General features: G+C 72.0%; 41 protein-coding genes and 1 tRNA gene (1 of these 42 running past the window's edge). 23 read left to right on the top strand and 19 right to left on the bottom strand.

The features are described from left to right. Window positions 1-692 carry the 5' portion of a PAC2 family protein gene (locus ACIOWN_RS02845; RefSeq protein WP_362349435.1) on the bottom strand. Its footprint begins 247 nt before the window's first position, so only the first 692 of its 939 coding nucleotides appear in the window; the start codon lies at window positions 690-692; its stop codon lies off the left edge, out of view. 178 nt (window positions 693-870) lie between these two features. Next, window positions 871-2,361: a 30S ribosomal protein S1 gene (gene rpsA, locus ACIOWN_RS02840; RefSeq protein ID WP_362349433.1), complete on the bottom strand. Its 1,491-nt coding sequence runs from the start codon at window positions 2,359-2,361 to the stop codon at window positions 871-873. 355 nt (window positions 2,362-2,716) lie between these two features. Here rpsA and ACIOWN_RS02835 point away from each other — a divergent pair, with 355 nt between their 5' ends. Further along, window positions 2,717-3,565: a class I SAM-dependent methyltransferase gene (locus ACIOWN_RS02835; protein ID WP_401980238.1), complete on the top strand. Its 849-nt coding sequence runs from the start codon at window positions 2,717-2,719 to the stop codon at window positions 3,563-3,565. A gap of 36 nt (window positions 3,566-3,601) precedes the next feature. After that, on the top strand, window positions 3,602-6,163 hold the full coding sequence (hrpB, locus tag ACIOWN_RS02830) for an ATP-dependent helicase HrpB (protein WP_362349431.1): 2,562 nt from the start codon (window positions 3,602-3,604) through the stop codon (window positions 6,161-6,163). Between the two features lie 99 nt (window positions 6,164-6,262). Here hrpB and ACIOWN_RS02825 read toward each other — a convergent pair whose 3' ends face one another. Continuing rightward, complete coding sequence (locus tag ACIOWN_RS02825) at window positions 6,263-8,032, bottom strand: lytic transglycosylase domain-containing protein (RefSeq protein ID WP_401979986.1); 1,770 nt, start codon at window positions 8,030-8,032, stop codon at window positions 6,263-6,265. 284 nt (window positions 8,033-8,316) lie between these two features. Between ACIOWN_RS02825 and ACIOWN_RS02820 the strand changes: the two genes are divergently transcribed. Continuing rightward, entirely contained in the window at window positions 8,317-9,246 is a 930-nt protein-coding gene (locus ACIOWN_RS02820) for a DUF4184 family protein (protein WP_401979983.1), read from the top strand. Between the two features lie 39 nt (window positions 9,247-9,285). Here ACIOWN_RS02820 and ACIOWN_RS02815 read toward each other — a convergent pair whose 3' ends face one another. Together ACIOWN_RS02815 and polA are read right to left on the bottom strand one after the other, a co-directional pair. After that, window positions 9,286-9,672 (bottom strand): hypothetical protein, encoded by a 387-nt coding sequence (locus ACIOWN_RS02815; RefSeq protein ID WP_401979981.1) that lies wholly within the window; start codon window positions 9,670-9,672, stop codon window positions 9,286-9,288. A 724-nt stretch (window positions 9,673-10,396) separates the two neighbouring features. Next, window positions 10,397-13,123 carry a DNA polymerase I gene (gene polA / locus ACIOWN_RS02810; protein ID WP_401979978.1) on the bottom strand — a complete coding sequence of 909 codons (2,727 nt, stop codon included), beginning with the start codon at window positions 13,121-13,123 and terminating at the stop codon, window positions 10,397-10,399. Window positions 13,124-13,472: 349 nt separating this feature from the next. Here polA and ACIOWN_RS02805 point away from each other — a divergent pair, with 349 nt between their 5' ends. From ACIOWN_RS02805 to ACIOWN_RS02770, 8 genes are all read left to right on the top strand, one after another. Next, window positions 13,473-15,752, top strand: coding sequence for an FdhF/YdeP family oxidoreductase (locus ACIOWN_RS02805; protein ID WP_401979976.1), 2,280 nt, complete (start codon window positions 13,473-13,475; stop codon window positions 15,750-15,752). 84 nt (window positions 15,753-15,836) lie between these two features. After that, window positions 15,837-16,322, top strand: coding sequence for a hotdog fold thioesterase (locus tag ACIOWN_RS02800; RefSeq protein ID WP_362349419.1), 486 nt, complete (start codon window positions 15,837-15,839; stop codon window positions 16,320-16,322). A 190-nt stretch (window positions 16,323-16,512) separates the two neighbouring features. Then, entirely contained in the window at window positions 16,513-17,181 is a 669-nt protein-coding gene (locus tag ACIOWN_RS02795) for a Tat pathway signal sequence domain protein (RefSeq protein ID WP_401979973.1), read from the top strand. Window positions 17,182-17,468: 287 nt separating this feature from the next. Beyond that, window positions 17,469-18,701, top strand: a complete 1,233-nt coding sequence (locus ACIOWN_RS02790; RefSeq protein WP_362349416.1) for a branched-chain amino acid ABC transporter substrate-binding protein — start codon at window positions 17,469-17,471, stop codon at window positions 18,699-18,701. A 110-nt stretch (window positions 18,702-18,811) separates the two neighbouring features. Next, a complete protein-coding gene (locus ACIOWN_RS02785) occupies window positions 18,812-19,744 on the top strand; it encodes a branched-chain amino acid ABC transporter permease (RefSeq protein WP_362349414.1) in 933 nt (310 codons plus the stop codon). 5 nt (window positions 19,745-19,749) lie between these two features. Further along, the gene (locus ACIOWN_RS02780; RefSeq protein ID WP_362349410.1) at window positions 19,750-21,579 is read left to right on the top strand and encodes a branched-chain amino acid ABC transporter permease; all 1,830 of its coding nucleotides are present in this window, start codon (window positions 19,750-19,752) and stop codon (window positions 21,577-21,579) included. A 5-nt stretch (window positions 21,580-21,584) separates the two neighbouring features. Continuing rightward, a complete protein-coding gene (locus ACIOWN_RS02775) occupies window positions 21,585-22,571 on the top strand; it encodes an ABC transporter ATP-binding protein (RefSeq protein WP_401979971.1) in 987 nt (328 codons plus the stop codon). Next, window positions 22,568-23,284 carry an ABC transporter ATP-binding protein gene (locus tag ACIOWN_RS02770; protein WP_362349406.1) on the top strand — a complete coding sequence of 239 codons (717 nt, stop codon included), beginning with the start codon at window positions 22,568-22,570 and terminating at the stop codon, window positions 23,282-23,284. The genes ACIOWN_RS02775 and ACIOWN_RS02770 overlap by 4 nt, the downstream gene beginning before the upstream one ends. Before the next feature lie 85 nt (window positions 23,285-23,369). On the opposite strand, the gene ACIOWN_RS02765 is transcribed toward ACIOWN_RS02770, so the two are convergent. Continuing rightward, the gene (locus ACIOWN_RS02765) at window positions 23,370-24,041 is read right to left on the bottom strand and encodes a response regulator (protein WP_362349404.1); all 672 of its coding nucleotides are present in this window, start codon (window positions 24,039-24,041) and stop codon (window positions 23,370-23,372) included. A gap of 105 nt (window positions 24,042-24,146) precedes the next feature. Between ACIOWN_RS02765 and ACIOWN_RS02760 the strand changes: the two genes are divergently transcribed. Together ACIOWN_RS02760 and ACIOWN_RS02755 are read left to right on the top strand one after the other, a co-directional pair. Further along, window positions 24,147-24,221 (top strand) — tRNA-Leu (locus tag ACIOWN_RS02760). A 105-nt stretch (window positions 24,222-24,326) separates the two neighbouring features. Next, window positions 24,327-25,103 carry a transcriptional regulator gene (locus ACIOWN_RS02755; protein WP_401979967.1) on the top strand — a complete coding sequence of 259 codons (777 nt, stop codon included), beginning with the start codon at window positions 24,327-24,329 and terminating at the stop codon, window positions 25,101-25,103. 7 nt (window positions 25,104-25,110) lie between these two features. Here the strand turns inward: ACIOWN_RS02755 and pyk are convergent, their stop codons facing one another. Both pyk and ACIOWN_RS02745 read right to left on the bottom strand, forming a co-directional pair. Beyond that, a complete protein-coding gene (gene pyk / locus ACIOWN_RS02750) occupies window positions 25,111-26,547 on the bottom strand; it encodes a pyruvate kinase (RefSeq protein ID WP_362349401.1) in 1,437 nt (478 codons plus the stop codon). A gap of 163 nt (window positions 26,548-26,710) precedes the next feature. Beyond that, window positions 26,711-27,430 carry an SIMPL domain-containing protein gene (locus tag ACIOWN_RS02745; protein WP_401979964.1) on the bottom strand — a complete coding sequence of 240 codons (720 nt, stop codon included), beginning with the start codon at window positions 27,428-27,430 and terminating at the stop codon, window positions 26,711-26,713. A 138-nt stretch (window positions 27,431-27,568) separates the two neighbouring features. Between ACIOWN_RS02745 and ACIOWN_RS02740 the strand changes: the two genes are divergently transcribed. Then, the gene (locus ACIOWN_RS02740; protein ID WP_362349398.1) at window positions 27,569-29,392 is read left to right on the top strand and encodes a 5'-nucleotidase C-terminal domain-containing protein; all 1,824 of its coding nucleotides are present in this window, start codon (window positions 27,569-27,571) and stop codon (window positions 29,390-29,392) included. Window positions 29,393-29,437: 45 nt separating this feature from the next. Here the strand turns inward: ACIOWN_RS02740 and ACIOWN_RS02735 are convergent, their stop codons facing one another. The 4 genes from ACIOWN_RS02735 to ACIOWN_RS02720 all read right to left on the bottom strand — a co-directional run bounded on the left by ACIOWN_RS02735 (window position 29,438) and on the right by ACIOWN_RS02720 (window position 35,690). After that, entirely contained in the window at window positions 29,438-30,844 is a 1,407-nt protein-coding gene (locus ACIOWN_RS02735; protein ID WP_401979961.1) for a lysine N(6)-hydroxylase/L-ornithine N(5)-oxygenase family protein, read from the bottom strand. After that, window positions 30,841-32,229: a pyridoxal phosphate-dependent decarboxylase family protein gene (locus ACIOWN_RS02730; RefSeq protein WP_401979959.1), complete on the bottom strand. Its 1,389-nt coding sequence runs from the start codon at window positions 32,227-32,229 to the stop codon at window positions 30,841-30,843. Before ACIOWN_RS02730 ends, ACIOWN_RS02735 begins: the two co-directional genes overlap by 4 nt. A gap of 491 nt (window positions 32,230-32,720) precedes the next feature. Continuing rightward, complete coding sequence (gene pepN, locus ACIOWN_RS02725) at window positions 32,721-35,234, bottom strand: aminopeptidase N (protein WP_401979957.1); 2,514 nt, start codon at window positions 35,232-35,234, stop codon at window positions 32,721-32,723. A gap of 108 nt (window positions 35,235-35,342) precedes the next feature. Then, entirely contained in the window at window positions 35,343-35,690 is a 348-nt protein-coding gene (locus tag ACIOWN_RS02720; RefSeq protein WP_100569570.1) for a chorismate mutase, read from the bottom strand. Between the two features lie 171 nt (window positions 35,691-35,861). On the opposite strand from ACIOWN_RS02720, the gene ACIOWN_RS02715 reads away from it, so the two are divergent. From ACIOWN_RS02715 to ACIOWN_RS02705, 3 genes are all read left to right on the top strand, one after another. Next, the gene (locus ACIOWN_RS02715; protein ID WP_362349391.1) at window positions 35,862-36,761 is read left to right on the top strand and encodes a hypothetical protein; all 900 of its coding nucleotides are present in this window, start codon (window positions 35,862-35,864) and stop codon (window positions 36,759-36,761) included. A gap of 143 nt (window positions 36,762-36,904) precedes the next feature. After that, entirely contained in the window at window positions 36,905-37,825 is a 921-nt protein-coding gene (locus tag ACIOWN_RS02710) for a rhomboid family intramembrane serine protease (RefSeq protein WP_362349389.1), read from the top strand. A gap of 23 nt (window positions 37,826-37,848) precedes the next feature. Beyond that, window positions 37,849-38,754 (top strand): chitosanase, encoded by a 906-nt coding sequence (locus ACIOWN_RS02705; protein WP_401979954.1) that lies wholly within the window; start codon window positions 37,849-37,851, stop codon window positions 38,752-38,754. Between the two features lie 196 nt (window positions 38,755-38,950). On the opposite strand, the gene ACIOWN_RS02700 is transcribed toward ACIOWN_RS02705, so the two are convergent. From ACIOWN_RS02700 to ACIOWN_RS02690, 3 genes are all read right to left on the bottom strand, one after another. After that, the gene (locus ACIOWN_RS02700) at window positions 38,951-40,414 is read right to left on the bottom strand and encodes a glutamate synthase subunit beta (RefSeq protein WP_401979951.1); all 1,464 of its coding nucleotides are present in this window, start codon (window positions 40,412-40,414) and stop codon (window positions 38,951-38,953) included. Further along, window positions 40,407-44,918, bottom strand: coding sequence for a glutamate synthase large subunit (gene gltB / locus ACIOWN_RS02695; protein WP_401980236.1), 4,512 nt, complete (start codon window positions 44,916-44,918; stop codon window positions 40,407-40,409). Before gltB ends, ACIOWN_RS02700 begins: the two co-directional genes overlap by 8 nt. Before the next feature lie 506 nt (window positions 44,919-45,424). After that, complete coding sequence (locus ACIOWN_RS02690) at window positions 45,425-46,156, bottom strand: VIT1/CCC1 transporter family protein (protein ID WP_362349385.1); 732 nt, start codon at window positions 46,154-46,156, stop codon at window positions 45,425-45,427. Between the two features lie 280 nt (window positions 46,157-46,436). Here ACIOWN_RS02690 and ACIOWN_RS02685 point away from each other — a divergent pair, with 280 nt between their 5' ends. The 6 genes from ACIOWN_RS02685 to ACIOWN_RS02660 are packed head-to-tail and all read left to right on the top strand — an operon-like array spanning window position 46,437 to window position 53,421. After that, a complete protein-coding gene (locus ACIOWN_RS02685; protein ID WP_362349383.1) occupies window positions 46,437-47,540 on the top strand; it encodes an ADP-ribosylglycohydrolase family protein in 1,104 nt (367 codons plus the stop codon). After that, window positions 47,537-48,778, top strand: coding sequence for an ADP-ribosylglycohydrolase family protein (locus tag ACIOWN_RS02680; protein WP_401979948.1), 1,242 nt, complete (start codon window positions 47,537-47,539; stop codon window positions 48,776-48,778). The genes ACIOWN_RS02685 and ACIOWN_RS02680 overlap by 4 nt, the downstream gene beginning before the upstream one ends. An 8-nt stretch (window positions 48,779-48,786) precedes the next feature. Further along, window positions 48,787-49,974 carry an ADP-ribosylglycohydrolase family protein gene (locus tag ACIOWN_RS02675; protein WP_362349380.1) on the top strand — a complete coding sequence of 396 codons (1,188 nt, stop codon included), beginning with the start codon at window positions 48,787-48,789 and terminating at the stop codon, window positions 49,972-49,974. Continuing rightward, window positions 49,962-51,353, top strand: a complete 1,392-nt coding sequence (locus tag ACIOWN_RS02670) for an ADP-ribosylglycohydrolase family protein (RefSeq protein ID WP_362349378.1) — start codon at window positions 49,962-49,964, stop codon at window positions 51,351-51,353. Before ACIOWN_RS02675 ends, ACIOWN_RS02670 begins: the two co-directional genes overlap by 13 nt. Then, a complete protein-coding gene (locus ACIOWN_RS02665) occupies window positions 51,350-52,567 on the top strand; it encodes a CoA transferase (protein ID WP_362349376.1) in 1,218 nt (405 codons plus the stop codon). The genes ACIOWN_RS02670 and ACIOWN_RS02665 overlap by 4 nt, the downstream gene beginning before the upstream one ends. Beyond that, complete coding sequence (locus ACIOWN_RS02660) at window positions 52,564-53,421, top strand: CoA ester lyase (RefSeq protein WP_362349374.1); 858 nt, start codon at window positions 52,564-52,566, stop codon at window positions 53,419-53,421. Before ACIOWN_RS02665 ends, ACIOWN_RS02660 begins: the two co-directional genes overlap by 4 nt. Window positions 53,422-53,481: 60 nt before the next feature. On the opposite strand, the gene lgt is transcribed toward ACIOWN_RS02660, so the two are convergent. The 4 genes from lgt to trpB form a co-directional block, all read right to left on the bottom strand. Further along, window positions 53,482-54,489: a prolipoprotein diacylglyceryl transferase gene (gene lgt, locus ACIOWN_RS02655; RefSeq protein WP_362349372.1), complete on the bottom strand. Its 1,008-nt coding sequence runs from the start codon at window positions 54,487-54,489 to the stop codon at window positions 53,482-53,484. Between the two features lie 84 nt (window positions 54,490-54,573). Further along, on the bottom strand, window positions 54,574-55,350 hold the full coding sequence (locus tag ACIOWN_RS02650; protein WP_362349370.1) for a thioredoxin domain-containing protein: 777 nt from the start codon (window positions 55,348-55,350) through the stop codon (window positions 54,574-54,576). Window positions 55,351-55,439: 89 nt separating this feature from the next. Further along, a complete protein-coding gene (trpA, locus tag ACIOWN_RS02645; RefSeq protein ID WP_401979942.1) occupies window positions 55,440-56,276 on the bottom strand; it encodes a tryptophan synthase subunit alpha in 837 nt (278 codons plus the stop codon). Then, the gene (gene trpB / locus ACIOWN_RS02640) at window positions 56,273-57,556 is read right to left on the bottom strand and encodes a tryptophan synthase subunit beta (RefSeq protein ID WP_401979939.1); all 1,284 of its coding nucleotides are present in this window, start codon (window positions 57,554-57,556) and stop codon (window positions 56,273-56,275) included. Before trpB ends, trpA begins: the two co-directional genes overlap by 4 nt. Window positions 57,557-57,671 lie beyond the last annotated feature (115 nt).

Below are 57,671 nucleotides of genomic sequence, written 5' to 3'. Positions count from 1 at the left end.
ACGAGCCCGGTGGCCGAGGTGATGGCCTCCAGGGCCGTCAGTGCCGCGTCCGGGTACGGGGAGCGCGCGATGTAGTGCGGCACGTGCGCGGCCACTCCCAGCACGTCGTGGCCGGCCTGCATCAGGCGGTACTCGAGCAGCGCCTCCGCGCTGCCCGGCACCTGCGCCTCCTCGAACGGGCTGCGGTGGCCCGGTACCAGGTCACTGCGGTTGCCGTGCGGGGTCAGGCCCACCGGGCGGGTGTGCGGGACGCCCATGGGGATGCCGTGGAAGTTCACCGACAGGCGTACGCCGAGGCGCTCGACGATCTGCCGTACGGCAGCCGCGAAACGCTCCCACTCCACGTCGGGCTCGGGCCCGGAGAGCAGCAGGAACGGCGCGCCGGTGGCGTCCTGGACGAGACGCACCTCGATGCCCGGCACCTCGTAGTCGCTCCAGCGGTCCCGCTGGAACGTCAGCAGCGGGCGGCGGGCCCGGTAGTCCACGAGCCGGTCGTGGTCGAAGCGCGCCACGACCTGGTGGGGCTGCGTGTCCAGCAGCCGCTCCACGATCTGGTCGCCGGTTTCCCCCGCGTCGATGTATCCGTCGAAGTGGTAGAGCAGGACAAGGCCGGCCGACTCCTGGGCGAGCGCCATGTCGACGACGGCCAGACCCTTCGGCTCCCATGCGTACAAACCCTGCGGATCAAGCACTGTGTGACCGCCCCTCCTCGTATTCGTAGGTTCACAACGAGCTGTGGGACGTTCGCATTCCCCGTCGGCCGCAGGGTTCCGCAAGACCCTCCGAACAGCTCGAAGGGCCGCACCCGGAACGGGTGCGGCCCCTCAAGTCATCGGCTGAGCCTCAGCGGCTGGGCCCCTGTGCGGGAGCTCAGCTCTGGCCGCCGGCCAGCTTCTCGCGGAGCGCGGCCAGCGCCTCGTCCGACGCCAGGGCGCCGGAGTTGTCGCCACCCTCGGAGGAGTACGAACCGCCGGACGCGGCCGGAGCGGCGGCCTCGCCACCCTCGGCGGCGGCAGCGGCGTCCGCCTCGCGGGACTTGATGACCTGCTGCTGGTGCTGCTCGAAGCGGGACTGCGCCTCGGCGTACTGGCGCTCCCACTCCTCGCGCTGCTTCTCGTAGCCCTCGAGCCAGTCGTTGGTCTCGGGGTCGAAGCCCTCGGGGTAGATGTAGTTGCCCTGGTCGTCGTAGGACGCGGCCATGCCGTACAGGGTCGGGTCGAACTCGACCGTGGCCGGGTCGGCACCGAAGGCCTCGTTGGCCTGCTTCAGCGAGAGGCTGATGCGACGACGCTCGAGGTCGATGTCGATGACCTTGACGAAGATCTCGTCGTTGACCTGGACGACCTGCTCCGGGATCTCCACGTGGCGCTCGGCCAGCTCGGAGATGTGGACCAGACCCTCGATGCCCTCGTCCACGCGGACGAACGCACCGAACGGAACCAGCTTCGTGACCTTGCCGGGCACGACCTGGCCGATCTGGTGGGTGCGGGCGAACTGCTGCCACGGGTCTTCCTGGGTCGCCTTCAGCGACAGGGAGACACGCTCGCGGTCCATGTCGACGTCGAGGACCTCGACGGTGACCTCCTGGCCCACCTCGACGACCTCGGAGGGGTGGTCGATGTGCTTCCAGGACAGCTCGGAGACGTGCACCAGACCGTCGACGCCACCCAGGTCCACGAAGGCACCGAAGTTGACGATCGAGGAGACCACACCGGAGCGGACCTGACCCTTCTGGAGGGTCGTGAGGAACGTCTGGCGGACCTCGGACTGGGTCTGCTCCAGCCAGGCACGGCGGGACAGGACCACGTTGTTGCGGTTCTTGTCCAGCTCGATGATCTTGGCCTCGAGCTCCTTGCCGACGTACGGCTGGAGATCGCGGACACGACGCATCTCGACGAGGGAGGCCGGCAGGAAGCCACGGAGGCCGATGTCGAGGATGAGACCACCCTTGACGACCTCGATGACGGTACCGGTGACGATGCCGTCCTCTTCCTTGATCTTCTCGATGGTGCCCCAGGCACGCTCGTACTGGGCGCGCTTCTTCGAGAGGATCAGGCGGCCTTCCTTGTCCTCCTTCTGGAGGACAAGGGCCTCGATCTCGTCGCCGACGGCCACGACCTCGTTGGGGTCCACGTCGTGCTTGATCGAGAGCTCGCGGCTCGGGATGACACCTTCGGTCTTGTAACCGATGTCGAGCAGGACCTCGTCCCGGTCGACCTTCACGATGACGCCGTCGACGATGTCGCCGTCGTTGAAGTACTTGATCGTCTCGTCGATCGCTGCGAGGAAGGCTTCCTCGTTACCGATGTCGTTGACCGCTACCTGCGGGGTGGTGGCGGTGGTCTCGGTGCTGCTCGTCATGTGGGAAAGGGCTCCGGTACGGACAGTGAGTCGTAGGTACTGCGTTACGCCGGGAGCCCGTTTCGCTCTGCAGAAGCCGGACAGCTTAGGAAACGCCACAGAAAACCTGGTGGCGCCTCGACAACCGAGGGGACATGCAACAGATGCGAGCGCAGCCTGCTCCGTCTGAGGCGCGCAGGCCCGCAGCGCAACTTGTAGCATACGGGGGCAGCCGGGCATGGTCAATGCGCGAAGCCGCACAGCCGGGGCGGATCGCCCTATTTCCGGCAGAAAACCCGCCTGCCGAGCCCATGTCGGCCCGAGCGAGTCCCTGCGGTGACCACCGCCGGAACCGGTCGGACGGGAGAGCCCGCAGATTAGTACGAGGGAGCCGATCATCCAAGAGCCAGCACCGTCCGAACAGTTCGAACCGGCCGAACCGGAGGCCACCCGGCGCGAGGCCGGTGCAGCGGAAAGCTCCAGGGCCAACCGGGGCTGGTGGGACCGCAACGCGGACGAGTACCAGACCGAGCACGGCACGTTCCTCGGCGACGACCGTTTCGTGTGGGGCCCGGAGGGCCTGGACGAGGTCGAGGCGGAGCTGCTCGGCGACCCCGAGGACCTCAAGGACAAGGACGTCCTGGAGATCGGCGCGGGCGCGGCGCAGTGCTCGCGCTGGCTGGCCGGGCTGGGCGCGCGCCCGGTCGCCCTGGACCTGTCGCACCGCCAGCTCCAGCACGCGCTGCGCATCGGCGGCGCCTTCCCCCTGGTGTGCGCCGACGCGGGCGCGCTGCCGTTCGCGGACGGCTCCTTCGACCTGGCCTGCTCGGCGTACGGGGCGCTGCCGTTCGTCGCCGACCCGCGCGCGGTGCTGCGGGAGGTGCGGCGGGTGCTGCGGCCGGGCGGGCGGTTCGTGTTCTCGGTGACGCACCCGATCCGCTGGGCGTTCCCGGACGAGCCCGGCCCGGAGGGGCTGTCGGTTTCCGGCTCCTACTTCGACCGCACGCCGTACGTCGAGCAGGACGAGGACGGCCGCGCGGTGTACGTCGAGCACCACCGGACCGTCGGGGACCGGGTGCGGGACGTGGTGGCGTCGGGCCTGCGGCTGGTGGACCTCGTCGAGCCGGAGTGGCCGGCCTGGAACACGTCCGAGTGGGGCGGCTGGTCGCCGCTGCGCGGGAATCTGATCCCCGGAACGGCGATCTTCGTCTGCGTGCGGGACTGAGTGCGTGACCGGGTGCGGGTGGACGGGGCTGAGCGCGTGATCCGTTACGACGAGCTGGGCGCGCTGCCGGTGCGCGGCGCGCTGCCGGCCCTCCACGAGGCCCTGGACGGTCACGGGACCGCGGTCCTGGTGGCGCCGCCCGGCACCGGCAAGACCACGCTGGTGCCCCTCGCGCTGGCCGGGCTGCTGGGTGAGGGGCCCGCGCGGCGGGTGGTCGTGGCCGAGCCACGGCGGATCGCGGCGCGTGCGGCGGCCCGGCGGATGGCGTGGCTGCTGGGCGAGAAGGCCGGCGGGAGCGTCGGCTACACCGTGCGCGGGGAGCGCGTCGTCGGGCGCCACGCGCGCGTGGAGGTCGTCACGACCGGTGTGCTGCTCCAGCGGTTGCAGCGGGACCAGGAGCTGGCCGGCGTCGACGTGGTGGTGCTCGACGAGTGCCACGAACGGCATCTGGACGCGGACACGGTGGCGGCGTTCCTGTGGGACGTGCGCGAGGCTCTGCGGCCGGAGCTGCGGCTTGTGGCCGCCTCTGCCACCACGGACGCGCGCGTGTGGGCGGAGCTGCTGGGCGGGGCGCCGGTGGTCGAGGCGCACGGTGTGGCGCATCCGGTGCAGGTGGTGTGGGCGCCTCCCTCCCGGCCGGTGCGCCCACCGCACGGGATGCGGGTGGACCCGGCGCTGCTGGCGCATGTGGCGTCGGTGGTGCGGCGGGCGCTGGCCGAGCGTGCCGGGGACGTGCTGTGCTTCCTGCCCGGCGTGGGCGAGATCGGGCGGGTCGCGGGCCTGCTGGGGGACCTCGGAGACGTGGACGTGCTCCGGGTGCACGGTCGGGCGCCGGCGGACGTGCAGGACGCGGTGCTGGTGCCGGGGCGGCGGCGCCGGGTGGTCCTCGCGACCTCGGTCGCCGAGTCGTCGCTGACGGTGCCCGGGGTGCGGGTGGTCGTCGACTCGGGTCTCGCGCGGGAGCCTCGCGTGGACCACGCGCGCGGGCTGAGCGCGCTGACGACGGTACGGGCCTCGCGGGCCTCCGGGCGGCAGCGGGCGGGCCGTGCGGGACGCGAGGCGCCGGGCGCGGTGTACCGGTGCTGGGCGGAGGCCGAGGAGGCGCGTCTGCCCGCGTTCCCCGCGCCGGAGATCAAGGTGGCCGATCTGACGGCGTTCGCCCTCCAGGCGGCCTGCTGGGGCGATCCGGACGCCTCCGGGCTCGCGCTGCCCGACCCCCCGCCCGGCGGTGCGATGGCGGCGGCGCGGGAGGTGCTGACGGTCGTGGGCGCGGTGGACTCCGCCGGGCGCGCCACGGACCGCGGGCGCTCTCTGGCGCGGCTGGGGGTGCATCCGCGGCTGGGACGGGCCTTGCTCGACGCCTCCGCCGTCGGCGGGGCCGAGCGGATCGCGGAGGTCGTCGCACTGCTGAGCGAGGAGCTGCCGAGGGAGTACGGGGACGATCTCGCCGCGGCCCTGCGGGCTGCCCGGCGCGGCGGCGACGCGTACGCGGCACGCTGGCGAACGGAGGTCCGCCGACTGCGGAGCGCGGTGTCGGAGGTCTCCGACGGTCCCACCCGCTCACGGACGGCCCGCGAGGCGGAGCCGCCGTCCGGCGCCGGGGGCGGTGGCGGGCGTCGTCCTGGGGACGTGGGTCTCGCCGGGCTCGTTGCTGCTCTCGCCTTTCCGGAGCGGGTGGGCCGGCTCGACGGTGGCTCGTATCTGATGGTGTCCGGGACGCGGGCGGAGCTTGCGGACGGATCACCGTTGTGGGGCGCGCCCTGGGTCGCCGTGGCCGTGGCCGACCGGCCGGTGGGCAGGCGGCACGCGCGCGTGCAGCTCGCCGCGGTCGTCGACGAGGACGTCGCCCGGCTCGCGGCCGGGGCGCTCCGTACGGAGCAGGACGAGGTGCGCTGGGGCGATGGTGACGTCGTCGCGCGGCGGGTCGAGCGGCTGGGGGCCGTGGAGCTGGCGGTGCGGCCCCTGGCGGACGCCGAGCCGGGCCTCGTACGGGCGACGCTGCTCGACGGGTTGCGGCAGGAGGGGTTCGGGCTGCTGCGCTGGTCGGCGGAGGCGAACACGCTGCGGCAGCGGCTCACGTTTCTGCGCCGGCACCTCGGGGAGCCCTGGCCCGACGTGTCCGACGGCGCGCTGCACGCGCGCGTGGACGAGTGGCTGGAGCCGGAGCTCGGGCGGGCCCGGCGGCGCGCCGACCTGGCGCGGATCGACGCCGGGCAGGCACTGACCCGGCTGCTGCCCTGGGCCTCCGGTGACGCCGCGCGGCTGGACGAGCTGGCCCCGGAACGGCTCACCGTGCCCAGCGGATCCCGGATCCGGATCGACTACGCGGATCCCGAACGGCCCGTGCTCGCCGTGAAGCTCCAGGAGATGTTCGGCCTGCACGACTCGCCCGCGGTCGCCGGGGTCCCGGTGCTGGTGCACCTCCTCTCCCCTGCCGGGCGTCCCGCCGCCGTCACGGCCGACCTCGCCTCCTTCTGGCGGACCGGCTACCGGGACGTACGGGCGGAGCTGCGCGGGCGGTATCCGAAACACCCCTGGCCCGAGGATCCGGCGTCCGCTGAGCCGACCCGGCACACCAACGCCCGGCTCAAACGCTGACCGGTTCCGTCCTCCGGTCCGGCCGCCGGACAACGCCGAGGGCGCCCCGCCGCTGTGGCGGGGCGCCCTCAGGGTGTTCGTGGGGTGTTCGTGCCGGTGCTACGAGGATGCCGAAGGGCTGGGGGACGGCTCGGCCGGGGTGTCGGCCGGCGCCACCTTCAGCTCCACGGTCAGCGTCGCGCCGCCCGCGGTGATGATGCGCAGCAGGAACGTACCGGTGGTGTCGTCCGCGTACAGCTTCGGCAGCCTCAGCAGGCCGCTCGCGTCCGTCCGAAGGTCCTTCAGGGTGCGGACCGGCTTGCCGTCGGCGTCCTTGAAGTAGGGGCCCTTGTCGTTCTGGGCGGGGTCGTCGGCCGACCTGACCAGGGTGGCGGTGGCCGCGACCCGGTCCGCGACGGCGCCCTTGTAGGTGGCCCTGACCTCGACCTGGCCGGCGAATTCGCCGCCCGGGACGCAGACCGGCGCGGTGTCGGTGGTGCGGGTGAGTGCGTCGGCGGCGCGCTCGGTGACCGTGGCCGTGTAGTCGACGCCGGGAAGCGTACGGCCGACGACCGTCGCCCGGACCGTGAAGCCGCCCGTCTCCTCGCCTGCCAGGAGCGCCGGCGCCACGGCCACGCCGGAGGCGTCGGTGGCGACGGTGGCGACCTTCTCGCCGCCGGTGAAGGCGGCGTCGGTGTCACCGGTGATCGTGAACCGGATCCGCACCTTGCCGACGGCCTTGCCGTCCCCGGTCACGGCACGGGTGCTGATCCTCTCCGTGAACGCGTCGCCCGCCATGGCGGTGAGCTTGTCCGTGCCCGCGTCCTGGAGGTGATGCACGGTGTCGGTCGGGGTGGGCGGCGCGCTGGGCGTGGCCGGCGGGGTCGGCTTGGACGGCGGGGTCGGCCAGGAAGGGCTCGGGGTCGGGGTCGAGGAGCCACCGCCCCTGCCGGGCGCGGCGGGCTTGCCGGAGTTGCCGGGCGAGGGGGTCGCCCTCGGGGTGGACGGCTGCGGCGTCGGTCCGGGGTTCGCGCCGGGGGTGTGGTCGCTGCGGTGGGACGGCAGGGGTCCGGTCCCGTCCGGGACGGTGTGGCTGCCCTTGCGGTAGAACTCCAGCCACGTCAGGACGGTGTTCAGATAGTCCGTCGAGTTGTTGTAGCTGAGGATCGCGCGCCGGAGGTCGGCGTCGGTGGACAGGTCCCAGCCGTAGCGGCACAGGTAGTGGCCGGCGGCGAGGGCGGCGTCGTAGACGTTGTTGGGGTCCTTCTCGCCGTCGCCGTTGCCGTCGCGGCCCGCCCACTCCCAGGTGGAGGGGATGAACTGCATGGGCCCGACCGCGCGGTCGTACCTGCTGTCCCCGTCGTACAGGCCATGGTCGGTGTCGCTGATGTGCGCGAAACCGTTGCCGTCGAGGCGCGGGCCGAGGATCCGGGACACCGTGGTGCCGTCGGCGCCGACGTTGCCGCCGCGGGCGTGTCCGGACTCCACCTTGCCTATGGCGGCCAGCAGTTGCCAGGGCAGGTTGCAGCCCGGCTTGGACGCGCGCAGTTCGGCCTCGGCCTTCTTGTAGGCGTCGAGCACGGTGGCCGGTATGCCCGCCTCGGCCGGGCCCTTGGAGATCGGCATGCCGACGACGGGCGCCGGGCTGGGGCTGTTGAGGGGCGGCAGGTCCGTGTAGTACGGCGAGTCGCCGGTCGCGCTGCCGTCGATGCCGCCGGTGCCGTCGGTGCCGTCAGCGGGTTGGGGCGTCGCCTCGGCGGTGGACTGTCTGCCGTGTTCGTCGACGACGACGCCGGGAGCCTGCGAGGCGGACAGAGCCGCGACCGCCGCCGCGGCCACGGCCGTGGTTGCCGCTCCCTTGCGCAACCTGCTGCCGAAATGCGCCGCCATAGAGTGAGCCCCTCCTGTGGACGCCCGGGCGTCCGTCTCTGTCTGTCCGTTCGCCCTGTTGTGACGATCGACCCGTGTGACTGGTTGCGCTCGCGGTGCCGCACGGGTTGACGAATCCAGGTGACCCTACGACAACTTCCTTGGCATCGGGACCCGTTCGCGCCCGATTTTCACCGGTTGGCCACGACTGGTTAACGGGTGCGCCCCTCGCGTGCCACGCATACTGGACGGCGATGATCACACGGGCCCGCCGGCCCGGTCGACGCGCGCCAAAAGGAGCCCCGTTGCCGTTCACTCTGAGCCATGCGGCGGCCGTACTGCCCGCGATACGCGGCGACGGAACGGGGCGGGGCCGGCTGGTCCCGTCGGCGCTCGTGGCGGGTTCCTTCGCGCCCGATCTGATCTATTACACGGCAGGGGTGGTACCCGGTGCGATGGAATTCGGCACGGTCACGCACTCCTTCCCCGGGGTCCTCACCCTCGACGTGCTCGTCGCCTGGCTGCTGGTCGGGGTGTGGCTGCTGCTGCGTGAGCCGCTCGTCGCGCTGCTGCCGCGCGCCCGGCAGGGACGGACAGCGGCGCTGACACGGTGCGGCATCCCCTGGACACGACCGCGCCCGGCGTCGGTGCCGTGGTGGTACGCCTCCGCCGCGCTGGGCGCCTTGACGCACGTGGTGTGGGACGCGTTCACCCACCACGACCGGTGGGGGATGCGGCTGTTCCCGGTGCTGGGCCGGCAGTTGGCCGGGACGCCCGTCTACTGGCACCTGCAGTACGGCAGCTCGGCGGTGGCGGCCGCCGTGATCGCCGGGTTCCTGCTGCACGCGCTGCGGCGGACTCCGGCGGGCGAGCCGGTGGGGGTGCCCGAGTTGTCGGTACGGGACCGGCGGCGGGCCTGGGCCGTGATCGCGGTCTGCGCGGTCGCCGGTGCCGGGCAGCGGACCTGGCACTGGTGGACGGGGCGGGGGTCGACAGCCGCTCTCTGGGAGCTGATTCCGACCCTGTGCTTCGGCGCGGGCGCGGGGCTGGCCGTGGGCCTGCCCCTGTACGCCCTGGACGTCAGGCTCCGGCGCGGTGCGCGGCCTGCGGGTGCCGGGGGCGGGGACGGCGTGAAGGGGTCGGTCGGATCGGGCCGTTCCAGTCTCGAGGGGGACTGTGCCGGGGCTTCTTCCGGTCCGGACGGCGGGAGTGGTTCTTCAGCCTCGGCAGGTTGAGCCGTGCCCTCGCTTCGCTTGGGGCCGGTTCGGCCGGGCTCAGCAGTTCCGGCGGTCCTGGCGGGAGGGGTGTGGGGACGGCTCGCCCAGCCGGTCGCCGGTGGGGGTCGCGGTGGCGACGAAGACGGTGATGCTGCGCACCGGGCGGGGGCGGTGCAGTGGGGAGAGCAGCAGGGCGAGGTAGCCGCGAGCGGTGTCCGCCCACAGACGCCAGGCACGTGTCTCCCCGAGGACGGGGTCGCCGGGGCCGAACCGGTTGCGTAGCCCGCTCGCGGCACGGCGCAGGGTCGCCGTCAGATCCGCCGGAACGCGGGCCGTACCCGCGTCGGGCGCGAAGGGCCGGACCGACAGAGGTGCCCCTTTGGGGGCCTCACCGATGTCCACCCGTATCACCGCCGGCCGGCGGTTGAGCATGCGTATACCCATGCCCGCATCCTGTCGGGCACGGCTCGCGGCTGCGCCTCTTCGGGGTCCACGTGAGTGACGGGACCTGCCACGGGTGCGCCACGCGGGGGAGGACCCCGCTGTCGGCGCACCCGGCAGCCGGCGGAGCCGCCCTTCGGGGGCCACGGCGGCGGACGGGCGGTGACCTGTACGCGGTTCCCACCGGACGACGCAGGGCTCCGGCTCCGGCTCCGGCTCCGGCTCCGGCTCCGGCTCCGGCTCCGGCTCCGGCTCCGGCTCCGGCTCCGGCTCCGGCGGCAGGGTGGCCAGGGCTGGGACCCGTCCCACGCCGTGACGCACCCGCGACGGCGGGGGCGGTCCGAGGGGAGGTCCGAGCCGGGTGGCTGCCGGCACGGACGGCGCTGGGGGCCGCCCGTGCGTGGCGGACAGCCCCGAGCCACGGTCGCGGGGCTGCCCGCGCGCGGCAGGTCGGACCGGGCCACGGCCGCAGGGTCACCCACGCGGGCACGGCAACCCGGATCCGCCGTCACGGGGGCACCCATGCACCGCACGACAGCCCCGCCCACGGCCGCAGGGTCACCCACGCGGGCACGGCAACCCGGATCCGCCGTCACGGGGGCACCCATGCACCGCACGACAGCCCCGCCCACGGCCGCAGAACCGCCCGCGGCACGGCACGGCAACCCGGATCCGCCGTCACAGTGGCGACCCGGTGTCCGCGGCGGCCCGACCCGCGCGCCGCAGGCTAGTGCGCCGCCGACTCCCAGTCCGGGCCCACGCCGACCGAGACGTCCAGCGGGGCCCTGAGCTGTACCGCGCCGGCCATCTGGTGGCGGACGATCCGCTCCACGGTCTCGCGTTCGCCGGGGGCGATCTCCAGGACGATTTCGTCGTGCACCTGGAGGAGCATGCGGGAGGCGAGACCGGCCTCGCGCAGTGCGCGGTCCACGTGCAGCATGGCGATCTTGACGATGTCGGCCGCCGTGCCCTGGATGGGCGCGTTGAGGGCCATGCGCTCGGCCATCTCGCGGCGCTGGCGGTTGTCGCTGTTGAGGTCGGGCAGATAGCGGCGGCGGCCGAAGAGGGTCTCGGTGTAGCCGGTCGCCCGCGCCTCGTCGACCACGCGGCGCAGATAGTCCCGTACGCCGCCGAAACGCTCGAAGTAGGCGTCCATCAGGGCGCGCGCCTCGGCCGCCTCGATGTTCAGCTGCTGGGAGAGGCCGAAGGCCGACAGCCCGTACGCCAGGCCGTAGGACATCGCCTTGATCTTGCGCCGCATCTCCGGCTCCACCGCCGAGCGGTCGACGCCGAAGACCTGCGAGGCCGCGGTGGTGTGCAGGTCCTCGCCGGAGGTGAACGCCTCGATCAGACCCGCGTCCTCGGACAGGTGGGCCATCACGCGCAGCTCGATCTGGCTGTAGTCGGCGGTCATCAGCGACTCGAAGCCCTCGCCGACCACGAAGCCGCGCCGGATGGCCCGGCCCTCGTCGGTGCGGACCGGGATGTTCTGCAGGTTCGGGTCCGTCGACGACAGGCGGCCGGTCGCGGCGACCGTCTGGTTGAACGTGGTGTGGATACGGCCGTCGGTCGCGATCGTCTTGATCAGGCCCTCGACGGTGACGCGCAGCTTCGCCTGCTCACGGTGGCGGAGCATGACGACCGGCAGCTCGTTGTCCGTCTGGGTGGCCAGCCATGCCAGGGCGTCGGCGTCGGTGGTGTAGCCGGTCTTCGTCTTCTTCGTCTTCGGCAGGGCGAGCTCGCCGAAGAGGACTTCCTGGAGCTGCTTGGGCGAGCCGAGGTTGAACTCGTGCCCCGCCGCGGCGTGCGCCTCCTTCACGGCCTGCTGCACCGCGCCCGCGAACATCTGCTCCATGGTCTCGAGGTGGCAGCGGTCGGCCGCGATGCCGTGCCGCTCCATGCGGGCCAGCAGGGCGGACGTCGGCAGCTCCACGTCGCGCAGCAGTTCCGCCGCGCCGACCTCCGGGAGGCGGGCCTCGAAGGCCTCGCCGAGATCGAGGACGGCGCGGGCCTGGATCATCAGGGCCTCGGCCTCGGCGCCCTCGTCGGCGCCGAAGGCGAGCTGCCCGTCGGCCGCGGCGGCGGGGGCCAGCTCCCGGTGCAGGTACTCCAGGGACAGCGCGTCCAGGTCGAAGGAGCGGCGGCCCGGCTTGACCAGGTAGGCGGCGAGCGCGGTGTCCATGGCGGCGCCCTCTATGGTCCAGCCGTGCTCGGCGAAGACCCGCATGGCGCCCTTGGCGTTGTGGAAGACCTTGGGCCGGTCCGCGTCGGCCAGCCAGGCCGCGAGCGCGCTCTCGTCCGCCTCGTCGAGCTGTGACGGGTCGAACCAGGCGGCCGCTCCGCCGGGCGCGGCGAGCGCGATCTCGGCGACCGAGCCCGCGCCCAGGGCCCAGGTGTCGACGGTGGCGACACCGAGGACCTGCGTGCCGTGCTCGGTGAGCCAGCCGGCCAGCTCGCCGGTGCCGAGCACGGTGCCGTCGAGCTGCACGCCGTCCGTCGTGATCGGGGTCGTCTCGGCCTCCTCGGCGCCCGGGTCCACGGCGAAGAGCCGCTCGCGCAGGGAGGGGTTGCGGATCTCCAGGGTGTCCAGGACCATCGCGACGGCCTTGCGGTCGTAAGGCGTGCGGGTGAGGTCGGTGACGGTCTTCGGCAGCTCCACGCTCCGCTCCAGCTCGGTGAGCCGGCGGTTGAGCTTGACGGACTCCAGGTGGTCGCGCAGGTTCTGGCCGGCCTTGCCCTTGACGTCCTCGACCCGCTCCACGAGCTGGGCGAACGAACCGAACTGATTGATCCACTTCGCGGCGGTCTTCTCACCGACGCCGGGGATGCCCGGCAGGTTGTCCGACGGGTCGCCGCGCAGCGCCGCGAAGTCCGGGTACTGGGCCGGGGTCAGCCCGTACTTCTCGAAGACCTTCTCCGGGGTGAAGCGGGTCAGCTCGGAGACGCCCTTGGTGGGGTAGAGCACCGTCGTGTGCTCGGAGACCAGCTGGAAGGAGTCGCGGTCGCCGGTGACGATCAGCACCTCGAAGCCCTCGGCCTCGGCCTGGGTGGCGAGGGTGGCGATGACGTCGTCCGCCTCGTACCCCTCGACGGCGAAGCGGGAGGCGTTCATCGCGTCGAGCAGTTCGCCGATCAGCTCGACCTGACCCTTGAACTCGTCCGGTGTCTTGGAGCGGTTCGCCTTGTACTCGGTGAACTCCGCCGAGCGCCAGGTCTTGCGGGAGACGTCGAAGGCGACCCCGAAGTGCGTCGGCTCCTCGTCACGCAGCGTGTTGGCCAGCATCGACGCGAAGCCGTAGATGGCGTTCGTCGGCTGGCCCGTCGCGGTCGTGAAGTTCTCCGCGGGCAGCGCGAAGAACGCGCGGTACGCCAGCGAGTGCCCGTCCATGAGCATCAGCCGCGGCCGGGCGCCGCCAGGGGTGGTGTCGGTCTTCTTCGATGCTGTCTCTGCCACGCCCCCGATCCTGCCACGTACCACTGACAGCCGAAGCCCACGCCCGGACAGCCGCGGCCGACCGCCCGCCCCCACGGCCTCCGGGACGCCCCGCCCGGCCGCCCACCCCGCAGCGCCGTGCCGCCCGCAGCCCGCCCCGGCCCCGCGCCGGAAGACGGTCCCTCCCGCGGCGCGCTCCGCAGCCGGGAGGCCGGTCGCGCGGCGCGGTCCAGGTCGGCGGCAGCCGCGCGGCACGGGACGGCCCGTGTGCCGGTTGTCGTGGTCCGTGTCTCGGGCCTAGGGCCTTTCGCACGGTCGTGCGAGGATCGGGGGCGTTGTTCATATGCCGCGAGTCGAAGGAGAGCGTGCTATGGCCACGAAGCCGCCCATGGGTGATCCGGTTCAGGACGCGCCGGAGGTAGCCGAGCCGCAGCACGCGGCGGCGGGGCTGCCGGCCATCGGGCACACCCTGCGGATCGCCCAGCAGCAGATGGGGGTGCGGCGCACCGCGCTGACCCTGCTGCGGGTGAACCAGAAGGACGGCTTCGACTGCCCGGGCTGCGCCTGGCCGGAGCCGGAGCACCGGCACACGGCGGAGTTCTGCGAGAACGGCGCGAAGGCGGTCGCCGAGGAGGCCACCCTGCGCCGGGTCACCCCGGAGTTCTTCGCCGCGCACTCCGTGTCCGGCCTGGCGGACCGCAGCGGCTACTGGCTGGGCCAGCAGGGACGGCTCACCCACCCCATGTACCTGCCCGAGGGCGCCGATCACTACGAACCGGTCACCTGGGAGCGCGCCTTCGACATCGTCGCCGAGGAGATCACCGCCCTCGACTCCCCCGACGAGGCCCTCTTCTACACCTCGGGCCGCACCAGCAACGAGGCCGCGTTCCTCTACCAGCTCTTCGCGCGCGAACTCGGCACCAACAACCTGCCCGACTGCTCCAACATGTGCCACGAGTCCTCCGGCTCGGCCCTGTCGGAGACGATCGGCGTCGGCAAGGGCAGCGTCCTCCTGGAGGACCTGTACAAGGCCGACCTGATCATCGTCGCCGGGCAGAACCCGGGGACGAACCACCCCCGGATGCTCTCCGCCCTGGAGAAGGCCAAGGCGGGCGGCGCGCGGATCATCAGCGTCAATCCGCTGCCCGAGGCCGGCCTGGAGCGGTTCAAGAACCCGCAGACCCCGCAGGGCATGCTCAAGGGGGCCGCCCTCACCGACCTGTTCCTGCAGATCCGCATCGGCGGCGACCAGGCCCTCTTCCGTCTCCTCAACAAGCTGATCCTCGACACCGAGGGCGCGGTCGACGAGGAGTTCGTCCGCGAACACACCCATGGCTACGAGGAGTTCGCGCAGGCCGCCCGGACCGCCGACTGGGACGAGACGCTCACCGCGACCGGGCTCACGCGCGCGGAGATCGACCGCGCGCTGGAGATGGTCCTCGCCTCCCGGCGCACGATCGTGTGCTGGGCGATGGGCCTGACCCAGCACAAGCACTCGGTGCCGACCATCCGCGAGGTCGTCAACTTCCTGCTGCTGCGCGGCAACATCGGCCGCCCGGGCGCGGGCGTGTGCCCGGTGCGCGGCCACTCCAACGTGCAGGGCGACCGCACCATGGGCATCTTCGAACGCCCCACCCCCGCCTTCCTCGACGCCCTGGAGAAGGAGTTCGGCTTCGCACCGCCGCGCGAGCACGGCTACGACGTCGTACGGGCCATCCGGGCCCTGCGCGACGGCGAGGCGAAGGTCTTCTTCGCCATGGGCGGCAACTTCGTCTCCGCCTCCCCCGACACCGACGTCACCGAGGCCGCCATGCGCCGGGCCCGGCTGACGGTGCACGTGTCGACCAAGCTCAACCGCTCCCACGTGGTCACGGGCGCGCGTGCGCTGATCCTGCCCACCCTCGGCCGCACCGAGCGGGACGTGCAGGCCGGCGGCGAGCAGTTCGTCACCGTCGAGGACTCCATGGGCATGGTGCACGCCTCCCGGGGCCGGCTGCGGCCCGCGGGCCCGCAGTTGAAGTCGGAGCCGGCCATCGTGTGTGCTCTGGCCCGCCGCGTGCTGGGCGAGCGGAGCGTCGTGCCGTGGGAGGAGTTCGAGAAGGACTACGCCGCGATCCGCGACCGGATCGCCCGGGTGGTCCCCGGCTTCGAGGACTTCAACGCGCGCGTAGCTCGCCCCGGCGGCTTCGCACTGCCCCACGCCCCGCGCGACGAGCGCCGCTTCCCGACGGCCACCGGCAAGGCCAACTTCACCGCCGCGCCGGTGGAGTACCCCGAACTGCCCGAGGGCCGGCTGCTGTTGCAGACGCTGCGCTCGCACGACCAGTACAACACCACGGTGTACGGCCTCGACGACCGCTACCGCGGCATCAGGAACGGCCGGCGGGTGGTGCTGGTCAACCCGGAGGACGCGCGGGCGCTCGGGGTGGCCGACGGGTCGTACGTGGACCTGGTCGGCGAGTGGAAGGACGGCGTGGAGCGGCGGGCACCGGGCTTCCGCGTCGTGCACTATCCGACGGCCCGCGGCTGCGCCGCCTCCTACTACCCGGAGACCAACGTGCTGGTGCCGCTCGACGCCACCGCCGACACCAGCAACACCCCGGCCAGCAAGTCCGTCGTGGTGCGTCTGGAACAATCGGCGGCCGACTGAGCGTTCGCTCAGTGAATGCGGTGGCCGATCGACCACGATCCGGTCGGCACCGAGCCGATTCAAGGACGAACGGAGCCGGACCCCATGGGCGAGCAGCAGCACGTGAAGTTCCCGCAGGAAGTCCTCGACGAGTACGCCGCGCTCGGCGTCGACCTGCCCGCCCTCTTCTCCGCCGGACACCTCGGCACCCGCATGGGCGTGCAGATCCTGGAGGCGTCCGCCGACCGCGTCGTCGGCACCATGCCGGTGGAGGGCAACACCCAGCCCTACGGACTGCTGCACGGCGGCGCCTCCGCCGTCCTCGCCGAGACCCTCGGCTCGGTCGGCGCCATGCTGCACGGCGGCAGCTCCAAGATCGCCGTGGGTGTCGACCTGAACTGCACCCACCACCGAGGGGCGCGCTCCGGACTGGTCACCGGTGTGGCCACGCCCGTCCACCGGGGACGCTCGACGGCGACGTACGAGATCGTGATCAGCGACGAGGAGGGGCGGCGGGTGTGCAGCGCCCGCCTGACCTGCCTGCTGCGCGACGTGAACCCGGGCGACGGCCCCGCCGGCGCGGCCGGCTGAGTCACGGAGACGCCTCCGCGACCGTTGCCCCCGGACACCGGGCCCCCTAGCTTCTTGCCATGACAACGGGAGGAGCGCCCCGGCCGAGGGCGCGGTCGAGCCGGTCACACTTCCAACCACGCTCCACTTCAGTGGATCTGACGTGCCGCCATTGGGCCGGGGAAGACCGCTCCGTCAGGAGACCCGGGACGTGAGCGGCGTCGGGCCGGTCGAGCCGGGCGAAGGCACGCGCGCGTGGGGCACGTCCGACCCGAACGACCCGAACGGCCCGGATGACCCGGATGGCCCGCCCCGCCCCAACGCCCTCACGCGCGGCCCCCTCGCGCCTCTCGCCCGGCTGTACCGGCGGCACCGCCGGGCCGCCCTCGCGGCGCTGACGCTCACTCTCCTCCTCGCGGGCGGCGGCTACTTGTCCGCCGTCCGCCAGGACGCGCCGCCACCCCGGCCGGCGCCCCCGGCGCCGCCCTACCCGTCCCTGGTGACCGACGTGTCCTACCTGGACGAGGTCGCCGCATCCCGCGCGGCAGGAAACAGGACATTCAGCTTCGCGGTGCTGGTCAGCGTGCAGAGCGGCCCACCCGTGACCATTGCCGGCATCGACCAGCCGTACGCGGGACTTTCCCTCACCACCGAGCCCCGCGCCCCTTTCCTCGTCCGGGCGGGATCCGCCCATAAAGTTGTGATCACCATGCATGTGAAGGAGTGCGGAAAAGTTCCGGGGAACGCCGGACTCCCTTTCCTGGACGTGACACTGCGTAATAAGCGCGCAATGCAGGTGCACGGTTTCATCCTCGGGCCGCGCTATGCGCAGAGCCTCTCACAGGCCCTGCAAGTCGCCTGCGGCAACGGTTCCCGGTAATCACCAAAAGCCTTGAGACACCTGATCGCAGCATCGCCCGTCCTGCGGGTTCTCAGAATCCGGACCGGGCGAATCTGCCTGAATTCCACTCTTCCACCCGCCGCGTACCGCTCTGCATTACGTCGTGTCATAACAAGAGAGTCACAGCCTTGGCCAAGCCCTCCTCGACGTTCCCTGCACGCGCCTAGAGTCACGGCCAGTCACGGCGCGTCGGATTACCTCTTCGACTCCGCGCTCGACTCGACCTCTTCCAGGGGGGAGGGGCCGTGCCAGGGAAAGGACTGATCGTGCGTCAACGTTCACTCATCGCCGTTACCGCAGCACTGGCAGCGGGAGCACTCACCCTCACCGCCTGCGGTTCTCGGGGTGGCGGAGACAAGGGTTCGGACTCCGGCAAGGGTGACACCGTCGTCACCATCGGCGTCGACGCGCCGCTGACCGGCGGCCTGTCCGCAATGGGCCTCGGCATCAAGAACTCCGCCGACCTCGCGGCGAAGACGGCCAACAAGCAGAAGCTCGTCAAGGGCGTCACCTTCAAGGTCCAGGCCCTCGACGACCAGGTTCAGGCCTCCGTGGGCCAGCAGAACGCCACCAAGTTCGTCGCGGACAAGTCGGTCCTCGGCGTCGTCGGCCCCCTGAACTCGTCCGTCGCCGAGGCCATGCAGAAGGTCTTCGACGACGCCAAGCTCGTCGAGGTCTCCCCCGCCAACACCGGCCCCTCCCTCACCCAGGGCCCGGACTGGCGCAACAAGCAGGTCCGCCAGTACAAGTCGTACTTCCGTACCGCGACCACGGACGCCATCCAGGGCCCGTTCGCCGCGCAGTACCTCTACAACACCGCCAAGAAGTCCAAGGTCTTCGTCATCGACGACAAGAAGACCTACGGCGCCGGCCTGGCCGGCACCTTCACCGAGGAGTTCAAGAAGCTCGGCGGCAAGGTCGTCGGCACCGAGCACATCAACCCCGAGAGCAAGGACTTCTCCGCGGTCGCCACCAAGGTGAAGAACTCGGGCGCCGACGTCGTCTACTACGGCGGCGAGTACCCGCAGGCCGGCCCGCTCAGCAAGCAGATCAAGGCCGCCGGCGCCAAGATCCCGCTCGTCGGCGGCGACGGCATCAACGACGCCAAGTTCATCGAACTGGCCGGCCCCGACAGCGGCGGTGACCTCGCCACCTCCGTCGGCTCCCCGGTCGAGGAACTCGACTCCGCCAAGCAGTTCGTGGCCGACTACAAGTCCGCGGGCTACAAGGAGGAGTACTCCGCCTACGGCGGCTACTCCTACGACTCCGCCTGGGCCATCATCGAGGCCGTCAAGAAGGTCGTCGACGACAACGGCGGCAAGCTGCCCGCCGACGCCCGCGCCAAGGTCACCGAGGCCATGCAGAACGTCTCCTTCGACGGCGTGACCGGCAAGGTCTCCTTCGACGAGTTCGGCGACGCCACCAACAAGCAGCTCACCGTGTACGCCGTCAAGAACGGCGAGTTCGTGTCGGTCCACTCCGGCACCTTCACGGGCTGAGCCGCACCGGCACCGCTCACCAGTCGCGCGGGGCGCTGTTCCACTGGCGCCCCGCGCGCACTCGCATCCGGCCACATTCGACAAATATCCGAAGTCTCGGAGGACATGCGGTGAACGAACTGCCGCAGCAGCTGGTCAACGGCCTGCTACTGGGATCCATGTACGGGCTGGTCGCCATCGGCTACACGATGGTCTATGGCATCGTCCAGCTCATCAACTTCGCCCATGGCGAGATCTTCATGACCGGCGCCTTCGGCGGACTCTCGGTCTATCTGTGGGTACTCCCGAACGGCACGTCCATGTGGATCGCGCTGCCGCTCATGCTCCTCGGCGCCGTCATCGTCGCCGTCATCGTCGCCATCGGGGCGGAACGGTTCGCCTACCGTCCCCTGCGCGGCGGCCCACGCCTGGCGCCCCTGATCACCGCCATCGGCCTCTCCCTCGCCCTGCAGCAGGCGGTGTGGGCCTGGTACCCGGGCGCCAAGGACGCCCTCACCTTCCCGCAGATCGCCGGAGGCCCCTTCGAGATCGGCACCGTCACCATCCAGACCGGTGACATCTTCCTGCTCGTCGCCGCACCGCTCAGCATGGCCTTCCTCGGCTACTTCGTCATGAAGACCCGCACCGGCCGCGGCATGCAGGCCACCGCCCAGGACCCCGACACCGCCCGGCTCATGGGCGTCAACACCGATCGCATCATCGTGATCGCCTTCGCCCTCGGCGCCGCCTTCGCCGCCGTCGGCGGTGTCGCCTACGGCCTCAAGTACGGCCAGATCGAATTCCGGATGGGCTTCCTCCTCGGCCTCAAGGCCTTCACCGCGGCCGTCCTCGGCGGCATCGGCAACATCTACGGCGCCATGATCGGCGGCCTCGTCCTCGGCGTCGCCGAAACCCTCGCCACCGCCTACGTCGCCGACATCCCCGGCATGGACAAGTTCGGCAGCAACACCTGGGCCGACGTCTGGGCGTTCGTACTCCTCATCCTCGTGCTCCTCTTCCGGCCCCAGGGCCTGCTCGGCGAGCGCGTCGCGGACAGGGCGTGACACCGATGACCACACAGACCACAGCACCCCAGACCCCCAGCGCCCCCGCTGCCGACGGCGCGCACACCGGCCTCGTCCCGATACCGGAGAACATCGGCCGCGCCCTCGCCACCGGCGCGAGCGTCCTCACCCTCGCCGCCACCTTCCTCGCCTGGACCTGGACCGGCGACTTCCCCGGCGACCTCACGGTCTACGGCTACCCCGGCGGCCTGCAGGTCCTCGTCCTCATCGGCGCCGCCCTCACCATCCTGTTCGCGCTCTCCTCCTACGGCGTCAAGGGCCTGCGCTGGCTCACCCCCGCGGGCGCCGACGCGGCCATCAAGTTCGCCGCGCTGGCCACCTCCGGCACCGCGCTGTACACGGTCATCGCCATCAGCACCGAACTCGGCGGCGTCGTCAACCTCGAACCCGGCGCCTACATCGCCGCCGTCGGCAGCCTCACCGCCCTCATCGGCGCCCTGGCCCTGCCCTTCGAGCGCCCCGAACCGGAACCGATCGACCCCGACGACAGCGGCTGGGAGCACTTCAAGCACAAAGTGGCGCACCTCCGGGACGTCGTCCGGGCGGTCTTCGCGACCGGTACCCCCCGCCCCGTGGGCACGCTGCCGGCCTACGCCGAGATCCTGATCATCGTCGCCATCCTCGGGCTGGGCCTGACCGTCTTCACCTACGGGATCGGCACCGAATACGACGAACTGTTCATCGGCTTCCTCATCGTCGCCGGTTTCGGTTTCGCCGCCCTCAGCAAGTCGGGCCTCATCGCCCACGCCTCCCAGATCAACAGCCGGCACCAGAACGTCGCCATCTGCGGCGCCTTCCTGGCGGCGGCCATCTTCCCCTTCACCCAGACCGACGACCAGTACGCCACCCTCGGCGTCTACATCCTGATCTTCGCCACCGTCGCACTCGGCCTGAACATCGTCGTCGGCCTCGCCGGCCTCCTCGACCTCGGATACGTCGCCTTCCTCGGCGTCGGCGCCTACGCCGCCTCCCTGGTCTCCGGCTCCCCCAGCTCCCCCTTCCACGTGCACTTCCCGTTCTGGGCCGCCCTTCTCGTCGGCGCCGCCGCCTCCCTGGTCTTCGGCGTCCTCATCGGCGCCCCGACCCTGCGGCTGCGCGGCGACTACCTCGCCATCGTCACCCTCGGCTTCGGTGAGATCTTCCGCATCACCGCCAACAACCTCGACGGCACCTCGGGGCCCAACCTCACCAACGGCTCCAACGGCATCTCCGCCATCCCCAACCTGAAGATGCTCGGCTTCGACTTCGGCCTGGAGCACGACATCGCCGGATTCACCATCGGCCGCTTCGCCAACTACTTCCTCCTGATGCTGCTGATCACCGCAGTCGTCGTGCTCGTCTTCCGGCGCAGCGGCAACTCCCGCATCGGACGCGCCTGGGTCGCCATCCGCGAGGACGAGACCGCGGCCCAGGCCATGGGCATCAACGGCTTCCGGGTCAAGCTCATCGCCTTCGCAGTCGGCGCCTGCCTGGCCGGCCTCGCCGGCACCGTACAGGCCCATGTCACCTACACCGTGACCCCCGAGCAGTACCTCTTCGCCAGCTCCACCCCGCCGAACTCCGCCTTCCTGCTGGCCGCGGTGGTCCTCGGCGGCATGGGCACCATCGCCGGACCCCTCATCGGCGCCTCGCTGCTCTTCCTGATCCCGAACAAGCTCCAGTTCCTCGGCAACTACCAGCTCTTCGCCTTCGGACTCGCGCTGGTCCTGCTCATGCGCTTCCGGCCGGAAGGCCTGATCGCCAACCGCCGCCGCAAGCTCGAATTCCACGACAAGGCCGACGAGCCCGCAGTCCTCAGCAAGACGGGGGCCTGACCACCATGACCACCGACACCACCACCAAGGACACGCCGGTGACCACCACCCCCGGCGACCCCGTCCTCGACGCACGCGGCGTCACCATGCGCTTCGGCGGCCTGACCGCCGTGCGCGGAGTCGACCTCACCGTCAACAGCGGCGAGATCGTAGGACTCATCGGCCCCAACGGCGCCGGCAAGACCACCTTCTTCAACTGCCTCACCGGCCTCTACGTCCCCACCGAGGGCGAGGTCCGCTACAAGGGCAACGTCCTGCCGCCCAAGTCCTTCAAGGTCACCGCCGCCGGCATCGCCCGCACCTTCCAGAACATCCGCCTGTTCGCCAACATGACGGTCCTGGAGAACGTGCTCGTCGGCCGGCACACCCGCACCAAGGAAGGACTCTGGTCCGCCCTGCTGCGCGGCCCCGGATTCCACCGCGCCGAAGCCGCCTCCCGCGCACGGGCCATGGAACTCCTGGAGTTCGTGGGCCTCGCCCACAAGGCCGAGGACCTCTCCCGCAACCTGCCCTACGGCGAGCAGCGCAAGCTGGAGATCGCCCGCGCCCTGGCCAGCGAGCCGGGCCTGCTCCTCCTGGACGAACCCACCGCCGGCATGAACCCCCAGGAGACCCGGGCCACCGAGGAACTCGTCTTCGCCATCCGGGACATGGGCATCGCCGTACTCGTCATCGAGCACGACATGCGGTTCATCATGAACCTCTGCGACCGCGTCGCCGTACTCGTCCAGGGCGAGAAGCTCATCGAGGGCGACAGCGCCACCGTCCAGGGCGACGAGCGCGTCATCGCCGCCTACCTCGGCGAACCCTTCGAAGGCGCGCCCGGCGCCGAGGAGGTCGCCGAGGTCGAGAACGCCGAGGCACAAGCCGAGGCGGCCGAGACGCAGGCAGAGGCGGCCGAGCCACAGCCGGAGGCGCAGGCAGAGGCAGAGGCGCAGGCAGAGGACGACACCCCGCAGGACGCCGCGCCCGGCAAGGAGAACGACCGATGACCGCACTGCTCGAAGTCGAGGACCTCCGCGTCGCCTACGGCAAGATCCAGGCCGTCAAGGGCATCTCCTTCACGGTCGAGGCCGGTCAGGTCGTCACCCTCATCGGCACCAACGGCGCCGGCAAGACCACCACGCTGCGCACCCTGTCCGGGCTGCTCAAGCCGGTCGGCGGGCAGATCAGGTTCAACGGCAAGTCGCTGAAGAAGATCCCCGCCCATCAGATCGTCTCCCTGGGACTCGCCCACTCCCCCGAGGGGCGGCACATCTTCCCGCGGATGACGATCGAGGACAATCTCCGGCTCGGCGCCTTCCTGCGCAAGGACAGGGAAGGCATCGAAAAGGACATTCAGCGCGCCTACGATCTCTTCCCCATCCTCGGCGAACGCAGAAAGCAGGCCGCGGGCACCCTCTCCGGCGGCGAGCAGCAAATGCTCGCCATGGGCCGGGCGCTGATGTCGCAGCCGAAACTGCTCATGCTCGACGAGCCCTCCATGGGCCTTTCACCGATCATGATGCAGAAGATCATGGCGACCATCGCCGAACTGAAATCCCAGGGCACGACGATTCTGCTCGTCGAGCAGAACGCCCAGGCGGCGCTTTCCCTCGCCGACCAGGGACACGTCATGGAAGTCGGCAACATCGTGCTGTCCGGCACCGGCCAGGACCTGCTGCACGACGAATCGGTCCGCAAGGCGTACCTGGGCGAGGACTGACCCCACCGGGTCACCGCCGATACGGGAGTGGGCTCGCGTCCCCCACGGGACGCGAGCCCATTCTCTTTCCGCTGTTGCGTCCGGCTCAGTCCTTGTCGGACCCGGCGCCCTTCGCGGCCTTCTTCTCCTCGCTGTCCTGGATGACCGCCTCCGCGACCTGCTGCATCGACATGCGGCGGTCCATCGAGGTCTTCTGGATCCAGCGGAACGCGGCCGGCTCGGTCAGCCCGTACTCCGTCTGAAGGATCGACTTGGCGCGGTCGACCAGCTTGCGGGTCTCCAGCCGCTGGGCGAGGTCGGCGACCTCCTTCTCCAGCTCCTTCAGCTCGGTGAACCGCGAGACGGCCATCTCGATCGCCGGAACGACGTCGCTCTTGCTGAACGGCTTGACGAGATACGCCATCGCCCCGGCGTCCCGGGCCCGCTCCACCAGGTCGCGCTGCGAGAACGCGGTGAGCATGAGCACGGGTGCGATCCGCTCCTCGGCGATCCGCTCCGCGGCCGAGATACCGTCGAGCTTGGGCATCTTCACATCGAGGATCACCAGGTCCGGGCGGTGCTCGCGGGCCAGCTCCACGGCCCGCTCCCCGTCGCCGGCCTCGCCGACGACCTGGTAGCCCTCCTCCTCCAGCATCTCTTTGAGATCGAGCCGGATCAGCGCCTCGTCCTCGGCGATGACGACCCGGGTCGTCAGCGGAGGCACGTGCGACTTGTCGTCGTCGGACACGTCTACGGGCTGGGGCGACTCGGCGGTCACGGGGGCGCTCCTTGGTCCGGGGCGGGCGGATACTGCTCCCAAGAGCGTACCGAGCTGCGGTAAGGTGGTCAGGCAGCGGGTCGGGGGCAACCTTCGATTCGTCGGGCCCCGGTAGCCCAATTGGCAGCAGGCAATGGATTCAAAACCCATACAGTGTCGGTTCGAGTCCGACCCGGGGCACTTTTCCTTCGATTCAAAGGTCGTCATTTGCGGCGGAGGATCCCTGTCGGGTGATCCTTCGCCGTTTGCCGTGTGTCGCCCCGACCGCTCTCGCAGAGTGCTCACATGTACGACGTCAGCACACGCAAGCGAGCTCTCGCGCGGGTTCAGCAGGGCCGCAGCCTGAACTCGGTCAGCAAGGAGACCGGCATCTCCCGCGCCGCGATCCGCGCATGGCAGACACGCATCGAGCCTCTGGGCTGGAGCCGCGCGAGGTCCTGCCCTCGCTGTTGCGACGTGCCAAGAAAGCCCGAAGACATCAGGGCCTACACCTACCTGCTGGGCCTGTACCTCGGCGACGGCTGCATCAGCTCGCTGCGCAGGGGCGTCCACTTCCTTCGCATCACGTGCGCGGACGCCTGGCCCGGCCTGATCGAAGCCTGCGCCGAGGCCACGCAACGTGTCCGTCCCGACAACAAGGTGTTCCGAGTCCAACGCCAGGGCTGCCAGAACGTCACCTGCTACAGCAAGCACTGGCCCTGCCTCTTCCCCCAGCACGGCCCCGGCAAGAAGCACGACCGCCGGATCGCGCTCGAGCCCTGGCAACAGGAGATGGTCGACACGCGCCCGTGGGAGTTCGTCCGGGGCCTCATCCACTCCGACGGCTGCCGTATCAGCAACTGGACGACCCGCCTCGTCGGCGGCGAGCGCAAGCGCTACGAGTATCCGCGGTACTTCTTCACCAACACGTCGGCGGACATCGTGCGACTCTTCACCGACACCCTCGACAAGGTCGGCGTCGAGTGGAAGCCGCTGCATCAGAGCCGCGCCGCCGTGACGATCTCCGCCGCCCGCAAAGCCTCCGTAGCCCTCATGGACGCTCACGTCGGGCCCAAGCACTGAGCCGGTGCTACCGGGGGCTGTCGTCCTCGCCGATGTGGTGCACCCGGACCAGGTTCGTCGAGCCCGGCACCCCGGGGGGCGAGCCTGCCGTGATCACCACCACGTCGCCCTTCTCGCAGCGGCCGTACCGCAGGAGCAGTTCGTCGACCTGGTGGACCATGGCGTCGGTCGAGTCGACGCGCGGGCCGAGGAACGTCTCGACCCCCCAGGTGGCGCTGAGTTGGGAGCGGGTGGCCGGTTCCGGGGTGAAGGCCAGCAGCGGGATGGGTGAGCGGTAGCGGGAGAGCCGGCGGGCGGTGTCGCCCGACTGCGTGAAGGCGACCAGGAACCTCGCGCCGAGGAAGTCGCCGATCTCCGCCGCCGCACGGGCCACGGCGCCGCCCTGTGTGCGGGGTTTGTTGCGGTCGGTCAGCGGCGGCAGGCCCTTGGCCAGGAGGTCCTCCTCGGCCGCCGTGACGATGCGGGCCATCGTCCGCACCGTCTGCACCGGGTGCTTGCCCACGCTGGTCTCGCCCGAGAGCATCACCGCGTCCGTGCCGTCGAGCACCGCGTTGGCCACGTCCGAGGCCTCCGCGCGGGTCGGGCGGGAGTTGCCGATCATCGAGTCGAGCATCTGCGTGGCGACGATCACCGGCTTGGCGTTCCGCCGGGCCAGTTTGATCGCGCGCTTCTGGACGATCGGGACCTGCTCCAGCGGCATCTCCACGCCCAGGTCGCCACGGGCGACCATGATGCCGTCGAAGGCGGCCACGATGTCGTCGACGGCCTCCACCGCCTGCGGTTTCTCGATCTTGGCGATGACGGGGAGGCGGCGGCCCTCGTCGTCCATGACGCGGTGGACGTCGAGGATGTCCCGGCCACCGCGGACGAACGACAGTGCGACGACGTCGAAGCCGGTGCGCAGCGCCCAGCGCAGGTCGTCCTCGTCCTTCTTCGACAGGGCGGGGACCGAGACGGCGACGCCGGGCAGGTTGAGGCCCTTGTGGTCGGAGATCACGCCGCCCTCGATCACCCGGGTGCGGACGCGGGGACCGTCGACGGCGGTGACCTCCAGACACACCTTGCCGTCGTCGACGAGGACGCGCTCGCCGGGGGTGACGTCCTCGGCGAGGCCGGCGTGGGTGGTGCCGCAGATGTCGCCGTCGCCCTCGACGCCCTCTTCGACGGTGATGGTGAAGGTGTCGCCGCGTTCGAGGAGTACGGGGCCCTCGCGGAAGCCGCCGAGCCGGATCTTCGGGCCCTGAAGGTCGGCGAGGATTCCGACGCTGCGTCCGGTCTCGTCGGCGGCTCTGCGTACGTGCCGGTAGCGCGCCTCGTGTTCGGCGTGGCCGCCGTGGCTGAGGTTGAGGCGGGCGACGTCCATTCCGGCGTCGACCAGTGCCTTGATCTGGTCGTACGTGTCGGTGGCGGGCCCCAGAGTACAGACGATCTTTGCTCGGCGCATGATGTGAGCCTAGGCCTTACCAGTGGGTAGACGATTGGTACGACGTGACCACTCAACAACCTTTGGATGAAGGGGTATTGACAACTGTTGAACTGTGCGGGGCGACGCTCGGGCAAGCGTTCGTCCCGTTCGCGGACCGGAAGACGCAACGGACGTCACGTCATCACAGTCTGGGCGGTGCCATGGTGAAGCGCGCGTCGACCTGCGCGTGGACGTGCTGCCGCTCGGGTTCGAGGTCCAGGGGCGCGGCCTCGTCCTCGGGCGCGGCCCCTCCGTAGGCCTGCCTCGTTCTCATCCGGCCGGGAGCCGGGGCCCAGGGGTGGGTGTTCTCCGCGCCGATTTCGGCGAGTTCGACGAGTGCGGTGAGTGAGGTGCCGAGTGCCTCGGCGTACTCCCTGGCCCGCTGGACGGCGTCCTGTACGGCCCGCCGGCGTGCCTCCCGGTGGGCCGGTGAGCCGGGGCGCAGCGCCCACCAGGGGCCGTCCACCCGGGTGAGTTCGGAGTCGGCCAGTCGGGTGGTGAGTTCTCCGAGGGCGGTGAAGTCGCAGAGTGCGGCGGTGAGGCGGACGGCGCCGTGGTAGGTGCGGACGCGCTCGCCGCGGCCGTGCCGGGCCGGTTCGGGGGTGAGGGAGAGGGCGCCGGTCTCGAGGTTCTCCACCGCCTGGCCGTAGGACTTGACGAGGTCCAGGGCGTGGGCGTTGCGCCGGGTGAGGTCGTCCAGGGTGGAACGGCGGTCCTTGCCGCGGGCGGTGACGGTGATGCCGATCCGGGCGATCTCGGGGTCGACTTCGAGGTGTGCCTCGCCGCGGACGGCTATCCGGGGGGCGTCGGGGGCGCCGTAGGGGACGGCGGGGCCGGGTTCCGGGGCGGGGGCTGAGGTCATACGCCCCACTCTGTCACCGGTGGCCGGTTTTCCGCGCCTGCCGGTCATCAGATCGCAACCTTCCGGGGGTGTTGCGGTTCGCCGCGGACCGCCAGAATCTACGCGCGTCATCGACCTGTTTCACGAGGAGAACCAGACATGCCGTTGAACCGCCGGAAGTTTCTGACGAAGTCCGCCGCCACCGGGGCGGGGGTGGCGCTGGCCGGCGCCGTGGCGGCTCCGGCGGCCGAGGCCGCGCCCGTCGCTGCCGCCGCGGCGGGCCAGAAGGCCGAGAAGCCGGGCAAGCGCTACTCCCTGACCGTCATGGGCACGACCGACCTGCACGGGCATGTGTTCAACTGGGACTACTTCAAGGACGGCGAGTACAGCGACGCGGCGGGCAACGTCCAGGGTCTGGCCCGGGTCTCGACGCTGGTGGACCAGGTCCGCAAGGAGAAGGGCCGTGACCACACGCTGCTCCTCGACGCCGGTGACACGATTCAGGGCACCCCGCTGACGTACTACTACGCGAAGGTGGACCCGATCACCGCCAAGCGTGGTCCGGTGCACCCGATGGCCAAGGCGATGAACGCCATCGGGTACGACGCGGTGGCGCTCGGCAACCACGAGTTCAACTACGGCATCGAGACGCTGCGCAAGTTCGAGGAGCAGTGCGACTTCCCGCTGCTCGGCGCGAACGCGGTGGACCACAAGACGCAGAAGCCGGCCTTCCCGCCGTACTTCATCAAGAAGTTCCACCAGCCGGGCGCCGCGCCGGTGACGGTGGCCGTGCTGGGTCTGACCAACCCGGGCATCGCGATCTGGGACAAGGCCTACGTGCAGGGCAAGTTGGACTTCCCGGGTCTTGAGGAGCAGGCCGCGAAGTGGGTGCCCAAGCTGCGTTCGATGGGCGCGGACGTGGTCATCGTCTCGGCGCATTCGGGCACGTCCGGCACCTCGTCGTACGGCGACCAGCTCCCGTACGTGGAGGACGCCGCCGCGAACATCGCGCGGCAGGTGCCCGGCATCGACGCGATCCTGGTGGGCCACGCACACAAGGAGATCGCGGAGCTGAAGGTCGTCAACGAGAAGACCGGCAGGACGGTCGTGCTCTCGGAGCCGCTGTGCTACGCCGAGCGGCTCTCCCTGTTCGACATCGAGCTGGTGTTCGTCAAGGGCAAGTGGGAGGTGGAGTCGGTCTCCGCCTCGCTGCGCAACACCAACACCGTCGCCGACGACCCGAAGATCACCAAGCTGCTCAAGGACGAGCACGCGAAGGTCGTGAAGTACGTCAACCAGGTGGTCGGCCGGGCGACGGAGACCCTCACCACGGTCGACGCCCGCTACAAGGACGCCCCGATCATCGACCTGATCAACAAGGTTCAGGAGGACGTGGTGAAGGCCGCGCTGGCGGGCACGCAGTACGCCGCGCTGCCGGTCGTCTCGCAGGCCTCCCCCTTCTCGCGCACCTCCGAGATCCCGGCCGGCAACGTGACGATCCGGGACCTGTCGAGCCTGTACGTGTACGACAACACGCTGGTCGCCAAGCTGATGACGGGTGCCCAGCTGCGCGCGTACCTGGAGTACTCGGCGGAGTACTTCGTGCAGACGGCCGCCGGTGCGCCCATCGACGTGGACAAGCTGACGAACGCGGGCGGCCGCCCGGACTACAACTACGACTACGTCTCGGGGCTTCAGTACGACATCGACATCGCCCAGCCGGCCGGTTCGCGGATCAAGAACCTGACGTTCGGCGGTGCGCCGCTGGACGGCGCCCAGGAGTTCGTGATGGCGGTGAACAACTACCGGGCCAACGGTGGTGGCGCCTTCCCGCACGTGGCCTCGGCGAAGGAGCTGTGGGCGGAGTCGACCGAGATCCGCACCCGGATCGCGGAGTGGGTCACGGCGAAGGGCGAGCTGGACCCGAAGGACTTCGCGTCGCTGGACTGGAAGCTGACGCGTAACGGCACGCCGGTGTTCTGATCGGTTTCCTTCTTCAGGGACGGCCTCGGGTCCCGTCCCGCCAGGTCAAGGCGTCAGCGCCTCGACCTGGCGGGACGGCGGGATCTGGGGCCGTCGCCGTTCCAGGCCGAAGGTGGTGAAGGCGGTGCGGGCGGGCAGCGGGTAGGACCGTGTGCCGGTGACCGAGTTGAGGATGGTGGCGCTGCGCCAGGCGGCGAGGCCCAGGTCGGGGGCGCCGACGCCGTGGGTGTGGCGTTCTGCGTTCTGCACGTAGACGTGGCAGCCGGTGGCGGTGATGGCCGGGTCGAGGTCGAGTCGGAACTGCTCGTCGATCCGGAGGCGTTCCCCGCCGTCGCGGCGCAGGTAGGGGTCGAGTCCGGTGAGCAGGGGTGTGACGGGGCGTTCGCGGTAGCCGGTGGCGAGGACGACGGCGTCGGTGGTGTGGCGGGTGCGGGTGCCCTGTTGCAGGTGTTCGAGGTGGAGTTCGATCCGGGAGCCGGCGACCCGGCCTGCGGTGCGGACCCGGACGCCTGGGGTCAGGACGGCGTCGGGCCAGCCGCCGTCCAGCGTGCGGCGGTAGAGCTCGTCGTGGATGGCGGCGAGGGTGTCGGTGTCGACGCCCTTGTGGAGCTGCCACTGGCCGGTGACGAGCCGGTCGCGCACGGGTTCGGCCAGGGCGTGGAAGTAGCGCATGTAGTCGGGGGTGAAGTGCTCCAGGCCGAGCTTGGAGTATTCCATCGGGGCGAAGGCCTCGGTGCGGCCGATCCAGTGCAGCCGCTCGGCGCCGGCCCGGCGGTGGCGCAGCAGGTCGAGGAAGACCTCGGCGCCGGACTGCCCGGAGCCGACGACGGTGATGTGGCCGGCCGCGAGGAGGGTGTCGCGGTGGTCGAGGTAGTCGGCGGCGTGGACGACGGGGACGCCGGGGGCGTCGGCGAGGGGTTTCAGCGGGGCGGGGACGTGGGGTGCGGTGCCGATGCCGAGGACGACGTTGCGGGTGTGGGCGCGGCCGACGGCCTCCGCTTCGCCGTCGGCGTCGAGCTGGGTGAAGTCGACCTCGAAGAGGCGCAGTTCGGGGTTCCAGCGGACGGCGTCGACGTGGTGGCCGCAGCGCACGGCGGGCAGGTTCTCCGAGACCCAGCGGCAGTAGGCGTCGTATTCGGCGCGCTGGATGTGGAAGCGCTCGGCGAAGTAGAAGGGGAAGAGCCGGTCGCGGGTCTTCAGGTAGTTGAGGAAGGACCAGTGGCTGGCCGGGTCGGCGAGGGTGACGAGGTCGGCGAGGAAGGGCACTTGGAGGCGGGAGCCGTCGATGAGCAGGCCGGGGTGCCAGTGGAAGCGGGGGCGCTGTTCGTAGAAGACGGTGTCGAGGCCGGTGAGCGGGTGGGCGAGCGCGGCCAGGGAGAGGTTGAACGGCCCGATGCCGACGCCGACCAGGTCGCGGGGGGCCTCGGGGGTGTGGAGCGCGGGATGGTTCATCTGGGGGTGCTTCCTTCCACCAGTTTCAGCAGGGTGGCCAGGTCTTCGGTCCGGGTGTCCGGGTTGAGCAGGGTGGCCTTGAGCCAGAGGCGGTCGCCGAGGCGGGCGCGGCCGAGGACGGCGCGGCCTTCGGTGAGGAGCGCGCGGCGGACGGTGGCGACGGCGTCGTCGGTGGCGCCGGCGGGCCGGAACAGGACGGTGCTGATGGTGGGCCGGTCGTGGAGCTCGAAGCCGGGGTGGTCGTGGATGAGGTCGGCGAACTCGCGGGCGCGGGCGCAGACCTGGTCGACGAGGGCGCCGAGGCCGCTGCGGCCGAGGGCCTTGAGGGTGACGGCGATCTTGAGGACGTCGGGGCGGCGGGTGGTGCGCAGGGAGCGGCCGAGCAGGTCGGGCAGGCCGGCCTCGGTGTCGTCGCCCGCGTTGAGGTAGTCGGCGCGCTGGTGCAGGACGGCGAGGTCGCGGGGGTGGCGGACGGCGAGGAGTCCGGCGGCGACCGGCTGCCAGCCGAGTTTGTGCAGGTCGAGGGTGACGGTGTGGGCGGCTCCGAGTCCGGTCAGCTTGTCGCGGTGGCGTTCGCTGAACAGCAGTCCCCCGCCGTGGGCGGCGTCGATGTGCAGCCGGGCGCCGTGGGCGGCGCACAGTCCGGCGATCTCGGGGAGGGGGTCGATGAGTCCGGCGTCGGTGGTGCCGGCGGTGGCGGCTACGACGACGGAGCCGCGGGAGCCGCCGAGGCCGGTGAGGGCGCTGTGCAGGGCGGCGGGGTCGAGGGTGCCGGTGGGGGCCGGCACGATCACGGGTTCGGGCAGGCCGAGCAGCCAGGCGGCGCGGGGCAGGGAGTGGTGGGCGTTGGCACCGCAGACCAGGCGGACGTCGCCGCCGTGGGACTCGCGGGCGAGCAGCAGGGCGAGCTGGTTGGACTCGGTGCCGCCGGTGGTGACGACGGAGTCGGCGAGGCCGGTCTCGTGGGCGAGTGTCCGGGTGACGAGGGCTTCGAGCTCGGAGGCGGCGGGTGCCTGGTCCCAGGAGTCCAGGGAGGGGTTGAGGGCGCTGACGGCGAGGTCGGCGGCGGTGGCCACGGCGAGGGGCGGGCAGTGCAGGTGGGCCGCGCAGAGGGGGTCGGCGGGGTCGGCGGCGCCTTCGGCGAGGGCGTGGACGAGGCGGCGCAGGGCGTCGGGGTCGCCGTGCTCGGGCAGGACGTCGCCCACGGCGTCGCGTATGCGGGCGGCGACGGCGTCGGGTCCGCCGGCGGGCAGGGGGCCGCCGCGGGCCTGGCGGCCGCTGTCGAGGGCGTCGAGCACGGTGTCGAGCAGGGGCCGCAACGTGTGCGGGCCGTCGGGACCGGAGGCGAGGCGGGCGGGGTGGTCCGGGGGCGGCGGGGTGCTCATGGGACTGTCCTCCGTGGCGCGGGGGCAGGGAATTCCAGCTTGTAGGCAGTAAAGCCGGACGCGCCCGGAAGATCGACGATCGGAACCCGAAAGTGGGTACTGCCGTACGGGGAAAACGTGTTGGGGTCCCGTGGGCCTGTCCCGCGACCGCAGGCGCCGCCCGGGGCGTCGGACGGCCGGTGGTGGACGCGCCGCACACCTCGCCCCAGGCCGGCCGGCCCGCCCGGCCGGCACCGGCGCCTGGACACTGCGTCCCGGCGTCACCGACGACCGGCGGACGCCCGGCCGGCCGGTTGACCGACGCCGGCGCCTTCGCACTGCGCACCGGCGCCCCCGACATCGCCCGCGGCCGGCGGCCCGCCGCCACTCCGGCGGCAGAAGGCGGCCGCAGGCGGCAGCCGGGGGCGGCCGGGCCTTGGCGGCGGCGCCACGCGCGCCGCCTCCGGCCGGGCCGGAGGGCGGCGGGCGGCGGGCGCGGGACGGGTTGCGGGTTACGCCTCGCGGACGCGCAGGGCGCGGGACAGGTCGTCGAGCTGGTCGATGAGCTTGCGGCGCAGGGCCGGGGTCGGGTCGCCCTCGTGCAGGCAGGTTTCGCCCAGGCGCAGGTGGTCGGGGTCGATGGCGTGCACCGGGAACGCCCAGCGGCCGGCGGCCTCGGCGATGGCGGGGCCGCGGCGCTCGGCGAGGGCGACCGCGTCCTGGTAGAAGCGGGCGACGTAGTCCCGTACGAGATCGGCCTGTTCGGGCTGCCAGAAGCCCTTCGCGGTGGCGGTGAACAGGTAGTTCGACAGGTCGGTGCGCTCGTCGGTGGCGAACATCGACTCCCAGGCGGCGCGCTTGGCCTCGGGGTCGGGCAGCGCGGCCCGGCAGCGGGCGGCGCCCTCCTGTCCGGTGGCGGACGGGTCGCGGTCGAGTTCCCCGGCGATGGCGGCCTCGTCGACGGCGCCGAGGACGGCGAGGCGGCCCAGGACGCGCCAGCGCAGCTCGGGGTCGAGTTCGGGCCCGCCGGGGACGGTGCCGTCGGCGAACCAGGCGGCGATGGTGTCCGGCTGGGCGGCGACGTCGATGGAGTGGCGCACGGCGATCAGCCGCAGGCCGGGGTTGTCGCCGTCCTCGGTGCGGCGGATGAGGTCGCGGCACAGGGCGCCGAGGGCGGCGAGGGCGGCGGGCCGCTGCTCGGGGTGGACGTACCGGTCGGCGATCTGCGCGGTGGCGAAGGCGAGGACGCCCTCGACGACGGCGAGGTCGGTCTCCTCGGGCAGGTGGGCGGAGGCGGCCGCCAGGTAGTCGGCGGGGGCGAGTTCGCCGTCGCGGACCATGTCGCGCAGCGCGTTCCACACGACGGCGCGGGTGAGCGCGTCGGGGATGCCGGACAGGCCGCGCAGGGCGGTCTCCAGGGAGGTCTCGTCCAGGCGGATCTTGGCGTAGGTGAGGTCCTGGTCGTTGGGTACGACCAGGGCGGGCCGGGTGCCGGGGCGGGGCAGGGCGGTGCCGTCCTGCGGGACGTCGGTGTCGTAGCGCTCCCGGACGACGAGGCTGCGGCCGTCGCCGAGGTCGTGGTCGTAGACGCCGACGGTGACGCGGTGCGGGCGGCTGCCGTCGCGGTCGAGGGCGAGGGTCCACTGGCCTGGCACGGCGTCGACGGACGCGGTGAGCGTGTCCACGCCGGTGGTGCGCAGCCAGGCCTCGGCCCAGGCGTGCACGTCGCGGTCGGTGGCGGAGGCGAGGGAGTCGATGAAGTCGGCGAGGGTGGCGTTGGCGAACCGGTGCCGCTTGAAGTGGGTGTTGATGCCGGCCAGGAAGTCCTTCTCGCCGAGCCAGGCGACCAGTTGCCGCAGGGCGGAGGCGCCCTTGGCGTAGGAGATGCCGTCGAAGTTGAGCAGCGCGGAGGCGGTGTCGTCGACGGCGTCGGGGGCGACGGGGTGGGTGGAGGGGCGCTGGTCGGCGTCGTAGCCCCAGGCCTTGCGGGCGACGCCGAAGTCGGTCCAGGTGTCGGTGAAGCGGGTGGCCTCGGCGGTGGTCTGGTAGCCCATGTACTCGGCGAAGGACTCGTTCAGCCAGATGTCGTCCCACCACTTGAGGGTGACGAGGTCGCCGAACCACATGTGGGCCATCTCGTGGGCGATGACCATGGCGCGGGTCTGCCGCTCGGTGTCGGTGACGGCGGAGCGGTAGACGAACTCGTCGCGGAAGGTGACCAGGCCCGGGTTCTCCATGGCTCCCGCGTTGAACTCGGGCACGAAGGCCTGGTCGTAGGAGTCGAAGGGGTAGGGCTCGTCGAACTTCTCGTGGTAGCGGTCGAAGCAGCCGCGGGTGACGTCGAGGATCTCGTCGGCGTCGGCGTCGAGGTGGGGTGCCAGCGAGCGGCGGCAGTGGATGCCGAAGGGCAGGCCGCGGTGCTCGGTGCGTACGGAGTGCCAGGGGCCGGCGGCTACGGCGACGAGGTAGGTGGAGATCAGCGGGGTGGGCGCGGCCTTCCAGACGCCGTCGCCGGTGTGCTCGGTGACGCCGTTGGCGAGGACGGTCCAGCCGTCGGGAGCGGTGACGGTGAGGTCGAAGACGGCCTTGAGGTCGGGCTGGTCGAAGGCCGCGAAGACGCGCTGGACGTCTTCCATGAACAGCTGGGTGTAGACGTAGGTCTCGCCGTCGGTGGGGTCGGTGAAGCGGTGCATGCCCTCGCCGGTGCGGGAGTAGCGCATGGCGGCGTCGACGCGCAGTTCGTGCTCGCCGGGGGCGAGGTTCCTCAGCGGCAGGCGGTTGCCGGTGAGGTCCCGCGGGTCGAGGGGCTCTCCGTCGAGGGTGGCGGAGCGCAGCTCGGCGGGCTTGAGCTCGACGAACGTGTCCGTGGTGTCCCGGCCTGCCCGTACGGTGAACCGGATCACGGTCCGGGAGTCGAAGGTGTCGTCCCCGCCGGTCAGGTCGAGGTCGACGCTGTAGCGGTGGACGCCGAGGAGCTTGGCACGGGTTTGCGCTTCGTCGCGCGTGAGTACGGACATGGACGCCATGCTGCCTGATGGCCGGTGCCGGGCACGAGGGGGTATGGCCGACGGACTCGGGACTTTGCGGCCCTCGGGGGGCGCGTTGGGCGGCGCGCGGTGTTCAGCGGGCCGGCGTCAGGTCGCCGGGATCTCGCCGTTGCCCGCGTCCTCGGCGATGCGCTCGTGGTGGCGGATGACCTCCGCGATGATGAAGTTCAGGAATTTCTCGGCGAACGCAGGGTCCAGTTTGGCGTCCTCGGCGAGGGCGCGCAGCCGGGCGATCTGCCGGGCCTCGCGGCCCGGGTCGGCGGGCGGCAGCTGGTGGGCGGCCTTGAGGTGGCCGACCTGCTGGGTCGCCTTGAACCGCTCGGCGAGCATGTGGACGACGGCCGCGTCGATGTTGTCGATGCTGTCGCGCAGCCGCGCGAGCTCCTCCTGGACGGCGGGGACGGCGTCACCGGTACCGGTGTTGCTGGTGGTCATGGGCGTCCACCCTACGGTGTGGGCGGTGCCCGGACGGTGAGCGTCCGACGGGTGGTACGGCGGGTGGCGCACGGCGGCGGCGGGCGCGGCGGGGGTGCGCGCGCGGGGCGGAACGAGGGCTCCCGCGCATAAGGTGGGAGAGGGTTCAGGGCCGTCTTTGGGGGTTCGGACGTGGCGAACGGCGGACCGGTGGTGCACGGCTACCCGCATCTGGAGACGGTGCGGGCGGCGATCACCGCGCTCTACAAGCGGCTCACGTACGGCACGGTGCAGACGTTCGCGGCCAGCGTGGCGCCGGCCGACGTGGCCTTCTGCGACACCGACGACCTGCATCTGGGTGCTCAGCGCGTGGCCCGTGAGCTGGTCGGCCACTACCGGCTGCCGGAGGCCCGCATGATCGTCAGCTTCCGTGAGATGACGCACGCGGCGAGCGTCGAGCTGGCGGACGGCCCCGAGTACTTCGTGGAGCTGAACGACCGTTTCCGCACCCACCGCCGGGACATCGGCGCGGCCCTCGCCCACGAGGTGGCCCACGTCTACCTGCACCGCCTGGACCTGTCCTTCCCCGGCACCCGCGACAACGAGATCCTCACGGACACGGTGGCGGCGTATCTGGGCGCGGGCTGGCTGCTCCTCGACGCCTTCCGGGAGGACGGCGTGTCGTCGCAGAAGCTCGGCTACCTCACTCCGGAGGAGTTCGGCTACGTGCTGGCCAAACGGGCGCTGGTGTTCGGCGAGGACCCTTCGACGTGGTTCACCAGCCCGCAGGGCTACGAGGCGTACGTCGAGGGCATGGCCCGGGCCCGCCGTGACGAGCAGCAGCCGCCGCTGACGGCGGCGGGCTGGGCGGGCCGCCGCCGGTACGCCCGCGACCGCCGACACGCACAGGATCACGGCCGGGAGCCGCTTCCCCAGGCGGAGGCGCCGTACTCCTTCAGCTCCGGGGGCCGCGAGCCGCTGCGGGTGTCCTTCTCCTGTCCCACCTGCCACCAGCGCATCAGGGTCCCGGTCGGGGGCCGTATGCGCGCCCGGTGCGCTCTGTGCCGCACGGTTCTGGAGTGCGACACCTGAGCCGGTCCTGACGCTGTTCCGGCCCCTCCGCGATCCCGGGATCACTGGCCCCACCTTTACCATCCGTCACAGCAGTTCGCTATTTTGTTCGCTGCCGTCCCCACCGGCTCAGCCTTGTCCCCGCGTTCACCGAGGAGCCGGCCGTGGATGCCGAGTCCGCCGTCACCACCTGCTACCGCCACAGCAGGGTGGAGTGCCATGTCCGCTGCGTCCGCTGCGACCGGTACATCTGCCCGGACTGCATGCGGGAGGCCTCCGTCGGCCACCAGTGCGTGGAGTGCGTGAAGGAGGGCGCCCGGTCGGTGCGGCAGGCGCGGACGGCGTTCGGCGGCCGGATCAACGCGGTGCCGGTCGTGACCTACGTCCTCATGGGGCTCAACATCCTCGCCTACCTGGGCGAGTTGGTGCGCCCGGCGCTCGTGGACCGGTTCGGGATGCTCGGGCGCGGCCTGGTGGGGACCGACGGCGTGCACTACCTGTGGGACTTCCCGTACGGCTCCGACGTGCAGGCGGAGGGTCTGGTCGGCGGCGAGTGGTACCGGCTGCTGACCGGCGCGTTCCTGCACATGCCGGCCACCGAGGGGACGTTCGGCATCCTGCACATCGTGATGAACATGGCGGCGCTGTGGAGCACCGGCCGGGTGGTCGAGGCGCAGTTGGGCCGCGCCCGCTACCTCGCCCTGTACCTGCTGTCGGCGCTCGGCGGCTCGGTCCTGGTCCTGCTGACCGACCCGGACGCGCTGACGGTCGGCGCGTCCGGCGCGATCTTCGGTCTCGGCGCCGCGTACTACGTGATGGCCCGCCGGCTGGGCTACGACATGAACGCGGTCAACCGGTACATCGGGGGCCTGCTGCTGTGGCTGGTGGTCTCGGCCGCGCTCACGTCCTGGCAGGCGCACCTGGGCGGTCTGCTGACGGGCGGGCTGGTGACCCTGGCGTACGCGTACGCGCCGCGCGGAGGCCGTCGCACCCTGGCCCAGGCGGGCGCGTGCGTGGCTTTGCTGGTCCTGCTCGTGGCGCTTGCCTGGGCGAAGGTCTCGGAACTGTCGGGAGGGGCGGCCTGACCAGGGCCGTACGGGTATCTGTCATGAGACGTCCTGGAATTTTGCTTTTCGCGGCCGCTCCGGTCCTCGTGCTGGCGGTGCTGCTCGCCTTCGATCCGCGGGACCCGGAGTCGTCCCCGGCGAAGGGGCACTCGGCCGCGGACGAGTCCCGCGAGGACACCAGGAGGCGGGCCGAACGGCTGGAGAAGCTCCAGGACGACAAGGTGGTCGCCGAGGCGCCGCCGGGTCTGGCCGCGCCCGCGAAGAAGGAACTCGCCCAGCAGCTCGTGGCGAGCGCCGAGAACGCCACGCTCGACTGGCGCGACACCTACGGCCACATCGAGGACGTCGGCGTCGGCGACGGCTACACCGCGGGGATCATCGGCTACTGCACCGCCACCCACGACCTGCTCACCCTGGTCGAGCGCTACACCAGGGCCCGCCCGGACAACGGCCTCGCCCCGTACCTGCCCGCGCTGCGCGAGGTCGACGGCACCGACTCCCACGAGGGCCTGGACCCGGGCTTCACCGCGGCCTGGAAGGCGGAGTCGGAGCGTCCGGCCTTCCGCGAGGCGCAGGAGCGGGAGCGCGACCGCTCCTACTTCGACCCGGCCGTCCGTCTCGCCAAGCTCGACGGCCTGGGCACGCTGGGCCAGTTCATCTACTACGACGCGATGGTCTTCCACGGCCCCGGCGTCGACGAGGACGGCTTCTACGCCCTGCGCGAGCGTGCCCTGAAGGAGGCCGACACCCCGGCGGCGGGCGGCCGGGAGAAGACCTACCTCGACATCTTCCTCGACATGCGCCGCGAGGCCATGGAGGCCCGCAGGACGAACCGTGACACCAGCCGTATCGACACCGCCCAGCGGCAGTTCCTGTACGACGGAAACATGGATCTGAGGACGCCGCTGGTGTGGAAGATGTACGGGGAGACCTACAAGGTCCCCTGACGCTCCGGGACTTGGGCCTTGGGCCTTGGGCTCCGGGACATGCAGCAGCGCCTGCCCCGTGTCCGGTCGGGGACTGGGCAGGCGCCGCTTCGGGGGGTCTGGGGGTGTCCCCCAGATATCCCGCCCACACGCCTTTGTGCGGGACGTACATGAGTGACCGTCAGGTCACGGTCCTGGCCGTCAGGCCGTCAGGCCGTCAGGCCGTCAGCGAGCGGTCCGTCGGCCGGATCGGGGCCGGCAGGTCGCCGGCCCCCATGAGGTGGCGGTCGACGCCGCGGGCGGCCGAGCGGCCCTCGGCGATCGCCCACACGATGAGGGACTGGCCGCGGCCGGCGTCACCGGCGACGAAGACACCCGGCACGTTGGTCTGGAAGTCCGCGTCACGGGCGATGTTACCGCGCTCGTCGAGTTCCAGGCCGAACTGGTCGACGAGGCCGTTTGCCCGGTCGGTTCCGGTGAAGCCCATGGCGAGGGTGACCAGCTGGGCCGGGATCCTGCGCTCGCTGCCCGGCTTGGGTGCCGGCCTGCCGTCCACGAACTCGACCTCGGCCAGGTGCAGCCACTGCACATTGCCGTCCTCGTCGCCCTCGAAGCGGGTCGTGGACGCCGAGTAGATCCGCTCGCCGCCCTCCTCGTGGGCCGAGGTGACCTTGTAGAGGAGCGGGAAGGTCGGCCAGGGCTGGTCGACCGGGTGCCGCTCGTCGTTCGGGCGGGGCATGATCTCCAACTGGGTGACGGAGGCGGCGCCCTGGCGGTGGGCGGTGCCCACGCAGTCGGCGCCCGTGTCACCGCCGCCGATGACGACGACGTGCTTGCCCCGGGCCGAGATCGGCGCCACCACGTAGTCGCCCTCCTGGACCTTGTTGGCCAGGGGCAGGTACTCCATCGCCTGGTGGACGCCGCCCAGTTCGCGGCCGGGGACGGGCAGGTCGCGGGCGGTGGTGGAGCCGGCGGCGACGACGATCGCGTCGTAGCGCTTCTTCAGGTCGGTCGCCGTCAGGTCGCGGCCGATCTCGACGCCCGTGCGGAACCGGGTGCCCTCCGCGCGCATCTGCTCGATACGGCGGTTGATGTGCCGCTTCTCCATCTTGAACTCGGGGATGCCGTAGCGCAGCAGGCCTCCGACGCGGTCGGCGCGCTCGTAGACGGCGACCGTGTGGCCCGCCCTGGTGAGCTGCTGGGCGGCGGCCAGACCCGCCGGTCCTGAGCCGATGACCGCGACGGTCTTGCCGGACAGCCGCTCGGGGATGCGCGGGGCGACGTCGCCGTTCTCCCACGCCTTGTCGATGATCGAGACCTCGACGTTCTTGATGGTGACCGGCTGTTGGCTGATGCCGAGCACACACGCCGACTCGCAGGGCGCCGGGCACAGCCGGCCGGTGAACTCGGGGAAGTTGTTCGTCGCGTGCAGCCGCTCGGAGGCGGCGCCCCAGTCCCCGCGGTAGGCGTAGTCGTTCCACTCCGGGATCAGGTTCCCGAGCGGGCAGCCGTTGTGGCAGAACGGGATGCCGCAGTCCATGCACCGGCCGGCCTGCTTGCTGATGATCGGCAGCAGTGAGCCGGGGACGTGGACCTCGTTCCAGTCCTTCGTGCGCTCCTCGACCGGACGGTACGCGGCGACCTCGCGGCCGTGGTTCAGAAAGCCCTTCGGGTCAGCCATGGATCGCCGCCTCCATCATCTTCTCGGTGATCTCGGTCTCGGTCAGACCGGCCCGCTCGGCGGCGTCCTTGGCGGCGAGCACTGCCTTGTACGTACGGGGGATGATCCTGCTGAAGCGCTCGACCGCGGTGTCCCACTCGGCGAGCAGCTTCCCGGCGACGGTCGAGCCCGTCTCCTCCTGGTGGCGGCGCACCACGTCGTGCAGCCACTGCCGGTCGGAGTCGTCCAGCGCCTCGACCGCGTCGGCGTTGCCGGGGTTGACGTTGTCGCGGTCGAGGTCGATGACGTAGGCGATGCCGCCGGACATGCCGGCCGCGAAGTTGCGGCCGGTCTCACCGAGGACCACCGCGTGGCCGCCGGTCATGTACTCGCAGCCGTGGTCGCCCACGCCCTCGGAGACGACCAGCGCGCCGGAATTGCGCACGCAGAACCGCTCACCGGTCCGGCCGCGCAGGAACATCTCGCCGCCGGTCGCGCCGTAGGCGAGGGTGTTGCCCGCGATGACGCTGTACTCGGCGAGGTGTTCGGCGGCGCGGTCCGGGCGGACCACGATCCGGCCGCCGGAGAGGCCCTTGCCGACGTAGTCGTTGGCGTCGCCCTCCAGGCGCAGCGTGATGCCGCGCGGGACGAAGGCGCCGAAGGACTGGCCGGCGGAGCCGGTGAAGGTGATGTCGATGGTGTCGTCGGGCAGTCCCGCACCGCCGAACTTCTTCGTCACCTCGTGGCCGAGCATGGTGCCGACCGTGCGGTTGATGTTGCGGATGGCGACCTGGGCGCGCACCGGCTGGGCGCCGGCGGCGCCGGGCGCGGCCAGGGAGTCGGCGGCGAGCCTGATCAGCTCGTTGTCGAGCGCCTTCTCCAGTCCGTGGTCCTGGGCGGTCACCTGGTGGCGCACCGCGCCCTCGGGCAGTTCGGGCACGTGGAACAGCGGTTCCAGGTCCAGACCCTGCGCCTTCCAGTGGTCGACCGCGCGGGTCACGTCGAGGACCTCGGCGTGGCCGACGGCCTCCTCGATCGAGCGGAAGCCCAGTTCGGCGAGGAGTTCGCGGACCTCCTCGGCGATGAACCGGAAGAAGTTCACGACGTGCTCGGCCTGGCCGGTGAACCGCTCGCGCAGCACCGGGTTCTGGGTGGCGATGCCGACCGGGCAGGTGTCCAGGTGGCAGACGCGCATCATGATGCAGCCGGAGACGACCAGCGGCGCGGTCGCGAAGCCGAACTCCTCGGCGCCGAGCAGCGCGGCGATCACCACGTCGCGGCCGGTCTTGAGCTGGCCGTCGGTCTGCACGACGATCCGGTCCCGCAGTCCGTTGAGCAGGAGCGTCTGCTGGGTCTCGGCCAGGCCCAGTTCCCAGGGGCCGCCCGCGTGCTTCAGCGAGGTCAGCGGGGAGGCGCCGGTGCCGCCGTCGTGGCCGGAGATCAGGACCACGTCGGCGTGCGCCTTGGAGACGCCCGCGGCGACCGTGCCGACGCCGACCTCGGAGACCAGCTTGACGTGGATCCGGGCCCGCGGGTTGGCGTTCTTCAGGTCGTGGATCAGCTGGGCCAGGTCCTCGATGGAGTAGATGTCGTGGTGCGGCGGCGGGGAGATCAGGCCGACGCCGGGGGTGGAGTGCCGGGTCCTGGCCACCCACGGGTAGACCTTGTGGCCGGGCAGCTGGCCGCCCTCGCCGGGCTTGGCGCCCTGGGCCATCTTGATCTGGATGTCGTCGGAGTTGACGAGGTACTCGCTGGTCACTCCGAAGCGGCCGGAGGCGACCTGCTTGATGGCGGACCGGCGGGCCGGGTCGTAGAGGCGGTCCGCGTCTTCGCCGCCCTCACCGGTGTTGGACTTGCCGCCGAGCTGGTTCATGGCGATGGCGAGGGTCTCGTGCGCCTCCTTGGAGATGGAGCCGTACGACATGGCGCCGGTGGAGAAGCGCCTGACGATCTCGGAGACCGGCTCGACCTCGTCGACGGGGACCGGCGCCCGGCCGGAGGCGAAGCCGAACAGGCCGCGGAGCGTCATCAGGCGCTCGGACTGCTCGTTCACCCGGTCCGTGTACTTCTTGAAGATGTCGTAGCGGCCGGTGCGCGTGGAGTGCTGGAGGCGGAAGACCGTCTCCGGGTCGAACAGGTGCGGCTCGCCCTCGCGGCGCCACTGGTACTCGCCGCCGATCTCCAGCGCGCGGTGCGCCGGGGCGATGCCGGACGCCGGGTAGGCCTTGGCGTGGCGGGCGGCGACCTCCTTGGCGATGACGTCGATGCCGACGCCGCCGATCTTGGTGGCGGTGCCGACGAAGTACTCGCCGACGAAGGCCTCGTCCAGGCCGACGGCCTCGAAGACCTGGGCGCCCCGGTAGGAGGCGACGGTGGAGATGCCCATCTTGGACATGACCTTCAGTACGCCCTTGCCGAGGGCGTGGATCAGGTTGCGGATGGCGCTCTCGGGCTCGCCGCCCGGCAGGAAGGTGCCCGCGCGGACCAGGTCCTCGACGGACTCCATCGCCAGGTACGGGTTGACCGCGGCGGCGCCGTAGCCGATCAGCAGGGCGACGTGGTGGACCTCGCGGACGTCGCCGGCCTCGACCAGCAGGCCCACGTGGGTGCGCTGCTTGGTGCGGATCAGGTGGTGGTGGACGGCCGCGGTGAGCAGCAGCGACGGGATCGGGGCGTGCTCGGCGTCCGAGTGGCGGTCGGACAGGACGATCAGGCGGGCGCCGTTGCCGATGGCGGCGTCGGCCTCGGCGCAGACCTCCTCGATGCGCGCGGCGAGCGCGTCGCCGCCGCCGGAGACCCGGTACAGGCCGGAGAGGGTCGCGGCCTTGAGGCCCGGCATGTCGCCGTCGGCGTTGATGTGGATGAGCTTGGCCAGCTCGTCGTTGTCGATCACCGGGAAGGGCAGGACGACGCTGCGGCAGGAGGCCGCGGTGGGCTCCAGCAGGTTGCCCTGCGGGCCGAGCGAGCTGCGCAGGGAGGTGACCAGCTCCTCGCGGATCGCGTCCAGCGGCGGGTTGGTGACCTGCGCGAACAGCTGGGTGAAGTAGTCGAAGAGCAGCCGCGGGCGCTCGGAGAGGGCCGCGATCGGCGCGTCGGTGCCCATGGAGCCGATCGGTTCGGCTCCGCTCTTGGCCATCGGCGCGAGCAGGACGCGCAGCTCCTCCTCGGTGTAGCCGAAGGTCTGCTGGCGGCGGGTGACGGAGGCGTGGGTGTGCACGATGTGCTCGCGCTCGGGCAGGTCGCCCAGTTCGATCTCGCCGGCCTGGACCCACTCGGCGTAGGGCTGCTCGGCGGCGAGGGCCGCCTTGATCTCGTCGTCCTCGATGATGCGGTGCTCGGCGGTGTCGACGAGGAACATGCGGCCGGGCTGGAGCCGGCCCTTGCGGACGACCCTGGCCGGGTCGATGTCGAGCACGCCGACCTCGGAGCCGAGGACGACGAGGCCGTCGTCGGTGACCCAGTAGCGGCCGGGACGCAGGCCGTTGCGGTCGAGCACGGCGCCGACCTGGGTGCCGTCGGTGAAGGTGACGCAGGCCGGGCCGTCCCAGGGCTCCATCATCGTGGAGTGGTACTCGTAGAAGGCGCGCCGGGCCGGGTCCATGGCATCGTGGTTCTCCCACGCCTCCGGGATCATCATCAGCACGGAGTGCGGCAGTGAGCGTCCGCCGAGGTGGAGCAGTTCCAGCACCTCGTCGAAGGTGGCGGAGTCGGAGGCGCCCGGTGTGCACACCGGGAAGATCCGCTCCAGCCTCTCCGCGGGGCCGAACAGGCCGGAGGCCAGCCGGGACTCGCGGGCGCGCATCCAGTTGCGGTTGCCCTGGACGGTGTTGATCTCGCCGTTGTGGGCGACGAAGCGGTACGGGTGCGCGAGCGGCCAGCTCGGGAAGGTGTTCGTGGAGAAACGGGAGTGGACGAGCGCGATGGCCGAGGCGAAGCGGCGGTCGGACAGGTCCGGGAAGAAGGGCTCCAGCTGGCCGGTGGTGAGCATCCCCTTGTAGACGAGGGTGCGGGCCGACAGCGACGGGAAGTAGACGCCGGCCTCGCGTTCGGCGCGCTTGCGCAGCACGAACGCCTTGCGGTCCAGGGCGATGCCCTCGCTCACGCGGTCGGTGACGAACAGCTGCCGGAAGACGGGCATCGTGGAGCGGGCGGTGGCGCCGAGCAGCTCGGGGGCGACCGGGACCTCGCGCCAGCCGAGGACGGTCAGGCCCTCGTCGTCCGCGATGGCCTCGATGCGCGTGACGGCGTCCTCGGTGCCGTCCCCGGGCAGGAAGGCGATGCCGACGGCGTAGGCGCCGGCCGCGGGAAGTCCGAATCCGGCAACCTCGCGCAGGAAGGCGTCGGGCACCTGGGAGAGCAGGCCGGCGCCGTCGCCGGAGTCGGGCTCCGAGCCGGTCGCGCCGCGGTGTTCCAGGTTGCGCAGAACCGTGAGCGCCTGCTCGACCAGCGCATGGCTCGCCTCACCGGTGAGGGTGGCCACGAAGCCGACGCCGCAGGCGTCGTGCTCGTCGCGGGGGTCGTACATGCCCTGCGCGGCAGGGCGGGCATCCATGAAGGCCCAGTTCTGGCCGTTCGAGGGATGCTGGGACGGCTGGCGCGGCATACGCATCGGCTCTCCCGTCGTCGTCATGTGGCTGGGGATCCCTCCCAGGCCGTTCAGGCTCTGGGGGGCGAGTGCCGAGGGACGACGCTGGCCCTCTGCCGGAAATGCGAGATTTCGTGCAGATTACATGATGGAGGGTTTCTCACGAATCGGAAACCGCGTTCCAGCATGCGGGCACCTCGGGCTGACGGCGGGGGTACCGCGCCCGGCGGTGAAGGCTGTGGGGGCGGCGGACGAGATCGGTCGGATCGGTGTCCGTCGGCCCAGGAGGGACAGGGAGGGCGACGTCGCCCGGCCCTGCGCATGCGCGACAGGCCTCGTTGCCTGCGGGTGCCTACGGCTCATGCCCCGTGGCCGCACGGCCGAAACCAGCGGATGAGCGGTTAATGGCGCACTTGTGCGACTGACACCGTACAAGTTCCGGCGCGTCATCCTACGGCGGCGCCGAACAGGGTGCCCAGCGCGTAGGTCACGCCGGCGGCGGCACCACCCAGGGCGAGCTGCCGCAGACCGCTGTACCACCAGGTCCGCGCCGTCACCCTGGCCACCACCGCGCCGCAGGCGAACAGTCCCGCGAGGGCGAGCAGCACCGCCGGCCACAGCACGGTGGCCCCCAGCAGGTACGGCAGCACCGGCAGGAGCGCGCCGAGCGCGAACGAGCCGAACGACGACACCGCGGCGACCATCGGGGAGGGCAGGTCACCGGGGTCGATGCCCAGCTCCTCCCTGGCGTGTATCTCCAGGGCCTGCTCGGGGTCCCTCGACAGCTGCCGGGCCACCTCCTGGGCGAGTCCGGGCTCCACTCCGCGCGAGACGTACAGGGCGGCGAGCTCCCGCTCCTCGTCCTCGGGGTGCTTGCGCAGCTCGCGGCGCTCGACGTCCAGCTCGGCCTCGACCAGCTCACGCTGCGAGGCGACGGAGGTGTACTCGCCGGCGGCCATGGAGAAGGCACCCGCGGCCAGGCCGGCGAGGCCGGTGAGGACAATGGTCTCCCGGCCCAGCGCGCCGCCCGCCACACCGGTCATCAGGGCGAGGTTGGAGACCAGGCCGTCCATCGCGCCGAAGACCGCGGGGCGCAGCCAGCCACCGTTCACGTCGCGGTGCGTGTGGTTGTCGCGGTGCGCCTCGTGAAGCGTCGCTTCGGTGTCGATGATGGCCATGGCGTGGTCCCCCCTGAGAGCCGACGAGAACTTAGGTAAGGCTGACTTTTGGACGAGTTCTATTTTTCGACAACACGGAATCTACGCTCGAAATTTCACGGCCGCCAGCAAGGGAAGGCTGGGCTAACCTGCGGTTTTGCACTGGTGCGCTCATCCGTGAATTAGCTCGCACATATGTCGTACGGGTGATGGTGAGGTGCCGGAGGCTGCACCGGGCCCCGCGCCGGGGACAGTTCCGCTGAGGGCTCCCGCCCTGCGGGGCGTCCCGAGAGGAGAGCCCGTGGGATCGACCATCCGTGCCCCGCAGGTCCCGGCGCCGGCCCCGGCCGTCTCGCGCGAACGGGCCCGCGGCGCGCTGCTCGGCCTCGCCGTCGGGGACGCGCTCGGGGCGCCCGCGGAGAATCTGACGCCGTCCGAGATCAGCGCCCGCTGGGGCCGGATCACCGGCTACGTCGCCGACCCGCCGACAGGCACGGACGACACCGAGTACGCGATCTTCTCCGGGCTGCTGCTGGCCCGGTACGGCCACGCGCTCACCCCGGCCCGGGTGGAGGCGGCCTGGCACGAGTTCATCGCCGACCGCGCAGAGGGCCCCTTCCGCGGGGCCGGGTTCAGTGAGCGGGGCACGCTGGAGAACCTTCGCCGGGGGCTGGCCGTCCCCGTCTCCGCCCAGCACCGGCACGCCTGGAGCGACGGGCTGGCCATGCGGGCGGCGCCGTTCGGGGTGTTCGCGGCCGGGCGGCCCGCCGAGGCGGCCCGGCTGGTGGCGATCGACGGCTCGGTCAGCCACGAGGGCGAGGGCCTCCACGGCGGCCGGGCGGTGGCCGCCGGGGTCGCGGCGGCGATGGCGGGCGCGCCGCCGGTCGCGGTCGTGGCCGCCGCCCTCGCCGTCGTCCCCGACGACTCCTGGACGGCCCGCTCGCTGCGCCGGGCCACGGCCGCCGCCCACCGCGGCGAACGCGCGGTCCGCTCCGCGGTGGTCATCGGCGGCTATCCCTGGTCCGACCTGGCCCCCGAGGCGGTCGCCCTCGCCTTCGGCGCGTACGCCGCCGCCGACGGCGACTTCCGCGAGGCGGTCCTCACCGCCGTCAACATGGGCCGCGACGCCGACACCACGGCGGCGGTCGCGGGCGCACTGGCCGGTGCGACGCAGGGTCTCCCGGCCATTCCGGACGAGTGGGCGCGAGCCATCGGCCCCGTCCGGGGCAGCTGCCTGCCGTCGATGGCGGGCCGGCACGTACTGGACGTCGCCGACCTGCTGGTGACCGCGAGCGCTTCCGCCGTACTCCCCCGTCACACAGACCCCGCACGACATGAGGCACCCCCCGTTCCCGACCGCGCGGCCTACGCCCTGACCGCGGGCGACGAGGAGACCCGGACATGAGCCATCAGACCGAGATGCCGGTCACCGACCACCCGGCACACCGCGACCACCCGCTCGCGACACCCGGCCCGCACGCACGCCCCGAGCCACAGGTCCCCCGGCGGCCAAGGGGGGAGGCGGTCGTGACGCGGCGGGTCGAAGGGCTGTTGCTGGGGCTGGCCGCCGGGGACGCCGCCGGGTGGCCCGCGGCGCGGCACCGGGCCGCCCGGCTGCCGGAGTGGACCCGGCGCCTCACCCGGGAGCTGGACACCTTCGCCGAGCTGAACGCGACGACCACGCTCCCGGTGCCCATCGCGCTGAACCAGCCGCCCGAGCCGCTGTGCCTCGGCCCCTCCGACGACGCCGAGTGGGCGGTGTTCGCCGCGAAGGCCCTGCTGCGGGCGGGGGACGACGAGGCGTTCGGCGACCTCGGCCGGGAGCGGCGGGTCCGGGCCGCGATCGACCTGACCTGGAACGCCGTCGCCGGCGAGGTCGCGGCGGCGGCCGAACGCGCCCCCGAGGCCGAGTCGGTGGTGCTGCCGCTGCGCGCCCGTATCTCCGTGCGGGCCGGGCTCGGCAATCTGGCGACCGGACTGCGCCCGCCCGCCAGCGGGCACGACAACCCGCACTACTTCGACGACGCCGCCTGCGTACGGGCCTGTGTGCTGGCCACCGCCCACCCGGGCGACCCCCGGCGCGCGGCCGGCCTGGCCGAGTTCGACGCCCGCTACACCCAGGACGGTGACGGCGTCCACGGGGCCCGCGCGATGGCGGCGGCGCTCGCCGAGGCGCTGGCGGGCGCGGAGGTCGGGGCGTGCGTCGCGGCGGCGCTGGCCGAACTGCCCGAGCGGACGGAGATCGGCCGCAACGCCCGGCAGGCACTGCGCCTGGCCGTGGACGCCGAGGGCGCGTTCGCGCTCGTCCCGCTGCTCGAGCACCGGATCGTCGACCACGTCTACAGCTACGGCATCGCCGCCGCGGAGACCGTACCGGTCGCCCTCGCCCTGGCCACGGCGGCGCAGGGCCGGATCGCCGAGGCACTGCCTGCCGCGGCCTGCCTGTCCCGGGTCGCCGACTCCGCCCCGGCCCTGACGGGCGCGCTGACCGGTGCGCTCGGCGGCGGCGAGGCGATCCCGGCGTCCTGGCGCGAGGCCTGCCGCACCCTGTCCGGCTGCGTGCTGCCCCGCCTCACCGGCACCGACCTGGTGGAACTCGCCGGACTCCTGGAAGCCGCACAACCAACCCCTCCAGGAGGATGATTCCGGGCATGACGCCCAAAGGAGAACAGAGCCGAGGCGCGGTCCGGAACGCGGACCTGGAGGAGCGGATCACCGGCGCACTCGTGGGAGCGGCCGTCGGCGACGCGCTCGGCGGCCCCGTCGAGGGCTACTCCCCCGACCAGATCCTCGAGCGCCACGGCGGCCGCGTGCACGGCGTCGTCGGCCCCTGGCACGGCGAGCGGTGGCGCACCGCCCGCCCCATCGCCCCGTACCACAAGGGCGACGGCCACGTCACCGACGACACCTTGATGACACACGCCCTGGTCCGGGTGTACGCACGCGTCCGCGACCACCTCGACGCCTACGCGATCGCCGACCACCTGGTGCCCGACCTGATGACGAACCCGCGCTGGATCCCCGAGCTCCAGGCCGAGGCGCTGCCGCTGCACCGGGTGTTCCTGGCGGAGAAGTGGCTGGTGGCGCGGCTGCACTACGGCCACGTCGACCCGCGCGAGGCCGGCGCCGGAAACATCGTCAACTGCGGTGCAGCGATGTACATGGCGCCTGTGGGCCTGGTCAACGCGGCCAACCCGGCGGCCGCGTACGCCGAGGCCGTGGACATGGCGGGCGCCCACCAGTCCTCCTACGGCAGGGAGGCGGCGGGCGTCCTGGCGGCCGCGGTGGCGGCGGCCTGCGCGCCGGGGGCGAGCCCGGACTCGGTGGTGGCGGCGTGCCTGGCGCCGGCGAAGGACGGTACCCGCGCCGCGATCGAGCGGGTCTGCGAAGTGGCCCGCGGCTGTGCGGACTTCGAGTCGGCGCTCGGCCCGCTGCGGGAGGCGGTGGCGCCGTACGACACGGTCGGGCCGGACTACCGGAACCCGTCCCTGGGCGCCCGCCGCCCGTCCCGTCTGCACGCGATCGAGGAACTGCCCGTCGCGCTCGGCATGCTGACGGTGGCGCGCGGCGACTTCCGGCAGGCCGTCCTCGGCGCGGTGAACTACGGCCGCGACTGCGACTCCATCGCGACGATGGCCGGGGCGCTGGCGGGCGCGCTGGGCTCGCCCGTGCCGGAGGACTGGGCGAAGACGGTGGCCGAGGCCAGCCGCCTGGACCTGTGGGAACCGGCGCGCACGCTGGCCGGGGTGACCCGGGAGATCTTCGAGAAGGACGTACGGCGGCGGCGCGCCCACGAGCGGGCGTTCGCCGGGATGGGAGGCCCGGAATGCTCCGACTGACCTGGGTCCAGCCGGAGGACCTGCTCGGCCACGAGCTGCGCCAGGCGGTGCAGGACGGCCGCGAACCGTCGGCGATCGCCGCCCGCTGGCGCGCTGCGGGCGGCCCCGAGGCACCGGCCCGCGCGGGCGCGTCCCCGGGGCGCGCCTCCCGCTATCTGCGCCTCCTGGCGGAGGACCTGCTGGACGAACTGGCCGAACTGCCCAGCCGGTTGGCGGACGCGGAACCGACGGACCCGGCCGCGATCAAGGCGCTGTGCCCGGACTGGCCGAAGCAGCAGGGAACGTCCGCCCCCTCGGTGACCGCCGAGCGCCTGGAGGCAGCCTGGCTCGGCCGGGCCGCGGGCTGTCTGCTGGGCAAGCCCGTGGAGAAGCTGCCCCTCACCGGCATCCGCCAACTCGCCCGGGCCACCGGCAACTGGCCGCTGCACACCTGGTTCACCGCCAGGGGCGTACCCGAGGACCTGGCCGTCGCCTACCCCTGGAACCGCCGCTCGGCGGCCCACTGCCTGGCCGAGAACATCGACGGCATGCCCGAGGACGACGACCTCAACTACCCCCTGCTCAATCTCCTTCTCCTGCAACGCCACGGGAAGCGGTTCACGACCGCCGACACCGCCCGCCTCTGGCTCGACGAACTCCCCGCGGGCCGTACCTTCACCGCCGAACGCGTCGCCTACCGCAACCTGCTGCTCGGCATCGAACCCCCGCACACCGCCCGGCACCGCAACCCCTTCCGCGAGTGGATCGGCGCCCTGACCCGTGCCGACGTGCACGGCTGGACCAACCCCGGCGACCCGGCGGCCGCGGCCGCGCAGGCCCACCGCGACGCCGCCCTGACCCACACCGCGAACGGCGTCTACGCCGCGATGTTCGCCGCCGCCGTCATCGCCACCGCGGCGACCGGAACCGACGACGTCCACACCTGCCTGGCCGCCGGCCTGACCGTCGTGCCGCCCGGATCCCGGCTCGCCCGCGCCGTGCGCCACGCCGTCCGACTCGCGTGGGAACACGAGGACTTCGACCGGGTCGTGGACGAACTCCACGCCGTCCACTGCGACTTCCACTGGGTGCACGCCGTGCCCAACACCGCGCTGATCGCCGCCGCGCTGACCCACGCCGGCGGCGACTTCACCGGTTCCGTCTGCCGTGCCGTCTCCGGCGGCTGGGACACCGACTCGAACGGTGCCACGGCCGGCGGTGTCGCGGCCCTCCTCGCCGGTTCCCCGGGCGCGCTGCCCGACCGCTGGACGGCGCCGCTCAAGAACCGGCTGGCCACATCGGTGGGCGACTTCGACGGCACCGGATTCGACACCCTGGCCCACCTCACGCATCTGGAGGCCTCCCGCCCCATGAGCGACGCCGCCGGGCCCACTTCATGACCGCGCCCCACGACACCGCGCCCGACGCCGGCGGCCCGCTCGCCGGTCTGCGCGTGCTCGACCTCGCCACCCTCTTCGCCGGTCCCATCGCCGCCACCATGCTCGGTGACTTCGGCGCCGAGGTGATCAAGGTCGAGCACCCGGTGAAGCCGGACCCGTCCCGGGGCCACGGGCCGTCGAAGGACGGGGTCGGCCTGTGGTGGAAGCTGCTCGGCCGGAACAAGCGCACCATCACGCTGGACCTGTCGAAACCCGGTGGCCGCCGCACCCTGCTGCGGCTGGCCGCCGGCGCCGACGTGATCGTCGAGAACTTCCGGCCCGGCACCCTGGAGAGGTGGGAGCTCGGCTGGCCGGAGCTGTCGGCTGCCAATCCGCGCCTGGTGCTGGCCCGGGTCACCGGGTTCGGCCAGTTCGGCCCGTACGCCTCCCGGCCCGGGTTCGGCACCCTGGCGGAGGCACTGAGCGGATTCGCCGCGATCACGGGCGAGCCGGACGCGCCCCCGACGCTCCCGCCGTTCGGGCTCGCCGACTCGATCGCGGGCCTGGCCACGGCGTACGCGGTGATGACCGCGCTCACGGCACGGGAGCGCACCGGCGCCGGCCAGATCGTGGACATGGCGATCATCGAGCCGATCCTGACCGTCCTCGGCCCGCAGCCCCTGTGGTACGACCAGCTCGGCTACATCCAGCCCCGCACCGGCAACCGCACACAGAACAACGCCCCGCGCAACGCCTACCGCACCAGCGACGGCACCTGGGTGGCGGTCTCCACCTCGGCCCAGTCGGTCGCGGAACGCGTGATGCGGCTGGTGGGCCGCCCGGAGCTGATCGACGAGCCCTGGTTCGCGAGCGGCGAGGAGCGGGCCGCGCACGCCGGCCTGCTCGACGAGGCGGTCGGCGGCTGGATCGCCCGGCACACCCGCACCGAGGTCCTGGCCGCCTTCGAGAAGGCCCAGGCGGCGATCGCGCCGATCCAGGACGTACGGGACGTGATGGCCGACCCGCAGTACCGGGCCCTCGGCACCCTGACCACCCTGCACGACCCGGAACTCGGCCGGATGCGCATGCAGAACGTCCTCTTCCGGCTCTCCGCCACCCCGGGCGCGATCCGCTGGGCGGGCCGCCCGCACGGCGCGGACACGGACGCGGTCCTGACCGAACTCGGCCTCACCGCGGAGGAGCTGGCCGCGCTGCGTGCGGAGGGCGCCCTGTGACGGTCACCGCCTTCTGCCCGCTCACCTGGCTGTACGCTCCGGGCGACCGCCCGCACGTCGTGGCCAAGGCGCTGGCCTCCGGCGCCGACGTGGTGGTCGTCGACCTGGAGGACGCGGTCGCCCCGGACCGCAAGGAGTACGCCCGCGCGGCCACCGCCGAGCTGCTGACCGAGCCGCCGCCGGTCCCGGTGCATGTGCGGATCAACGCGGTCGACGGGCCGCTGGCCGCCGCGGACCTGGCGGCGGTGGCGCCCCGGCCGGGCCTTGCGGGGCTGAGGCTGCCGAAGGTGACGTCCGCCGGGCAGGTCGCCCGGGTCGCGGCACGGACGGAGAGCGCGCAGGTCCTGCCGCCCGCGGACGGTTCGGGGCCTCCGCTGTACGCCCTCCTGGAGACCGCGCTGGCCATCGAGCGCGCCCACGTCATCGCCTCCGCGCACCCCGCCCTGCGCGGCATCTCGATCGGCGAGGCCGACCTCCGCGCCGACCTGGGGGTACGGCAGGACTCCGGCCTTGACTGGTGCCGCGCCCGGGTCGTCGTGGCCGCCCGCGCGGCCGGTCTCGCTCCGCCGACCCAGTCCGTCCACCCGGACATCCGCGATCTGGAGGGCCTGGCGTCCTCCTGCGCGCACGGCCGCGCCCTCGGCTTCCTCGGCCGCGCGGCCATCCACCCGCGCCAGCTCCCGATCATCGAGCGCGCCTATCTGCCGACCGACCGGGAGCTGGAGGAGGCCGAGACGGTCGTCAAGGCGGCCACCGCGGAGCGGGGCGCTCAGGCCCTCCCGGACGGCCGCTTCATCGACGCGGCGGTGGTCGCGGCGGCCCGGCGCACGCTCGCCCTGGCCCGGCGGTACTGACACGACGAGGGCGCCCCGGTGATCCGGGCGCGCCCTCGTCCCTGTACGTCCGGCCGGACGTCAGTTCTTGCGAACCGTCCCGGCCCCGTCCTTCGCACCGTCGGCCGCGCCGTCCTGGCCGTCGGGGGACGCGTCGGCGGCCGCGCGCGCGTCCTCGGTGCCCTCCGCGTCGTCCGAGCCCCGCTCCCGCGCGGGCTTCTCGTCCTCGGCGTCCGTGCCGGCCTCGGCCTCGGCGCTCTCCTCGGCGGACGGCAGTTCCGGCTCGACCGTCTCCTCGCGGCCGGGCCGGAGCCGGGCCGAGACGATCATGTAGGCCACGGCCGCGAGGAAGAGGATCAACGCGGTCCAGTTGTTCAGCCGCAGGCCCAGGATGTGGTGGGCCTCGTCGACCCGCATGTACTCGATCCAGAACCGGCCCGCGCAGTACGCGGCGACGTACAGCGCGAACGCCCTTCCGTGACCCAGCTTGAACCGGCGGTCGGCCCAGATCACCAGCAGCGCGACGCCGACGCACCACAGCGACTCGTACAGGAACGTCGGGTGGTAGTACCCCGGCACGCGGCCGTCCGCCGAGGACGTGATGTGCAGCGCCCACGGAACGTGCGTCTCCCGGCCGTACAGCTCCTGGTTGAACCAGTTGCCCCAGCGCCCGAACGCCTGCGCGATCGCCAGTCCGGGGGCCACGGCGTCGGCGTACGGCGGCAGCGCGATGCCCCGGCGGCGGCAGCCGACCCAGGCACCGAGCGCGCCCAGCGCGACGGCCCCCCAGATACCGAGTCCGCCTTCCCAGACCTTGAAGGCGTCGACCCAGTTCCGGCCATCACCGAAATAGAGTTCGTAGTCGGTGATCACGTGGTAGAGGCGACCGCCCACCAGGCCGAACGGGACGGCCCAGACGGCGATGTCCCAGGCGGTGCCCTTCTTGCCGCCACGCGCGACCCACCGGCGGTCGACGATCCAGAGGGCGACGAAGAGGCCGACGAGGATGCTGAAGGCGTAGCCGCGCAGCGGAATGGGACCGAGGTACAGCACACCGCGCGACGGGCTGGGAATGTAGGCAAGTTCCATGGCAGGGTCGACGCTACCGCAGCCGGAGCGGCGCCACGGCAAGCGGCCCGGCTACGGGTCCATAACGGGCGGCTCGTGCCTCACTCATTTGCTGGCGGCCGCTTCCACCATCTGCTTCAGCTTCGCCGGGGTCATCGTCTGGTCCTGGAGGATGTTCTTCCCGTTCAGCAGGACGGTCGGGGTGCCCGAGAAGTTGCCGGACTGGAAGGCCTCGTGGGACTTGTCGACCCAGCTGTCGTGCGTGCCGTCGCGCACGCACTTGTCGAAGGCCGGGGTGTTCAGACCGCTCACCTTGCCCGCGAGCCGGATGAGCTCGTCGTTGTCCGCGAAGGCGTCGTCGGTCTCGTGGGGCTGGTGCTGGTAGAGCACGTCATGGTAGGCGGGGAACTTGCCGGCGTCCTGGGCGCAGGCCGCCGCGTTGGCCGCGCGCAGGGAGCCGGTGCCGCCGAGGTTGCCGTCGATCAGTCTGACCAGGTGGTACTCGACCCTGAGCTTTCCGGCGTCGGTCAGCTCGCGGATCGTCGGCCGGTACATCGTCTCGAAGGACTGGCAGGCCGGGCAGCGGAAGTCCTCCCACACGGTGAGCGTCGACCTGGCTCCGCCTTGGCCGACCGGGATCGCCAGGCTGTCCTTGCCCTGCGCGCCGGAGGGCGCCACGACCGGGCCCGCGGCGCTGCTGCTCTTGTGCTTGCCGGAGTTGGCGGCGACCAGGCCGATCACCGCCGCCAGGCCCAGGACGCAGACGACGGTCGCGGCCACGATCAGCGTCCGCCGCCGCCTCTCCGTGGCCTTCTGCTTCTCGCGCTCGGCCGCCAGACGCTCCCGGGCGCCGCGCTTTCCCTGATGGTTCTTCTCGCTCACACCCCCTGAACGAACCGGGGAGGCGCATTGCGCCTCCCCGGTGCCAGGACCACCCGTTCGGGCGATCGAAGGATGTGCCGCGGCCGTCGTTACGCCGGGCCGCGCACCCCGCTCGCCAGCTCGCCCGCGAGGGCGCGGACGGCCTCGACGCCGGCCGCCGGGTCCGGGGCCTCCAGCATCCGCTTGACGAAGGCCGAACCGACGATCACTCCGTCGGCGAAGCCGGCGACCTCGGCGGCCTGGGCGCGGCCGGACACGCCGAGGCCGACGCAGACGGGCAGGCCGGTGCCGGTGGCCCGGGTGCGTTCCACCAGGTCCTGGGCCTGTGTGCCCACCGACTCACGGGTGCCGGTGACACCCATCAAGGAGGCGGCGTAGACGAATCCGGAGCCGGCCGCGGTGATCTCGGCGAGGCGCTCGTCCCTGCTGCTGGGCGCGACGACGAACACCGTCGCCAGGCCGTGCTTCTCGGCGTGTTCCCGCCACAGGGCCGACTCCTGGACCGGCAGGTCCGGCAGGATGCAGCCGGCGCCGCCCGCCGCGGCCAGCTCGGCGGTGAACCGCTCGACGCCGTAGCGGTCGACGGGGTTCCAGTACGTCATGACGAGCACCGGCTTGCCGGTGGCCGCGTGGGCCTCCTTCACCGTCCGCATGACGTCCGCGATCCTGACGCCGCCGCGCAGCGCGATGTCGTCCGCGGTCTGGATGACCGGACCGTCCAGGACCGGGTCGCTGTGCGGCAGTCCGACCTCGACGACGTCGGCGCCGCCGTCGAAGACGGCCTTGATCGCCTCGATGCCGCCGTCCACGGTCGGGAACCCGGCCGGCAGGTAGGCGATGAGGGCGGACCGGCCCTCCGCCTTGGCGGCGGCCAGGGTGTCGGCCAGCAGCCGGGCCTGTCCACCGGTCGTTGCGGTCCCGCTCACTTGGCGTCCCCCTCGATCTCGGCGGTGTCGGCTTCGTCGGCGGCCACCTCGGCGTCGGTGTCGTACAGGCCGAAGTAGCGGGCGGCGGTGTCCATGTCCTTGTCGCCGCGGCCGGAGAGGTTGACCACGATCAGCCCGTCCTCGCCCAGTTCCCGGCCCACTTCAAGGGCGCCGGCCAGCGCGTGCGCGCTCTCGATCGCCGGGATGATGCCCTCGGTCCGCGACAGCAGGCGCAGCGCCTGCATGGCCGCGTCGTCGGTGATCGCGCGGTACTCGCCGCGGCTGGAGTCCTTGAGGTAGGAGTGCTCGGGGCCGATGCCGGGGTAGTCGAGGCCGGCGGAGATGGAGTACGGCTCGGTGATCTGGCCCTCGTCGTCCTGGAGGACGTAGGAGCGCGAGCCGTGCAGGATGCCGGGCTCGCCCGCGGTCAGGGTGGCCGCGTGCTCGCCGGTGTCGACGCCGTGCCCGGCGGGCTCGCACCCGATGAGGCGGACCCCGCTGTCCGGGATGAAGGCGTGGAAGAGGCCGATGGCGTTGGAGCCGCCGCCGACACAGGCGACGGCCGCGTCGGGCAGGCGCCCGGCGCGCTCGAGGAGCTGGCGGCGCGCCTCGACGCCGATGACCCGGTGGAAGTCGCGGACCATGGCCGGGAAGGGGTGCGGTCCGGCCACGGTCCCGAACAGGTAGTGGGTGTGGTCGACGTTGGCGACCCAGTCGCGGAACGCCTCGTTGATGGCGTCCTTCAGGGTGCGGCTGCCGGACTTCACGGCGACGACCTCGGCGCCGAGCATGCGCATCCGGGCCACGTTCAGGGCCTGCCGCTTCGTGTCGATCTCACCCATGTAGATCGTGCACTGGAGGCCGAAGAGGGCGCAGGCGGTGGCGGTCGCGACACCGTGCTGTCCGGCGCCGGTCTCGGCGATCACCCGGGTCTTGCCCATCCGCCGGGTGAGCAGGGCCTGCCCGAGCACGTTGTTGATCTTGTGGGAGCCGGTGTGGTTGAGGTCCTCGCGCTTGAGGAACACGCGGGCGCCGCCGGCGTGCTCGGCGAAGCGGGGCACCTCGGTGAGGGCGCTGGGGCGGCCGGTGTAGTGGGCGAGCAGGTCGTCGAGCTCGCGGGCGAACTCGGGGTCGGCCTTGGCCTTGTCGTACTCGACGGCGACCTCGTCCACGGCGGCGACGAGCGCCTCCGGGATGAACTTGCCGCCGAACGCGCCGAAGTAGCCCTCGGCGCTCGGCACCTGGCCCTCCGGGTCGGGAATGAAGAACTCGCTGGGCATGCGGATACCTCACAGGGGCGTCTGCCCCGGGATCGGTCGGTCTGGGGGTCACGGTGGTCGCGTGCGCGTGCCGTGCCGCGGGGGTGCGGGCACCGGCGCCGGCGGGCGGGCCACT

The organism is Streptomyces sp. NPDC087787 (genome assembly GCF_044743035.1).
Classification (GTDB): Bacteria; Actinomycetota; Actinomycetes; order Streptomycetales; family Streptomycetaceae; genus Streptomyces.
The sequence above is the reverse complement of the archived record's forward strand: the minus strand, read 5'-3'. Positions and strand labels throughout refer to the sequence as shown.

Coding starts and splice junctions, on each gene's coding strand:
- ACIOWN_RS02805 (WP_401979976.1), top strand. CDS start 13,473: ATGGCCACGAAGCCGCCCATGGGTGATCCGGTTCAGGACGCGCCGGAG.
- ACIOWN_RS02780 (WP_362349410.1), top strand. CDS start 19,750: ATGACCACACAGACCACAGCACCCCAGACCCCCAGCGCCCCCGCTGCC.
- pepN (WP_401979957.1), bottom strand. CDS start 35,234: ATGGCGTCCATGTCCGTACTCACGCGCGACGAAGCGCAAACCCGTGCC.
- ACIOWN_RS02705 (WP_401979954.1), top strand. CDS start 37,849: ATGAGACGTCCTGGAATTTTGCTTTTCGCGGCCGCTCCGGTCCTCGTG.
- ACIOWN_RS02815 (WP_401979981.1), bottom strand. CDS start 9,672: ATGGGTATACGCATGCTCAACCGCCGGCCGGCGGTGATACGGGTGGAC.
- ACIOWN_RS02755 (WP_401979967.1), top strand. CDS start 24,327: ATGTACGACGTCAGCACACGCAAGCGAGCTCTCGCGCGGGTTCAGCAG.
- ACIOWN_RS02675 (WP_362349380.1), top strand. CDS start 48,787: ATGACGCCCAAAGGAGAACAGAGCCGAGGCGCGGTCCGGAACGCGGAC.
- rpsA (WP_362349433.1), bottom strand. CDS start 2,361: ATGACGAGCAGCACCGAGACCACCGCCACCACCCCGCAGGTAGCGGTC.
- ACIOWN_RS02745 (WP_401979964.1), bottom strand. CDS start 27,430: ATGACCTCAGCCCCCGCCCCGGAACCCGGCCCCGCCGTCCCCTACGGC.
- ACIOWN_RS02690 (WP_362349385.1), bottom strand. CDS start 46,156: ATGGCCATCATCGACACCGAAGCGACGCTTCACGAGGCGCACCGCGAC.
- trpB (WP_401979939.1), bottom strand. CDS start 57,556: ATGCCCAGCGAGTTCTTCATTCCCGACCCGGAGGGCCAGGTGCCGAGC.
- ACIOWN_RS02775 (WP_401979971.1), top strand. CDS start 21,585: ATGACCACCGACACCACCACCAAGGACACGCCGGTGACCACCACCCCC.
- ACIOWN_RS02700 (WP_401979951.1), bottom strand. CDS start 40,414: ATGGCTGACCCGAAGGGCTTTCTGAACCACGGCCGCGAGGTCGCCGCG.
- ACIOWN_RS02720 (WP_100569570.1), bottom strand. CDS start 35,690: ATGACCACCAGCAACACCGGTACCGGTGACGCCGTCCCCGCCGTCCAG.
- pyk (WP_362349401.1), bottom strand. CDS start 26,547: ATGCGCCGAGCAAAGATCGTCTGTACTCTGGGGCCCGCCACCGACACG.
- ACIOWN_RS02665 (WP_362349376.1), top strand. CDS start 51,350: ATGACCGCGCCCCACGACACCGCGCCCGACGCCGGCGGCCCGCTCGCC.
- gltB (WP_401980236.1), bottom strand. CDS start 44,918: ATGTACGACCCCCGCGACGAGCACGACGCCTGCGGCGTCGGCTTCGTG.
- ACIOWN_RS02825 (WP_401979986.1), bottom strand. CDS start 8,032: ATGGCGGCGCATTTCGGCAGCAGGTTGCGCAAGGGAGCGGCAACCACG.
- ACIOWN_RS02800 (WP_362349419.1), top strand. CDS start 15,837: ATGGGCGAGCAGCAGCACGTGAAGTTCCCGCAGGAAGTCCTCGACGAG.
- lgt (WP_362349372.1), bottom strand. CDS start 54,489: ATGGAACTTGCCTACATTCCCAGCCCGTCGCGCGGTGTGCTGTACCTC.
- ACIOWN_RS02730 (WP_401979959.1), bottom strand. CDS start 32,229: ATGAGCACCCCGCCGCCCCCGGACCACCCCGCCCGCCTCGCCTCCGGT.
- ACIOWN_RS02735 (WP_401979961.1), bottom strand. CDS start 30,844: ATGAACCATCCCGCGCTCCACACCCCCGAGGCCCCCCGCGACCTGGTC.
- ACIOWN_RS02680 (WP_401979948.1), top strand. CDS start 47,537: ATGAGCCATCAGACCGAGATGCCGGTCACCGACCACCCGGCACACCGC.
- ACIOWN_RS02770 (WP_362349406.1), top strand. CDS start 22,568: ATGACCGCACTGCTCGAAGTCGAGGACCTCCGCGTCGCCTACGGCAAG.
- ACIOWN_RS02740 (WP_362349398.1), top strand. CDS start 27,569: ATGCCGTTGAACCGCCGGAAGTTTCTGACGAAGTCCGCCGCCACCGGG.
- ACIOWN_RS02670 (WP_362349378.1), top strand. CDS start 49,962: ATGCTCCGACTGACCTGGGTCCAGCCGGAGGACCTGCTCGGCCACGAG.